At 29.5% G+C, this 57,671-nt stretch carries 46 protein-coding genes and 1 riboswitch (2 of these 47 only partly in view); of the genes, 9 read left to right on the top strand and 37 right to left on the bottom strand.

The window, feature by feature from the left end:
* The 4 genes from KDK92_RS15655 to KDK92_RS15640 all read right to left on the bottom strand — a co-directional run.
* Nucleotides 1-478: the 5' end (the start) of an McrC family protein gene (locus tag KDK92_RS15655; protein ID WP_250860279.1), read on the bottom strand. The gene continues 800 nt to the left of window position 1, outside the view; 478 of the gene's 1,278 nt are visible here — the first part of the coding sequence; the start codon lies at nt 476-478; the stop codon falls past the left edge of the window.
* Between the two features lie 4 nt (nt 479-482).
* Nucleotides 483-2,906, bottom strand: coding sequence for an AAA family ATPase (locus KDK92_RS15650; protein WP_250860278.1), 2,424 nt, complete (start codon nt 2,904-2,906; stop codon nt 483-485).
* Between the two features lie 212 nt (nt 2,907-3,118).
* Nucleotides 3,119-3,487, bottom strand: coding sequence for a hypothetical protein (locus KDK92_RS15645; protein ID WP_250860277.1), 369 nt, complete (start codon nt 3,485-3,487; stop codon nt 3,119-3,121).
* Nucleotides 3,488-3,506: 19 nt separating this feature from the next.
* The gene (locus KDK92_RS15640) at nt 3,507-3,920 is read right to left on the bottom strand and encodes a hypothetical protein (RefSeq protein ID WP_250860276.1); all 414 of its coding nucleotides are present in this window, start codon (nt 3,918-3,920) and stop codon (nt 3,507-3,509) included.
* Nucleotides 3,921-5,190: 1,270 nt separating this feature from the next.
* Here KDK92_RS15640 and KDK92_RS15635 point away from each other — a divergent pair.
* A complete protein-coding gene (locus KDK92_RS15635) occupies nt 5,191-8,235 on the top strand; it encodes a metallophosphoesterase (RefSeq protein ID WP_250860275.1) in 3,045 nt (1,014 codons plus the stop codon).
* Between the two features lie 281 nt (nt 8,236-8,516).
* Here the strand turns inward: KDK92_RS15635 and KDK92_RS15630 are convergent, their stop codons facing one another.
* The 5 genes from KDK92_RS15630 to KDK92_RS15610 all read right to left on the bottom strand — a co-directional run bounded on the left by KDK92_RS15630 (nt 8,517) and on the right by KDK92_RS15610 (nt 12,963).
* Complete coding sequence (locus tag KDK92_RS15630) at nt 8,517-8,732, bottom strand: DUF2922 domain-containing protein (protein WP_250860274.1); 216 nt, start codon at nt 8,730-8,732, stop codon at nt 8,517-8,519.
* Between the two features lie 65 nt (nt 8,733-8,797).
* Nucleotides 8,798-9,022, bottom strand: coding sequence for a DUF1659 domain-containing protein (locus KDK92_RS15625; protein WP_250860273.1), 225 nt, complete (start codon nt 9,020-9,022; stop codon nt 8,798-8,800).
* Nucleotides 9,023-9,213: 191 nt separating this feature from the next.
* Entirely contained in the window at nt 9,214-9,375 is a 162-nt protein-coding gene (locus tag KDK92_RS15620; RefSeq protein WP_250860272.1) for a YvrJ family protein, read from the bottom strand.
* A gap of 64 nt (nt 9,376-9,439) precedes the next feature.
* Nucleotides 9,440-10,018, bottom strand: a complete 579-nt coding sequence (locus KDK92_RS15615; RefSeq protein WP_250860271.1) for a sigma-70 family RNA polymerase sigma factor — start codon at nt 10,016-10,018, stop codon at nt 9,440-9,442.
* A gap of 1,154 nt (nt 10,019-11,172) precedes the next feature.
* The gene (locus KDK92_RS15610) at nt 11,173-12,963 is read right to left on the bottom strand and encodes an HNH endonuclease (protein ID WP_250860270.1); all 1,791 of its coding nucleotides are present in this window, start codon (nt 12,961-12,963) and stop codon (nt 11,173-11,175) included.
* Nucleotides 12,964-13,159: 196 nt separating this feature from the next.
* Between KDK92_RS15610 and KDK92_RS15605 the strand changes: the two genes are divergently transcribed.
* Entirely contained in the window at nt 13,160-13,525 is a 366-nt protein-coding gene (locus KDK92_RS15605; protein WP_250860269.1) for a tyrosine-type recombinase/integrase, read from the top strand.
* 5 nt (nt 13,526-13,530) lie between these two features.
* A complete protein-coding gene (locus KDK92_RS15600; RefSeq protein ID WP_250860268.1) occupies nt 13,531-13,878 on the top strand; it encodes a tyrosine-type recombinase/integrase in 348 nt (115 codons plus the stop codon).
* Nucleotides 13,879-14,339: 461 nt separating this feature from the next.
* Here KDK92_RS15600 and KDK92_RS15595 read toward each other — a convergent pair whose 3' ends face one another.
* Nucleotides 14,340-16,565 carry a tetratricopeptide repeat protein gene (locus tag KDK92_RS15595; protein ID WP_250860267.1) on the bottom strand — a complete coding sequence of 742 codons (2,226 nt, stop codon included), beginning with the start codon at nt 16,563-16,565 and terminating at the stop codon, nt 14,340-14,342.
* 172 nt (nt 16,566-16,737) lie between these two features.
* On the opposite strand from KDK92_RS15595, the gene KDK92_RS15590 reads away from it, so the two are divergent.
* A complete protein-coding gene (locus KDK92_RS15590; protein ID WP_250860266.1) occupies nt 16,738-17,175 on the top strand; it encodes a hypothetical protein in 438 nt (145 codons plus the stop codon).
* 235 nt (nt 17,176-17,410) lie between these two features.
* On the opposite strand, the gene KDK92_RS15585 is transcribed toward KDK92_RS15590, so the two are convergent.
* The gene (locus tag KDK92_RS15585) at nt 17,411-19,000 is read right to left on the bottom strand and encodes a DUF4435 domain-containing protein (RefSeq protein WP_250860265.1); all 1,590 of its coding nucleotides are present in this window, start codon (nt 18,998-19,000) and stop codon (nt 17,411-17,413) included.
* A 647-nt stretch (nt 19,001-19,647) separates the two neighbouring features.
* On the opposite strand from KDK92_RS15585, the gene KDK92_RS15580 reads away from it, so the two are divergent.
* Nucleotides 19,648-20,271, top strand: a complete 624-nt coding sequence (locus KDK92_RS15580) for a hypothetical protein (protein WP_250860264.1) — start codon at nt 19,648-19,650, stop codon at nt 20,269-20,271.
* A gap of 878 nt (nt 20,272-21,149) precedes the next feature.
* On the opposite strand, the gene KDK92_RS15575 is transcribed toward KDK92_RS15580, so the two are convergent.
* The 8 genes from KDK92_RS15575 to KDK92_RS15540 form a co-directional block, all read right to left on the bottom strand.
* Nucleotides 21,150-21,755: an HD domain-containing protein gene (locus KDK92_RS15575; protein ID WP_250860263.1), complete on the bottom strand. Its 606-nt coding sequence runs from the start codon at nt 21,753-21,755 to the stop codon at nt 21,150-21,152.
* 12 nt (nt 21,756-21,767) lie between these two features.
* Nucleotides 21,768-23,138, bottom strand: a complete 1,371-nt coding sequence (locus KDK92_RS15570; RefSeq protein WP_250860262.1) for an MATE family efflux transporter — start codon at nt 23,136-23,138, stop codon at nt 21,768-21,770.
* 48 nt (nt 23,139-23,186) lie between these two features.
* Nucleotides 23,187-23,729, bottom strand: a complete 543-nt coding sequence (locus KDK92_RS15565; protein ID WP_250860261.1) for an HD domain-containing protein — start codon at nt 23,727-23,729, stop codon at nt 23,187-23,189.
* 15 nt (nt 23,730-23,744) lie between these two features.
* Nucleotides 23,745-24,329 carry a hypothetical protein gene (locus KDK92_RS15560; RefSeq protein WP_250860260.1) on the bottom strand — a complete coding sequence of 195 codons (585 nt, stop codon included), beginning with the start codon at nt 24,327-24,329 and terminating at the stop codon, nt 23,745-23,747.
* 179 nt (nt 24,330-24,508) lie between these two features.
* Nucleotides 24,509-25,438 carry a GNAT family N-acetyltransferase gene (locus tag KDK92_RS15555; RefSeq protein WP_250860259.1) on the bottom strand — a complete coding sequence of 310 codons (930 nt, stop codon included), beginning with the start codon at nt 25,436-25,438 and terminating at the stop codon, nt 24,509-24,511.
* A gap of 32 nt (nt 25,439-25,470) precedes the next feature.
* Nucleotides 25,471-26,688: an alpha/beta hydrolase-fold protein gene (locus KDK92_RS15550; RefSeq protein WP_250860258.1), complete on the bottom strand. Its 1,218-nt coding sequence runs from the start codon at nt 26,686-26,688 to the stop codon at nt 25,471-25,473.
* Between the two features lie 113 nt (nt 26,689-26,801).
* The gene (locus tag KDK92_RS15545) at nt 26,802-28,580 is read right to left on the bottom strand and encodes an ABC transporter ATP-binding protein (protein WP_250860257.1); all 1,779 of its coding nucleotides are present in this window, start codon (nt 28,578-28,580) and stop codon (nt 26,802-26,804) included.
* Nucleotides 28,580-30,325, bottom strand: a complete 1,746-nt coding sequence (locus KDK92_RS15540; protein WP_250860256.1) for an ABC transporter ATP-binding protein — start codon at nt 30,323-30,325, stop codon at nt 28,580-28,582. The genes KDK92_RS15545 and KDK92_RS15540 overlap by 1 nt, the downstream gene beginning before the upstream one ends.
* A 334-nt stretch (nt 30,326-30,659) precedes the next feature.
* Between KDK92_RS15540 and KDK92_RS15535 the strand changes: the two genes are divergently transcribed.
* Complete coding sequence (locus KDK92_RS15535) at nt 30,660-31,175, top strand: DUF2569 domain-containing protein (protein WP_250860255.1); 516 nt, start codon at nt 30,660-30,662, stop codon at nt 31,173-31,175.
* Between the two features lie 70 nt (nt 31,176-31,245).
* Here KDK92_RS15535 and KDK92_RS15530 read toward each other — a convergent pair whose 3' ends face one another.
* Together KDK92_RS15530 and KDK92_RS15525 are read right to left on the bottom strand one after the other, a co-directional pair.
* Nucleotides 31,246-32,637, bottom strand: a complete 1,392-nt coding sequence (locus KDK92_RS15530; protein ID WP_250860254.1) for a bifunctional metallophosphatase/5'-nucleotidase — start codon at nt 32,635-32,637, stop codon at nt 31,246-31,248.
* Between the two features lie 22 nt (nt 32,638-32,659).
* Nucleotides 32,660-33,454: a YdcF family protein gene (locus tag KDK92_RS15525; protein ID WP_250860253.1), complete on the bottom strand. Its 795-nt coding sequence runs from the start codon at nt 33,452-33,454 to the stop codon at nt 32,660-32,662.
* 172 nt (nt 33,455-33,626) lie between these two features.
* Here KDK92_RS15525 and KDK92_RS15520 point away from each other — a divergent pair, with 172 nt between their 5' ends.
* Nucleotides 33,627-33,770 (top strand): hypothetical protein, encoded by a 144-nt coding sequence (locus tag KDK92_RS15520; RefSeq protein WP_250860252.1) that lies wholly within the window; start codon nt 33,627-33,629, stop codon nt 33,768-33,770.
* Between the two features lie 13 nt (nt 33,771-33,783).
* Here KDK92_RS15520 and KDK92_RS15515 read toward each other — a convergent pair whose 3' ends face one another.
* The 3 genes from KDK92_RS15515 to KDK92_RS15505 form a co-directional block, all read right to left on the bottom strand.
* On the bottom strand, nt 33,784-34,899 hold the full coding sequence (locus KDK92_RS15515; protein WP_250860251.1) for a hypothetical protein: 1,116 nt from the start codon (nt 34,897-34,899) through the stop codon (nt 33,784-33,786).
* Nucleotides 34,900-35,057: 158 nt separating this feature from the next.
* A complete protein-coding gene (locus KDK92_RS15510; protein ID WP_250860250.1) occupies nt 35,058-37,232 on the bottom strand; it encodes a S41 family peptidase in 2,175 nt (724 codons plus the stop codon).
* Nucleotides 37,233-37,368: 136 nt separating this feature from the next.
* On the bottom strand, nt 37,369-37,827 hold the full coding sequence (locus tag KDK92_RS15505; RefSeq protein ID WP_250860249.1) for a GNAT family N-acetyltransferase: 459 nt from the start codon (nt 37,825-37,827) through the stop codon (nt 37,369-37,371).
* Nucleotides 37,828-38,287: 460 nt separating this feature from the next.
* Nucleotides 38,288-38,393: riboswitch (glycine riboswitch) on the top strand.
* Between the two features lie 121 nt (nt 38,394-38,514).
* Between KDK92_RS15505 and KDK92_RS15500 the strand changes: the two genes are divergently transcribed.
* Both KDK92_RS15500 and KDK92_RS15495 read left to right on the top strand, forming a co-directional pair.
* Nucleotides 38,515-39,192, top strand: coding sequence for a trimeric intracellular cation channel family protein (locus KDK92_RS15500; RefSeq protein WP_250860248.1), 678 nt, complete (start codon nt 38,515-38,517; stop codon nt 39,190-39,192).
* 125 nt (nt 39,193-39,317) lie between these two features.
* Nucleotides 39,318-40,571 carry a hypothetical protein gene (locus KDK92_RS15495; RefSeq protein WP_250860247.1) on the top strand — a complete coding sequence of 418 codons (1,254 nt, stop codon included), beginning with the start codon at nt 39,318-39,320 and terminating at the stop codon, nt 40,569-40,571.
* Between the two features lie 272 nt (nt 40,572-40,843).
* Here KDK92_RS15495 and KDK92_RS15490 read toward each other — a convergent pair whose 3' ends face one another.
* The 13 genes from KDK92_RS15490 to dapG form a co-directional block, all read right to left on the bottom strand.
* A complete protein-coding gene (locus KDK92_RS15490) occupies nt 40,844-43,069 on the bottom strand; it encodes a hypothetical protein (protein WP_250860246.1) in 2,226 nt (741 codons plus the stop codon).
* A gap of 441 nt (nt 43,070-43,510) precedes the next feature.
* Nucleotides 43,511-43,708, bottom strand: a complete 198-nt coding sequence (locus tag KDK92_RS15485; RefSeq protein ID WP_250860245.1) for a hypothetical protein — start codon at nt 43,706-43,708, stop codon at nt 43,511-43,513.
* A 121-nt stretch (nt 43,709-43,829) separates the two neighbouring features.
* Nucleotides 43,830-43,952 (bottom strand): hypothetical protein, encoded by a 123-nt coding sequence (locus tag KDK92_RS24600; RefSeq protein ID WP_276576004.1) that lies wholly within the window; start codon nt 43,950-43,952, stop codon nt 43,830-43,832.
* 59 nt (nt 43,953-44,011) lie between these two features.
* A complete protein-coding gene (locus KDK92_RS15480; RefSeq protein ID WP_250860244.1) occupies nt 44,012-46,279 on the bottom strand; it encodes a HelD family protein in 2,268 nt (755 codons plus the stop codon).
* 367 nt (nt 46,280-46,646) lie between these two features.
* Nucleotides 46,647-47,621 carry a tyrosine-type recombinase/integrase gene (locus KDK92_RS15475; RefSeq protein WP_250860243.1) on the bottom strand — a complete coding sequence of 325 codons (975 nt, stop codon included), beginning with the start codon at nt 47,619-47,621 and terminating at the stop codon, nt 46,647-46,649.
* A 69-nt stretch (nt 47,622-47,690) separates the two neighbouring features.
* Complete coding sequence (locus KDK92_RS15470; protein WP_250860242.1) at nt 47,691-48,884, bottom strand: pyridoxal phosphate-dependent aminotransferase; 1,194 nt, start codon at nt 48,882-48,884, stop codon at nt 47,691-47,693.
* Nucleotides 48,885-49,102: 218 nt separating this feature from the next.
* Nucleotides 49,103-50,650 (bottom strand): ribonuclease Y, encoded by a 1,548-nt coding sequence (gene rny / locus KDK92_RS15465; RefSeq protein WP_250860241.1) that lies wholly within the window; start codon nt 50,648-50,650, stop codon nt 49,103-49,105.
* A gap of 251 nt (nt 50,651-50,901) precedes the next feature.
* Nucleotides 50,902-51,945 carry a recombinase RecA gene (gene recA / locus KDK92_RS15460; protein WP_250860240.1) on the bottom strand — a complete coding sequence of 348 codons (1,044 nt, stop codon included), beginning with the start codon at nt 51,943-51,945 and terminating at the stop codon, nt 50,902-50,904.
* Between the two features lie 181 nt (nt 51,946-52,126).
* On the bottom strand, nt 52,127-52,669 hold the full coding sequence (gene pgsA, locus KDK92_RS15455; protein ID WP_250860239.1) for a CDP-diacylglycerol--glycerol-3-phosphate 3-phosphatidyltransferase: 543 nt from the start codon (nt 52,667-52,669) through the stop codon (nt 52,127-52,129).
* Nucleotides 52,653-53,987, bottom strand: a complete 1,335-nt coding sequence (rimO, locus tag KDK92_RS15450) for a 30S ribosomal protein S12 methylthiotransferase RimO (protein ID WP_250860238.1) — start codon at nt 53,985-53,987, stop codon at nt 52,653-52,655. Before rimO ends, pgsA begins: the two co-directional genes overlap by 17 nt.
* Before the next feature lie 79 nt (nt 53,988-54,066).
* Entirely contained in the window at nt 54,067-56,472 is a 2,406-nt protein-coding gene (locus KDK92_RS15445; RefSeq protein ID WP_250860237.1) for an FtsK/SpoIIIE family DNA translocase, read from the bottom strand.
* Between the two features lie 139 nt (nt 56,473-56,611).
* The gene (locus tag KDK92_RS15440) at nt 56,612-57,322 is read right to left on the bottom strand and encodes a ClpP family protease (protein ID WP_250860236.1); all 711 of its coding nucleotides are present in this window, start codon (nt 57,320-57,322) and stop codon (nt 56,612-56,614) included.
* 92 nt (nt 57,323-57,414) lie between these two features.
* A protein-coding gene (gene dapG, locus KDK92_RS15435; RefSeq protein WP_250860235.1) for an aspartate kinase crosses the window boundary here: on the bottom strand, nt 57,415-57,671 show its 3' portion. The gene runs 931 nt beyond the window's last position; 257 of the gene's 1,188 nt are visible here — the last part of the coding sequence; its start codon lies beyond the right edge, outside the window; it ends in the stop codon at nt 57,415-57,417.

Below are 57,671 nucleotides of genomic sequence, written 5' to 3'. Positions count from 1 at the left end.
TTATATTCTTCATTTGTGCATTTACATTTAAGCGTCCTTTTAAAACAGTAAGATTATCTGTGTAAGTTATATAATCAGAATATATTCCCTTTAATATTTCCCTTTTAAGCTTCTGTGCAAAAATATAAGCATATATTTCAAATAGATTATTTTTTGTAATTTTCAAGCTAGTTAAATCAGTAAACTTTACATCAATGTGCCCTACCATAGCCAACATTTTAACTAATACTTCTCTTGATTTTTCAAAATCATTACTTTTTACTTTAGGTAATATTTCAATAATACAGGTTGATAATTTTATATATCCTACATAGTTTATAAAAGTAACATACTGTCTATCCCATTTTATAAAATCCTTATTTAAAGATTTTTCTTCTATAAATAAATTTAGTTCATTAGCTTCGTTTTGTGATAATGCTTTAGAATAATTATCTTCTATAAGCAAACCTTCACATTCGCTGATAATAATATTCTTCATAAGATTACTCCTGTGATTCTAAAGCTTTATATACATTGATAAAAGCATTTACTGTTGGATTATCTACACCTTCATATTTATATTTTTTTGTATTACTAATTCCATGACTTTTCTTGAATATATCATTCAGATTCATTACCTTTTTCACTAAAAAATAATCTCTATCATATTCATTTTTTCCAGTTCCACCTAAAATGAGTTCAATTTTCTCCCAATCTTCATAAAAATATTCTTGAAGAAGAGGTATAACTTTATTTTTCATAATATTAACTAAGTCTTCTAATTTAAGATCATCTTTAATAAAATAAGCATGTCCAATCATGTGATCTCTGTCATATAAAAATTCAATTCTATTATTAATAGTTCTTAAAAATTCTTGAACATCTATACCTTCAACATCTTCAGGTAAGAGTGAGTAATTAGGCATCATTTCAATAAAATGAAATCTTCTTCTAAGAGCAGTATCCATTAATGCAATTGATCTATCTGCAGTATTCATTGTTCCTAAAATATATAAATTATTAGGTATTCCAAATTTCTCATTATTCTCTGAATAAGGTAAAGTTACTCTTATTTCATTTTTACTACCTATTCTTTTATCTTCTTCAATTAAAGTGATTAGTTCTCCAAATATTTTTGATATATTACCTCTATTTATCTCATCAATTACTAATACATAATTATTATCTTTTTCACTTACATCTTCTGACAATAACTGTCTTATATTATCAATAATTAAATCTTCCTTTGCAAACATATAAATAGATTGTTGTGAAAACTGTTTATTTTTCATTATTTGTTCCACTGGAATTGTAACATCTTTATACAGCCATTCTACTTTTCTAAAATGATTGTATTCTATAGCTGTGGAATCATCATAAAAATATTCTCCAATAACTCTTGCTATAGCCTTAGCTTTTAAATTGCCCTGAGAAACAATAATTATGTCATCTGTTTCTACCCAATGCTTGAATCTTTCAACCGCTTCAATAGTAAAACTTTTTGGTTCTTTAGAATTTTCTTCATATTTTTCTCTAATTTCCTCTTTGTCATTGCAATCTGAATAATCAATATTCTCTCCCCATCCAAGTGCAACCACATTATTTTGGATACAATAGTCATAAATATCTGTATCTTGATTAGTATTTCCTAATGACATTTTATGAAAATCAATATTTTCCTCTTTAAAATCATACTTGCTACTTCTCGAAGTTAAGTTAGTAGATGCTGCATCACATATTTTCTTTAATATTCCATCTCTAACTTCAAATCCACCATTTTCATTTATTCTTAATCCTTGAACAAACTCCTCATACCCATAAGATTGATGAAATGTGCAAAATATTATTCTGTTTTGTTCAACCAATTTTTTATATACTTCAACAGCTTCTTCACGTTTATCTTCTTTATTTATTATGTCTTTGAAATTATCTTTATCAATAATTTCTAAGCATTTATTTATAATATTATAAGTCTTCCCTGTACCAGGAGGCCCGTAAAAAATAGTATTTTTAGGTTCATTATTCATAGACTTTTTATCCTCTCTTTTATTGAAACTATTATTTTTCCCTTCATTTATTACCCTTTGAATTTCATTAATATCTTCTACCTGATTATCATCACCAATAATTTGTCTTGTCGTTATACCTTGTTTAAGTCCATCTAAGTTTAATGGTTTAAATAACTCATCTTGAAGATCAACAACAACATGTTCAGTACCTCTCCAAGTTCTTATATTACATAAATACTTCTCCCAACTAATATTACCATGTTCTTGATTTAGATAACTTTTTAACTTTAATAAACATTCTCTAGATAGCATTTTTCTCTCATGCTTATCTTTAGCTTTGACATTACTTGCCTCTTCTAGAAAAGGGATCATTGAGTAAATTCTGTCATCTTGCAAATCTTTAATGTAAAACTTATCATTTTCACTTAATATTGCATCCGTAAATTCTACTTCATTGTTTTCCATCATTCTTTTTATAATACTATAAATTTTATTTGCGCATTCAACTTCATATTTCTTATCAGTCACATCTTTACCTAAAAACTTATCCATTTTATTTAGCTCTTCTAGTAATTCAAATGGTAAATCATTTGAATCAATCTCCCTATTTCCCAACACAAATCTGTAGGCTAACAATGGATGACTTACTATTCTCCTTATAACTCCTTTATGAGTTATCATAGGAGCACTAATTATTTTATTTTTAAATTCTTTTACTTTTAAATTTTTCTTAAGTCTCTTACCGACTACAATATAAACAATATCCCCTACTTTTTCTGGTGAGCACAAATTATTTTCTCTCTGATATGGGGATAATCTTGTAAGGTCTCTAGGCCAATAAAATCTTCCATTTTTAGTGAGGAATTCATACTCACCTGTTCTATTTGAAAAATAAGCATAAGTATTCTCTTTTTTCACTCTTTTCACCTCTTTATTGCATTTACTCCATATTATTCTATTCCATAATAATTCTACTTATCCTTTAAACTCATCTAAATTTAGAAAGTTTTAGATTCCATCGAAATATATAATACATCTCATAAATATATTATTAAAGTTCTCTTACTTATTTTTAATTAATTTAAAGGAGTAGTATTTAACCACTCCTTCTATACTTAAAATCATAATTTTTATAATTGGGCAATTCTTTCAATTAGCATTTCAAAATCCATTAAATCTTCATAGCTATTTAAATCATATTTCCTTGGTTCTATACGTAGTGAATCAAAATGACCTGCAAATTTTATTATGTCATCACGTTTACACCTTTTGAGCTCTATTACATTATTAGGAAGAAATTTCAAATAACATACTAAATTTTCACTAACTTTATTACCGTTTTTATCATTGTAAATATTTATATTTTTAACAAACCCAAATCCTTTATTTTTCAAATTACCTAAATACTCAAATTGCTTATCAATATAGATTTTAATATTTTCACTAAACAAATTTCCACATAGATTGGCACGCTTAACTTCTTGATAAGTTTTCATCATAAACATCCCTCCACTCAATTTACCACTCACTATTTCTTATAATTAATTTTAATCTTTCTAGGATCTCTTCCCTCTGTTTATTTGGTCTGATTCTCTGTATCTCTATAAGTAACTGAACAATTTTCATCAATTCATCATCTGACATAGTAGTATCATTTTGTATTAAGCTATTTTCATCATAAGAACTCTTAACTATTTTTGATATATCTTTTTCTCCTGTTAGTTCTTCTGGATCAACACCCATAATCCTGTGAAATGCACTAATCATTTTGATAGAAATTCTCCCTCTTGCAATAGCTGTTTTAATAGCATCTTCCTTAAAATCACCATCTTTTAATATTTGCTCTAACATGCCTTGTTCCTTAGCCTTAGTATAATAAAAATTCAAAGCTATAGAAGTCTTGGTTGAATTAACGGATTTGTCTCTCGGCATATCAATCCCTCCCTTGTTTTCATATATAATATAGTCTATGCTGTTGTTATGAAGAAAGTGACTAAAAATATTTTATTTTACCCAAATTAACTAAAATTAATAATAAGTATGTATCTCAAATTGCAGTATTATCTAAATTAACTAAATGAGTATTCTAAATAGATCTTTAATGAATTTCTCTTTACCTATATATCTTATTTGATCTAATCAATATAACTTTTCCAATAAGACTAAATCCTTCATTTAAGAACTACCTTCAATAAAACTTCTCCCCGTCTACGCCCTCCTTAAGGGCAATAAAATCATATCTAATTTTATCTGCCCTTAAGGCCCTTTACTACAAGGATACTTTGGACTAACTTTAACAGTGGTCGTACCTCCCACACTTAAAACTAGTCCAAAGTTAATTTAATATTAAGGGGATACCAGTCTGGTATCCCCTATCTTATTCTTTCTTTAAACAAATTGTATTTTTCATTTTTAAATTACATTTCTATACTTCTTCTTTTAATCTTTCAAAATCCATATTAATTGAATGAATAAATATATACATAAACATATTCTTTAATCATCATTGTATATACTCCTATTACTAATATAACAATAGTAAATCTTATTCCTTTTAATTATGGAAATCAATCTCGCACCCATAGAACAAGCGATATTACCTGTAATCTCTAAAGCCTTCGAGGTTTCATCCTTCAACCTCTACAGTCTAAGAGCTTACTAGGTTCATCTAAGCTTTTCTTATGGGTACCCGCTTGACATGCTGCAGTTAAAATATCCTTTCAATCAATATAATTTATAAAGTTTCTTCTCTAATAATATACCTCAGCAAGTCCATTGATTTCATTAGGGTCACTTCTATGTGGTCCTTTTGAAGATGGGCTCTGTGGGTCTTTTACTATAATGAAGTTTTGGTCAAGCGCTTGACCAAAGCCCTATTGTTCTTCACATCCCACCCACCTCCCAAGCTCATGGGTATTCCTTTTGGGTCTTTAAAGGGTGGACTTGCTCCTGGTACATTCACTCATGTACTAGCTACTAACGCTGCTGCTCAATAGTTGAAGCACCAGAAGCAGGTCCACCCTTGTTATATACAATATTATTTTCGAATAAAACCTTACATTATTTGTTAATAAGTTTTAAATTATTACTAGCTTATTTATATATTTACAATTTAGGCATGCTTGGTTTATAATTAAATAGGTACATTATGTATTAAATAGTATATTTAGGAGGATAATGCTAATAATAGCATATAAAAAGTATGAAAATATTATTTTTACAATTAAGTGATATTCATATAGCGCAAAAAAAAGATGGTTTTGCTATTAATCCAGAAAAACTTGTCCAAGCACTTAATGTATTAGGACCTTTAGATGAGTGCGTTATAGTATTGAGCGGTGACATTACTCAAGGTGGAAAAGTAAATGAATTTAAAATTGCCGGAGATATGTTAGGTAATTTAGTAAATAAGCTTAAGACTAAAAAATTTAAGAATAAATGGATTAATGTGTTGGTTGTTCCTGGTAATCATGATTTGGACTTTACCAACAACATAAGAACCTTTGAAGATATAAAAGAATCCTACAAAAATAAAAATATAAGTGAATTAGTTAATAACGACATAAAATCATTGGATAATTTCTATAAATTTGCAGCTCGTAATAAATGCTTCCTAAACAATAAAACTGTTTACCGGAGAAATATTAACGTGGCTGGTCAAAACATTAATATTGCACTTATTAATACTGCAATATTCTCATTATGTGGAAGTAGTAACCAGGATATGGGGATACATTATTTGAGCAATGAAGATATTTCAAATCTAGCACCAACTTCGGAAGGCGATTTAAATATTGTTGTAATGCATCATAGTTATGAGTGGTTTGCTAATAATGTTAAAGAAGAATTACGTGATATCTTAAGCGACAAATTCTCATTGGTATTAGAAGGACATGAACATGTTGGATTTGGCGAGAATAGAAAAGTTAACAACGATAATTCAACTATTTATATGCAGGGTAATTCTTTATCCGGAGATAGAGTCCATCCTAAAGGTTTTACTACTATAGTTTATGATACTAATTCTAAATCTCTTAAAGGTTCTTCTTTCATTTGGAATAATGATTATTATAAGGAAACTAAAATATTAGATGAATTATTACAAGAAAAAAAAGGATATAATTTTGTTAATACAGATGAATTTAAAAAAACTTTATATTATGATGATAATGAAAGGCGCATAAGTAATTTTTTTGTATTTCCAACATTATCATATAATTACACCAATGAAGAGGAAGAATTAGAAACTAAAATCATTGATGACAATGAAAAGTTTATTAAAATTATTCTTGAAAATGTTAGGACAGTTATTTCAGGTGATAACAGGTCCGGGAAAAGTACACTAGCCAAATTTATATATCAATCTTTCGCTGATAGTGAAGAGGAAATTGTTCCGCTGCTATTAGCAAGTGAAGATTTGGCTAATAAAAAAATTCATAGGATTTTAGAATATGCATTTAATGATCAATATCAAGTAACTAATAATGCATATGACAAATATCTTCAGTTAGATAAAGAAAAAAGAGTACTTATAATAGATGATGCAGGGAAAATTCCGAAACCAACGCTTGATAAAGTATTGGATCATTACGATGATATGTTTAGTAATATTGTACTTTTTAGTGAAGAAAAGATTGACTTAAATATTCAAAAGCAAGTAATTGAAACCTTAGTTAAGAAAAAAGTTGGAAAGATTAGCATAAAACCATTTTTATATGATAAACGTAAATTATTAATATCCAAAGCATATAATTTCTCACATTTACCAGGATGCAGTGAAAAGGAAACGCAGGTAATCAATGAATTAAATAATATGATTAGTTCACAAGTAAAATATTTTAAATTAGATCCAGAATTTATTGTGAATTTTGTTATGCAGTATACTGAGGAATTCAAGTTTAACTTTTCGGCTGGAAGTAATGTTTTTAATATGGTATACGAAAATTCCATTAAGAACAGGCTTATAAACAATGTACACTCATCAGATGTTAGTGGCATTTTTAGTGTCATGGAAGAAATTGCATATTATATGCATTTTCAAAAAAAATCATGGATTACAATTGTAGAATTGTCAAAAGTTATAGAAGTATATAATAAGGATTTTAGACAGGATATTAAAGTTACTACTGTTTTAAACGTTGGACAAGGTGCTAAGCTTATTATTGAAAAGGATTCAAAAATACGATTAAAAGATAATAATTTATTAGCATATTTTGTGGCACAAGCTTTAAATAAAAAATACCATTACGAAGACGTTAATGATAAAATAGAATATTTACTGAATAATCTTTGTTTTGGAATAAATAGTGACATAATATTGTTTATGGCATTAATAACGAATAATCCTAAAATTATCAGTCTAATTTTACAATGTGCATCAAATCATTTTGAGCATATAGAAGAATTAAGTTTTGATAATAATAATATTCCATTTTTATGCCAATCAAATTTCAATGTAAAGAATACAATTCCGGATGAAAAAGAAAAAAAGGAAAAAGAAAAGCAAGTGGTTAAGTATGAAGAAGAACTAACTAGTAATGAAGTTATACAATTAGTAGATGAATATAATTATGATGAGAAAGATATCACAACTTTTGAAAATCAAATGCTTAAGTCACTCAAATACATAGAGGTACTGTCAAAGATATTACCAGCCTTTTGTCATAATATGAAAGCTGCTCAGCAAGACGAATTGGTAAAGGCACTTTACAAGTACCCAAATCGTTTTATATATCAGTTGCTTAAAGATATTAGCGAGAACTATGAGGAATTTATAAGTGAGATATTTGAAAAAACATCCGAAATTCGAAAAGAAAAAAATATTGCAGAGTTAAACATGGAGAGTGTTAGAAAAATGCTTGAACAAATGTCGGTTACTCTTGTTATAAGCTTATATCAGTTAGTGGCTTCTATTGCTACTACAAAGCAAACAATTACTGCTCTAGAGGCATTTGATTATAAAGGTAATTCCAATTATTCAATCATGAATTTGATGCTGAATGAAAAGACATGCAATTTAAATGTATTTAGTCATAAGGCTATTACGCTTTATGACGAATCTGAATTAAAGCTTATGAAATCACTAGTCAAGTTTACTGTGAGAAATTATTTTTTAAATCATGATGTTAAACTTGTAGGTGAAAGTCAATCGTTGTTAGATAAGTTCTTTGGTTCATCTGAGACTTTTAATGCTGATAAGAAAAAGCTTAAATTTGAAGTGCTAAAGAATAAGTTTAAGGATCAATAAGAAAACCACATTTAGGGCATTTTACCATAGAAGATTATGCCCAACTTCTATGGCATGTAATTAAATGTGGCTAATATATATATATGCAATTTTTTTAAAAACTATACAAAAACTTGTACCCTAACCGTTATTCGAGAAATAGCCCTATGATAACCTATTAACTCACTGCCATTATCCAAATAATAAACATTTAAGTATTAGATAATAATAAGAAATCTATCAAATATCATCATAAAATACATGTTAGCCGGCTGTCACTACATTGACTTCTGGCTTTATCACTACTGAACCTCTACTTCAGTTTCAGTTACATCTATAATTTTAGCACCCTTTTTCTTTGTTAAAGATCCGCTACTTGAATAGAATGCATCTTGTGCAATGATCTCATCCATAAGAGCGTTTACTTCTGCATCAGTGATATCTTCTCTAACTTCATTAATAGTTAAAGTAGTTACCTCATCACCTGATGTTACGAATTTCATACTTAGCTTTTTCATGGCTATTCTCTCCTTTCTCAATTTTAATTTACTTTAGCTGAGTAGTTCACTTGCTATTACTTTAATTAAGCATTTATCAACATGTTATCATTTACTCTCTGTACTGACTTTAATGGGTAAGGAAATACAGAAGCAATCTTAGCACCTACTGCGTAAACAGCTTCATCTGTTGCATCAATTTTAAGTTTAGAGAACTTATAATGTCTTAGGTCGTCAGCTCCAGATGGTTTTGTACCTATCTTTACAGATACGATTAAATCACTATCAACTCTTGTGTTTGTTACTGCCATAGTAATCTCTCCTTTCATGTGTTTTCAAATGTATATATGCGCTATAAATTTTTTTCTCATATCTTAGATATATTTTTTTCTTAATTATAGTCATGGATGTGATAGTATTCTTCAATTAAATTAATCACTTGCTTACCGGATTGCAGAGAACCCCTTCATTTTTTCCATAAAAAATAGACAGCGCAGGCTTCCTATTTTGTTTGGTTTCCTATAACGTTAGTTATAGCTGTTGTAAGTTCCGATATGGATCCATTGAGCGCTTCAAGTTTCCTCTCGAATCTTACCAACAAGTACACACAAACTGCTATTGGAAATCCCACCGTACTGATTAATGTAACTAGTTCATCGTACATAGTGTTCCTCCAACCGTTATAGTGATGCTTAATTGCATCCATTTAGTATATATGTAATCTAATTTTAATTTGAATCATTTTGAAGTATATCCTCTAATTTTTTTAATGCTTTCCTTTTTCTCTTAATCAAGGTTGAATAACATAGATTATTATCCCTACAGTATTTTTTAATCTTTACTTCGTCAAAATAGAATTTATCAATAATCTCTCTATCTTCTTTATTGAGTTTATCAAGTGCAGCATATAATTTCTTAACTTCTTCATATGCAATAATCTGATCTTCAATGGTGAGTGTATTTTCTGTACTATCTTTCTTTGCAATAGCCTCGTCAGGTACCTCTCTGTAATGCTTGATATTTCCTCTTAGAAGATATGCAATATTATTCTTAATTGCGGTTATAATGTATCCATTAAATGCATTAGATTTTCCTTTATACATTTTTATACTTTTTATTACTGTAAGATATCCATGCTGAACTATGTCCTCGAATTCATATGATGGTATTCTGTATTTAAAAGCTTCCTTTATGATCAATCCTTTGTACTTTTCTATTATTGCTTTTATAGCCTCATTATCTCCATCTTTTGCTCTTAAAACAATTTCCTCAATGTTTTCTCTGGTACATGTTATATTAGCTTCCAAATTACAAAACACCTCCAAATAAATAAAACATATTCCCTTTGGATGACTTCCCTTGTAGATGAACCTATATGAAATTATATTGATATTAGCTGTATTGTAATATACTATTTTAGATAAAACAAGTGTTCTGTAACCAATTTGAAAATGCTTTTCTCTTTATTGAAAATATTTATTGAAATGAAAACTCTAGGGTGGAACTGCTTGTGGTGCCCAACTAAGGAATAGCTTTGTAAATGCTAGTACTTGATTGGCTGTACCAGAATCAAGTCCACCCTTTATTGACCCAAGAGAAGTGACCCTAAAAAACGGGTTGGAGGGTGGGATAAGAATAAATTGTTTTGAAGAGGATTTAAAGGTACGAATTTATGAGTTCTTTTAAACCCTCTTCAAAACTTCCTTATAGATAAGGACCCGTGAAACCATCCCTAAGATCCCTCAGAAGAATACCCTAATGAAATCAATGGACCAGCCCTAAAATCTTTTCATTAAGAAAGCATATAAAAATATCAATTCAAGAACAAATCTTATCCAGGGCTAGTCAAGCGGGTACCCAAAGGAATGGTTATGATGAGTATTAGAGATTCTTTGATTTTGAAAGTTGAAGGGACACTGAAAACTTCAATAATCTTAGAATCTCTTTATGAATCAACCTGTCCTTAGGGTGCGAATTTGATTTCCATATATATAAGAATTCACTATACTACTTATACATATAGCTATAAGAATCTCTATGATATTTTATCTTTTATATAATTAAAGCTACACATATATGCTTCAGATGTGATGATGTTATTTATAAATAAGTGCTGTAACAGGTACTTAAATTTTCGAATGAATATATATTGGAGTGAAAACTAAAAGGATAGAAGCGGAGCATAAGCTCCTCTTCTATCCTTCCCCTCGAGGGGTTTGGGGTGATTATTATTAATGCTTTGGACAAGTTTTAAATGTGTGAAGGATGAGCTCTTTTAAAGGTTGTCCAAAGCTTCATTGTAGTAAATTGATTAGCAGCTTCAGATAATATAAATATTTCAATAATATTAGAAATATTTATTGTAATAAACTTTTCTTCTGGTGCTGCTAATATCTCAATAAAAACACCTTAATTACAACATTTCTATCACTAATAAATTTAATTGAGAATAAATTATATTCTATATATTTTTTTTAAGAATCTTATCCCTATTGTAAATATTAATTAATGGTTCTAAATAAAAATATACATTATGTATTTCTTCTAATGATATTTTACATTCGAAATCTCTTAAACATACCTGTAAACAGCTTAAAGTGGTATCAATTGTATAACTGCCAATTTTAGAATCATCAATTTTTTGAATATAATTGTTTATTTCTTCAATTAATTTTTCCATTGTTCTAGCATTTGTAAATCCAAGATTCCCAGATATATAAGATATTCCTATTTTCTTTGAATTATTAATAATCAATAAAAGACCTTTATAAATATTTTCTATTTCTTCTTTTCGCAAAAATATTGTTTCATATGTTGAAAAAAATGATTGTAAGTAATCAATTATATTTAACAGCTTTCTACTTGAATCTATCTCTTCCTTTTCTTGTATTAAAAATACATTATTATAATCTACAAATCTAGATACATCAAAACTATTAACAAAACCTTCAAATGATACTTTAGGCTTTCCCCATATATTGTATTGGACCATATCTTCATATATTACTCTAGGTATCATTTCAGATGTCAACCATTCAAAAACTTTTTTGATACTCCAATATCCTTTGTCATTTAGTGATTCAATATCTTCACTCTTGTTAATCTTAAAATATGGTTTCCAAACTAACCATATTTTATTGTCTGCTTCTAAATAATTATTAAATAACTTGTCGTAATCTCTTTCTAAATGAATTATTGCATGATGTCCACTGCCATATTTTTCATGATTATTAGTGTAAATTTTGAGCATATATTCATTTGGTTCAAAGACACTCCATTCTCCACTGCTATTGAATGCATCATTTTTAGCTGTAAAGGATATAATTTTTCTCCATAATTCATTATCTATTCTAATCAATTTAAATCCATCATTCTTAGATTTTACAAAATTAATCGTATTTAATTTTTTTTCTACTTCAACTAATGAATTAAAATATTCTTCCACAAAATCATCTACTATTGAACATAGCTCATTAGTTTCCTCAGAATTAAGTATAAATCTATTATTTGCCAATTGTATGTAAAAACCTTTATCTCCATTTGGATGAGATATAAATCCTCTCAAACCATGTTCAGGGTTAGTATTTATTCCCTTAAAAAGTTGGTTTATAATTTGTTCACTATCCATAGAAATCATACATCCTCTTATTGATAATGTTCTAAATGTGAATAAACAACTTCCTTTAAAATCTCTATAAGATGGTAAAAAAGCTTGTAGCTCTATCCTCTTAATACTATATTTATATGATCTATTAACACCATCTTTGTTTATATATTTCTCTTCTTTAAATTCTTCATAATCATCTGATAACATATCATAAACATATTCAGCTCCATCTTCATGATTAATTGAAGTTTTTAATTGTGTAATAACCTTATTAACTTTAATATCTTTATCGAATAATTCCATAATTTTCAATACTTTGTCTGCTTTTTTTCTAGCAGCGTTTAAAGCTAATGCGGCTACTCCAGATGGTAATAACTCATCATTTTTTCTATTATTAACAAACCTGTTTGTTGGAACATAATTTAAAATTCCATTCAATTCAAAGTTTTCATCTAAGTCCATCAAATTTAAATAATCCTTTAACTTCTGTGGATTTTTACTTAATGATTCAGGAATAATATGATCAACCTCTAAAGATCTAAAGTCTAGTGGTTCTCCTGTATAATGTTCTCTAAAATCGTGTGTTTTCCAAAGTGCATACCTTAACTTAGGATTATTTTTACTAATTGCTTTATTCTTATTCATAATACCTCCTTAATTTTCTATTTATGTTATTAATTTATTATCGTCCAGACAAATTATTTATTTACTTTTATTGTTTTTTGTTTGAATGGTTGAATTATTCAAAAAACATTATATTAAATATTATAGTATTTTTTGTTTTGAAGGTTTAAGAACTATGGAATCTTCAATAACCTTAGAATCCTCTTTATGAATCTCTATGATATTTTATCTTTTAAAGAATCCATGTCTAGGAAGAAAACTAGTTATCCCAGAAAGTGCAACAGCTGAGAAGAAAGTTGTTTCGGTGTTTACTGAAGAGGATATTGCAGCAATCAGAAAACACTCTAAAGGAACACGACTTGAATGTATATTACTCATGGCTCTTGGGACTGGTATGAGACAGGGTGAACTCCTAGGACTTAAATGGAAAGATATTGATTACGATCTACAAGAACTAAAGGTTGAAAGAACCCTTAAATATATAAATGTTATTAATGAGGATAGATCACGTGATTTTAAATGCGTAATTCAACCTCCTAAATCCAAAACATCTGAAAGGACCATTCCTATCCTTGACCCATAATACCTGTGCTTAAGGCTCACAGAAAGTCTCAACTACAGGATAGATTAAAGGCAGGATCTTCATACATAAAATCAGATTTTGTTTTCACAACAGAAATGGGCAACACTATAGATTCAAGAAACCTTGCAAGAGCATACACAAGATTCTTAAAAAGAGCAGACATTCCATATATAAAGTTCCACTCATTAAGACATACTTATGCAACAAAACTCTTTGAGGCAAATGTTCCACTAAAAACTATTCAAACGCTACTTGAGCATTCTGATATCTCAATTACTGCTAATATATATACTCATGTGTTGCCTAAAGAGAGGATTAAAGCAGCTAAGACATTGAATAGGTTATTTGTGTAGATAACATTTTATTTATAATAAACTTAGTCTGTGATTTTAAATAATATTGATAATATAGTATAAAAAGGGAACCTGTGGTTCCCTTGATTCTGATTTATGAATATTAAATTCTAATAAGTTTTTCATACTTATTAGGATAAAGTCTTTTAATATACTTTATTATCCTAAACTATTACTAGTTTTGTTTCTGAATGTCTACTTCTGTTACTACGAATAGGAAGTTGCTCTGATATTAGTATATAAATCTAAATTACTTCTTTATCCAAATATTCGACTAAAATCCTTACTACTTATGATACGGTTCACCGCTCTTTTTCCTAAAAATATATAAATAAAAAAACACGACAAAGTCGTGGTTTTAACTGGGAGTCGAAGCATGACCTTTAAAATCCACTAAACTCCATATAAAATCTTATCTTAAGTAAAAACTTTGTAATAAACATTAAAATTTAATAATTAAATTATTTATTACTATCTTCATATTCATCTATCAATGCTTGTATCAAATTCCCTTCTTTGATACTATCAGCTTTATTGTAATAATGCAGAGAATAATCTTTTCTTAACAAAGAAATTCCGATATCTTCAAGTTTAATATCATCTTTTTCCATTACTAAAGTATCCATGTCTACCTTTGATATCCCGTGCACTTTACAAGAATCCTTGTCAAAATTTAACTTTAAACCTATATCTGCTGGTAGAAATATTATTTTATCTTCATAAAGTTTGTCCATTATTTCAGAAAACTGAATTCTTCTATCTTTAAATTCTTCTCCAAACTCAGATATTAAACATATCTTAGGGTTTAATATATTATTAATTTCAACTAATCCTAACCTTCCTAGATGATTTGAATAAAAAGATTTATATCCTTCTATTTCTTGATATTTATTTTCATAATCTTTGAATCCACCTAAATGTGCTAATAAGATGAGATTCCTATGTTCTGTGCCTTTAGCGATTTGTTTATACTCCTCTACTAATTTTTCATCTACACCAGTATCTCCAGTATAGAGAATGCTATTATTATCAAATTCTATTAAAAATCCAACTGACGAATCATCAGATATTATATCAAAATGTTTTGACCTTATTGTCTTTATAGTAAAACTATCATCTTTAAACTCCTTTTCATAACCAGCTTCAATTATATGTAATTTATAATTAGTACTCTTCATCAGTTCAAACATACCAACATATTTTTTAAAGGTACTTGTAGTAATATAAATATCAATAATTTTCCTTCTTGGAGAACGCTTGAATTCTTCATTTATTAGTTTACTTTTTTCTGCTTCATCAAAGTCGCCCCATTTATCTCCATGTCTTTGGGCTAAATCATATTCTATAGTATATCTATCTTCAGAGTTATCAGATGACTTTATATTTTCATTATATTTATGTATAAGTGTTAAGATAGATTCTATATCCGCGGTGTGATCATTATGAGCATGGCTAATTAAAACAATATCTATTTCATCAAAAAAATGGTTCAGTCCTTTAAAATTCTCAATAAAGTTAAAACCCGGATCAATTACTATACCTTTTCCATTGATTCTTAAAAAATATCCTCCACCTTTACTTATATGAAAATTGTCAGCTACAATTGGAGTATATGAATTCCATCTCCTTAAAACTTCTAAACAATTCTTAGCTTCGTTCCTTTCACTTGGTATAATAAAATTCAAAAAGCTTCTCTTTTTATTTTCTGAATTAGTAAAAATCTCTTCTGTTTCTTTAAGTATTTTTGTAAACTTGCTTTCTTTTTGTTTTTTAGCTTCAATATATTCATCTAATTCTTTAATATTATCTTCAATTTTTTCTAACCTATATTTTTCATTTTCTATAGAATATAAATCATGTGCTTTTTCAAAGCATAATTTAGCTTGCTCATAATCAGTTCCAATTTTTTTTAATATATATCCCTTATTCAAATATGGTAAAGCATAGTCTGGTTTTTGTTGAATTGCTTTATTATAATCTTCAATTGCTTTATCATATTGCTGTTTATTATTATAGCTTACCCCTCTATTATTATATGTTAAAGCATAATCTGGCTTTAGCTCAATTGCTTTATTATAATCTTCAATTGCTTTATCATATTGCTGTTTATTATTATAAACTAACCCTCTACTAATATATGCTAAAGCATCATCTGGGTTTAGCTCAATTGCTTTATTATAATCTTCAATCGCTTTATCATATTGCTTTTGATTATTATAGACACCCCCTCTATTATTATATGCTGAAGCATAATCTGGATTTAGTTCAATTGCTTTATTATAATCTTCAATTGCTTTATCATCTTCCTTTTGATTACTATAGACTATCCCTCTATTATTATATGCTGAAGCATAATCTGGATTTAGCTCAATTGCTTTATTATAATCTTCAATTGCTTTATCATCTTCCTTTTGATTACTATAGACTACCCCTCTATTATTATATAATAAAGCATCATCTTGTTTGAGCTCAATTGCTTTATCATAGTCTATAATTGCTTTATCGTATTCTTGTTTCTTGTTATAAATTAGACCTCTATACCAATATGCTAATGCATAATCTGCTTTTAGTTCAATTACTTTTGAAAAACATTCATTAGCCTTATCGTATTCATTGTTATCATAATGTTTTTTTCCTTCATTATAACAATGCTTATACTCATTTGCTTCTTCTCTATTTTCACTCATACTAATAATCCCCCAATCTGTCAATAATATATATGAATTCAATAATTTTCTTAACTATTATATCATTAAAAAGTTACATATACTACATTCATCATCCAAAATTGTAGTTGAAGTAGTAATAATTTTATTAAGTATTTTGTATACTATACCAAATACAGAGGGGGTATTATATATGGATAGCTTCTATAAGATTTTTGATATTTTAAAAAAAATATCAAAATTAGAAAATGATAAGATTACTTTAATAAAAAATATTGACTCAACAATAAATAATTACAGAATAGAAATGCTCGAGATTCTATCTAAATCTTATATTGAATATGATTTTTATCACTCTTATAAACATTATCTTAATTTAAGTAAAGATCCAAATTATTTTAACGTCTATTATAAAGTAAATAGTAGTTATATGCCAATAGTAACTGATGTATGTTTAGCTAGGCATCCAATTTTCGAAGATAATTATGATGATTATATTAAAATTGCTACTGGTACCTTAAGTAATTTAACACTTTACTGTGATTCTTCAAATATTGAAACCTTCCCAAAAGAAGATTCTCTTTATCTAAATATAAAAAATAAAAATGAACTCATTGATTTTGACAAGTAATTATAATTAACTTGATAATATAATAACAAATTCTATGTTCAATAGATTTAGTAAAAAGTCATAAATTCATATTATAATGTATAAGTTAAAAGAGGTATCTCAAAATGCTTTAAAATCATTTTTGAGATACCTCTTCATTATTAGTGGATTTATTGGTGGAGGTTAATCACATTAGGCGAAATCCACCGATATTTTTATTTATGATACGGTTCACTGTAATGTGGCTAAGTGAGGTTTACAAGTGTGGTAAATATTTTTTCATACCTATATATATTAATTCATTTCCTCTTCGTAATAATCTTAATACCAATTCACAGTATTGCTTATTATTTATATTAAAATATTGTCCAATAGATGAAGATAATCCTTTTTCATTAAAAATTTTTAAAACCTCAGAGTAGTTTTTTGATTTAAGAGTATTATTAAAACTGTCACCTATTTCAGTAGCCAAACTGTCAAAGTCAATATAATTTTGTAAATTTTGCACTTTTTCCTTTATGCTTTCAACATTTATCCCTGAAACATCATAGGAAAATAACTTATATTTAATTTGTGATGTAGTAGCTTTAGCTATTTGTTGAGATATTTGCTTACTGAACCTAGTTTCAACTACATAGTTTTTTGCATTTTCTACTCTCTCCTCATCCTCATATAAAAAATGTTCATTTACAGCTTTAAGCACTTCTTCTATACAAAATAAATTCTCGATTTCCGCAATCTCTAAAACATATATTCTTTTAGAGTTAAGATATCTTATTTCTTCATCACTACGAAAATCTCTATCAATTATTCCATAAGCTTTTAAATGATGCAATTGTTTATTAGCACTCACTGCTTTAGTATAATCAATAACATTTAATGAACTTCCACAAGGAACAATATAATAATCCTTATAAATTTCCCTATATATTGTTGTATCATAACTTTCAGATGTGCCCTCTACAAATATAGTATTCTTTCGATTACCTAATATATCAAGCAAACATTGCTCTGGCAAAAATTCATCTGTATTCACAAATTCTAAGTCCCAACTATGTCCATCATATTCTTTAACCCAAAGTTTTTTAGCATGTTCATGTGATGCAGCAAAATTTGTATCATGAGTAATATACACAAATAAACACTCATTACGAACTAGTTCAATAGCCTTCCATAATCTATTCATAATTGACCTATGTAAATGCACTTCTGGCTCATCAATTATTATAGTTTTATTATTTGGGACAGCTAAACATTGAGCAATTAAGTATAATGCAACACGTTCTCCATCACTCATTTCTATACCTTTATAATTCTGTTGATTATATTTCACAACAACTTGTGCATCTTCTACTTTTATTTCTCTATGAGGATATATTTTATTCCATATATCATATAATTGTTCTAAAACTGTAATCGGAACCTTCTCATGAGGTTTGCCAGCATTATCTCTTTTCCTACATTCATCTATATACTTTTCATTCTGCAAATTTTTTTTTGCTATTATAGCTGATAAAGCTATACCAAAATCATCAATCATACTATTAGTATATCTTCCCCAATTCCAACGATGTCCCTTTTTATGAGTAAGATCAACTTCATCTTCTACACCAAACAGCAACATATTTTCAGATTGCTTATAACTTTTTAATTGAATAAAATCTTCGAATTCTAATGACCTTTGTGCACTAATCCTATGTACATTTTTTAAATCATTGTGTTCAATCCAAGCGCCTAGTCTACTTTTCCCAGCACCATTTGCACCTATTATTATTAATGAATTATTATCAAGTTTTTTTGTTTCAATACTTCCATCTTTATTAGGCAATTGTAATGTGAAATCCATTTTCTCCTCCTTCTAAATCACAAATCATACTATATATAATTATTTTATCAAATTTTATATAATTATGTAAATAATCTTAAAATTAGCAACAAATTAGTTTTGATATATTTTCACATAAAAAACTAGCCTTAACCAAGTAATATTAATGGCTAAGACTAAAAAACTCACTTTTTTATGATACGGTTCACTGCATCATACTATTGTATGGGATATAATGCTTGTAGAGTACATAGTAATAAAAACGTAACTTGGAGTGCCATCGAAATGATGTATAAATTAGGCTAACATTATTGCTATAAATAATAATAAAATTCCTAAGATAAATGAAAAAATGCTTAAGAAAACCAAATATTTGATTTGGAAAATTTCATTAAATTCACCTCCTTTCAAATGGCGATTAATGATTTAACCAAATTAAATAATATTTCTGTGAAAGTGAATCCAGCACTTTCTTTTTAATGATTAGATATTTATAATAAATGATTTTTTAGTAAAAAAATACTTAACAAATATTAATCTTATATTAATATTAGTATATTTTTAAATAAATATTTTGTTTTAAATCCTCAATATCATTATGATATAAGTTTTTTATTTTAGTATAATATATATATATAAGAAAAGATAAATATTGATAGGAGAGAGTTATGATAGATATTCATGCCATACTAGATAGTTTAAGTGAGAGAAGAGCAGTATTTCATTCAGAAAAAGATTTCCAACATGAACTTGCTTGGCAAATACGTACTAGCTATCCAGATGCACAAATCAGATTAGAATATGATTACCCATATGTTTCTGAAAGTTTGAATTTAGACATTTGGATTAAGTATGAAAACATATACTATGCAATTGAATTGAAATACAAAACTCGATTTTTACATTGCACTTTTAATGGTGAAAACTTTTTTCTTAAAAAGCAATCTGCAGAAGATCATGGAAGATATGATTTTATAAGAGATATTTGTAGGTTGGAAAAAGTTACTTCCATACATCAAAATTGTATAGGGTATTCTATTATACTTACAAATGAACATTTATACTGGCTGAAATCAAAAGAGACTATTAATAGTTATCAATTTAGAATACATGAAGATAGGATATTAAAAGATAATTTAGAATGGCTAGGTAAGGCAAATACTAAAGAAAGAGAAAGCCCTTTATATTTAAATAACCAATACAAATGTAAGTGGGCTAATTACTCTGAATTTTCCTCTTGTAAATATGGAAAATTTAAATATCTGTGTGTAAAAGTAGATATGTGTAACTAATTAATTATATTAACATTTTAATTTTAGCTGGTGTTTTAATTATATGCATTAACTTGGCGCTAAAACAAACCATAAGTTTGCCAAAACAAAAATAAAGTATAAGTTTGCCAATATGGCAAACTTATACTTTATTTCACAAAAACCACGACATACAGTCGTGGTTTTGAATGTTGGAGGCGAACCGTACCTTCCTACTATCACATCTTCCAAATTTAGCGAATTCCCCTCAAATTTTCGATATATTTACACTATCATCATCTAAGATTTTCTCAATACTTAACTTCTTTATTCGCAGCATTTTACTTCGTATTATAAACATTAGCTATGTTATATCTCAATTATATAAAGTCACTTTTCTCTACTGTTTCAGTGTATTGATTAATTTCTTTCACCACATACTATCAAGATTATATTATGCCAAATTTCCATATCAATCAAAATATTTAACATTTATAGTATATATACAAATTCAACACCACTCTTAAACATAGCCTAAATTTAAAAAGCTTCAAATTAACTAATGTAATTAACTTTAGAATTTAAATTATTTTTTGTAATAATTTATGCAATAAAACTCTCATAGTCGAAAGTTACACCAAAAACTACACAAGCACTACTTGGATACTTAAGCATCTCAGTCGTTGCAAATATATTCACCTAAATCTGCCTACAGTATGTCCTAAAGCACCATAAATATTTCCCCACCCACTTGTCTAGTTTTTTTTCTTCATCAAATTCTAATGTGGGAAAAGTGTGGGAAAATAAAAATAAGCCGAAATTCTCATTTCTGAGAACCGGCTTATATCAATATTTATGGTACACCTAACAGGATTCAAACCTGCGACCCCCGGATTCGTAAAATAATATGATTTACTAATCTAAAACTCAAAGGTCGTTTCAACAACACCTTCTAACACTTTATAAATTGACTTACCTATTTTTTTACTGAAATACTCTTTCAAGCCTAAATAATTTTCCCATTTTATCAAAGTTAAATCATTAAACCCATACCTCATCACAACATCAATCAGCCTTTTTTCCATAAGACATATCCCTTCTGGCAAAGAAATATTATCACACAACTGAATAAGTTTATCATAATCATTATAGGTTACATTATTTAAATATTTCTTAATAAACATTAATTCATACTCTGTACAATCATGCTTTCCCACATAAACTTTGATATCAGGTATTACAAAGGAATGTGTTAATGCTATTCGTGATGCATCATCATATCCTTCTTTCATCAGGAAGTCATATCCACTTATGGAGTGATGCAGTTGCACACGTCCTTCATATCTTCCTATATCATGAAGCAATCCTAAAACATAGGCAATATTCTCATCTAAATCGATGCATTCACTTGCAATAGATTTAGCTGCTTTTGCTACATTGTATGAATGATCTATCCACTCTCCTGGATTTCTTTTCTCAGCATATTCAATATACTGAATTGCTTGCTCTAATGTAGGTACTTTCATATATTATCCCTTCTAACATTCTATTAATATTTCATTTTCACCTTTTAATTCTTTCTTACCAATTTTCACAGCAACTGCACCAATTATTATCTGACCAATTCCTAAACCAACTAACATTCCAACATAACCATATATTTTTGATCCTATAAATAATGCAGGAATTAAGATTACTACTGATCCTGCTATATTAATTACCATAACCCATAGTGGTTTCCCTACTGAGTTTAACTCTCCACTAGTCCAGTTATATAAGTTCAATCCTCCTGATGCAAAAAGAACAATCCATAAATACCATTTAGTCAATTCCAATACTTTAGGATTATCAGTGAAAATTTTACTGACTGGTTCTGCTAATGGTAATGCAATTAGGAAAATGATTATTCCATAAATAACTGCTGTTTTATTTACTATTTTTCTGGTTTCATTAACCCTATCATACTTTTTAGCACCCCAGTTTTGTCCTATTATTGGTACTAATGCAGTCCCAATGGCCATACTTACAACGGTAGCAAAACTCTCTACTCTTGTACCAGTTGCAATTGCTGCTACTGCTACTGTTCCTCCAACCGTTGCAGCCATCTTTGTTAAAGCAGTCCGTACCAATTGAGGAAATAATCTAACAACAGCACTTGGAATTCCTACATGTAATATCTTGCTCCAAGAAGATATTAATTCTTTAAAATCTTTATACTTAAAGTCGATTAATCCATAATGGAAATGTACAAATGATAATGTAGTTATCATTCCTGCAACTCTTGAAATAACAGTTGCTAAAGCCGCCCCTGCCATCCCCATCTTAGGAAACCCAAATAGTCCAAAAATTAATATTGGATCTAATATAATATTGAGTAATGCACATACCATCATTACAATAAAAGGTCTAATCATATCTCCCATAGCTCTCATTGCTGAATCACCTACAGGTGGCATAACAACAGCTACAACTCCTATATACCAAACAGTCATGTATTCTTTTACTAATGGCAAAGTTTCCTGTGTTGCGCCTAGCATAGTAAATAAAGGGTCCATGGTGAGCAATCCAATAGTTGAAATAAATATAACAGATAAGACTGATAAAAGAATTCCATCTGTAGCAATCCTATTCATCAGATGATGATCCTTTTTCCCCATGGCTCTAGCTAGTACCGAAGCCGCTCCTATACTTATTCCCGATGAAAAAGCCCCTACAATCATAACAATAGGAAATGTGAACCCCATAGCAGCCAGTGCATTCGTTCCTAGTTTTGATACAAATAATGTATCAGTAATATTAAAGATAGTAAAAGCTAACATTCCTCCAATAGTTGGTAGAGTCATTCTTAATAAGTGTTTACCAACACTTCCTGTTAAAAGATCTCTATTTCTTTTTCTTTTGTTTTTCATTAATTCCCTCCGATACTTCTGATTATTTAATTATTGATTCTAAGAAAGTTATCTATTTATTTCAATTTCACTCTTTAAGTAACCTATAAATTCTCTAGCATATTCATGGTTCTCCCTGATTAACGCTTTACTCTCTGGTAAATAACACTCTTCATTAGTGAATATATTATTCTCTATAAATTCTATTGTCTCTTCAAGAGTTTGTCCTATAACTGTTCCAACTAACAAAGGTTTAAGGATAAAAAATGCCTTTCCACCCTCAATAGTGTGGGAATCATGTAATAATTTGCCCTCAATAGTTTCCGGTATACTTTTGTTTTGAGATTCCCATGTAACTTTAATTATCTTATCTATACTTTTATCATTATACCCTCTTGATGTCAACCAACGTCTTATTGGCTCCTCTCCATAATGTATTCCTCCATGGAAGTATGCTCCTGCCATAAGAATATCATTATCATAAGTATAATTAGCAGAAATCATATCCACCGCTTTTAACATTCTATCTGAATGATCTATTCCATGTAAAATATCTCTTTTCTTATCTTTTAATAACCCTTCAGCAAAATTTTTTAATATTATTTTATCCATATAGTTTTCCCTCTTTTATTCTATCATCTTATATTTTTTTAAGGTTTTAACATAGTTTGCAACTAGATACTTGTTTTTCAACTCTATTTCATCTAATCCACGCAAAATTATTATCTCATCTCCCAGAGCGTCACTCCCCTCTATAACCATATAGTCATTAATTTGCTCTGCACATATTCGAATAGGAATATTTTTAAATGAATGGTTTTTATAATCCTTTCTTAGTTGTTTCATTTTAGAAACACGCTCTACATACTCCAACTTCTGTAAATCATATAGTACAGTCGCAGTCCCTTCGTTTCTTATATGTAAAACAGTAACTTTTAATGGTATTTCATTAGCTGACTTACCTTTATAAAAATCAGCTAAAACATTCATTTCAACCATTCTTTTATATCTTATAGATGTATCCTCCACAGCAGGGTACTTCGACTTAATATATTCTAAAATTTTACTCACTGGTTTTCTATTCGGCTTTAAGATAGGAGCATATTTAGCAAATATATTTTCCACTTCGCTAACCTTTTTCTCATCTATTTTAATTTTAATTGTTCCTTCACTACCTCCAATAATACCTATTGCACTTACTTCATTTCCCATAACCATATCTCCTTATACTGATTATATAAATAACCATTACTTCTACTTCACTTTTAATTCTTTCATTTTAAATTTATATAAAAGTATACCATAAATGTATAAAAATGAACATATTAGCTCATTTACTTATATAATATTAAAAGCTTGAAATCAAAAATGACTTCAAGCCTTTAATACAATTACTTATTTTCAATTTGTGCTGGTAGATACATATCCCAATATGATTCTCCTGGTAAAAATCCTAGTTTGTAATATATATTTTCAGCTGGATTTCCAAGTGTAACAAACAGCCTTAACAGATCGTGTTCACCCTTTAACTTAGACAAAGCTCTTTGCAACATTTTTTTTGCAAGACCTTGTCCTCTATAACTTGGCTTCACTGCAATTTCAAATACATTGGGTAATCCTGACCATAGAGATATTAAACATACTCCAATCATCTCTTTTGTTTCTTTATCATAGATAATTGTTGATGCATTATTTACAAAAGCAGTATCATAATTTTTAGAATAGTAATCTTCAACAAACTTACATTCTTCCATATCCGGGTCTATTTCTTTAACTTGATCTTTTTTTCCAAATATTTTAGCTTCGTATAATAACTCTACTATTTTCTTTATATCATCTTTTTTGGGTAATTGTAAGATGAATTTATCATCCCAAGTTACATTAAATTCTTGAGTAGGTCTAATCATACATCTGCTACTTTCTGCTACATTAAAGCCTAATCTATGATAATGGTCAACTTGATCTGATAAAATTGTATAAGTAGATATTTTTTTACTTCTATCAGACCAAAGTAAAAGTAACTTCACTAGCTTTCCTAGTACATTTGATATATCTGAGTATGGTGGTATTAAAAATAACCCCATTATTTCATTGGGTTGCATAGTAACTCCACCAATCCTAAAATTATTCTGATTTATCCAGAAGCAGTTATCATGCTCTCCTATTACACTCAAATTCTCACTCCAATTCAATCTATGAAAAGGATTTGAATTCTTATATATATTGTACCATATTGAAAACTCCTTATTATCTTCTGTTTTCTCTAATGTAAAGCCTTCCCCTAAGTTATATGTTTTTAATTCATCTGACCATTTTTTCATGTTTTTATCCCCCTTGGTTCATTTCTTACTTCTTACTTACCTATCAATGAGATTAATCCATCAGCTAAAGTTTCTCCCCAAAATAAGAAGTCATGTCCAGATTGAAACTGTTGATAATCCACTTCATAACCTTTATCAATAAGTACATCTCTCATTTTATTTATACAGTCCATCATTACTGGCTCATCGTCGTATGGTCTGTCCTCTAACAACCCTACATTTAAAAAGAATCTCACTGGACACTTTTCTTCTTTTTCATATTCTTTAATTAACCATTCCTCTTTCCACCAAAATGACCCTGACTGGCACAAGGCATTACCAAAAACTCCCGAATTTTTAAGCCCTATATAAGCTGCCATAAGTCCTCCAAGACTTAATCCTCCTATAGTTGTTTTAGCAGCATCTTCATTTACATTGTAGTTTTCTCTTATCCATTTCATTAGCTCACAGCAGATAAAATCACTCATTTTATCTGAGCAGCTTAACTCATCTCCCCTCTTATCGCTGGAAGTATCAATCATCACAACCACAAAGGGTTCAACTTTTTTATCATTGATTAGATTATCAAAAACATTTTGAGCAGATAATAGATTAGCATACCAAAAACCATCAGTTAAAACTACAAGATTGCATGAAGTAGTTTCTTTTTCATAACCATTCGGTAAATAAATCCACAGACGCCTTGAACCACCTAAAGTATTGCTATTAAATCTAACAAGCTCCATTTTTCCTTTTTTATTATTACATCTTTCTTTCACCCATTTTTCTTCTTTTACCATTGGCATTTCAAATACTGAATCATAGCTCTCTTCATCATCTTCTATATCCTCATCCTTTACCCAAATAAACTTTTTAGGATTCAATGGATCTGAAATTGTATTGTTAAATCTATTTTCATCCTCTTCTTCTAAAGAATCATTTATTGAAAAGTTATACTTAAATTTCACATCGTTTCTTATAACATAGCTCTTATACCATAAATCAGTATTTAATATTTTCTCCATGGTGTTTTCCTTGTATCTGTATCCTGGGATACTACCTAATACAACAACATTTTTAGTCTCTTTATTTTCCTTATATAAAAAAGTAACAAGCATCTCACTTGAATTCTCACTTATTTCTTCAATTAATGGTGCACCTTCATTTTCTACTTTATCCCAAAACTTCTCTAATTCTTTTAAGTTACCTTGATTTATTTGACTTTTTAAATTCTCTATTATCTTACTTTTAACTTCGTACTTATTTCCCATAGTATTGTCCCCCTTATTTTTAACCCCATTGCTAAAAAAATCAACGCCACAGTTTCCAGTAATACCAAGATAAATTGATAATCAAACTTTTGTGACATGATTGCAAATTCTATTTAAGCTATTATCTGCCATAATTCCTTATTCCTACTTAACAACTCCTCTAACTTTCCTTGATCTTCAATAGCTCCATCTTTCATCAATATGATATTATCAGCATGTTCTATAGCTATTTTCTTATTTGAAACGATAAGGCATGTTTGTTTTTTCTCTGCGAAAAGTCTTTCCCATAATAATTTCTCTGTATTAACATCAAGAGCACTTGATATATCATCTAAAACTAACAATTCTCCTCTTCTAGCAAACATCCTTGCAGCTGCAACTCTCTGCTTCTGCCCTCCTGATAGTTTAACTCCTTTTGAGCCAATAACTGTATCTAAACCCTCATCTAGTTTAGTGATATCACTCTCAAGTACGGATGAATATATAGCTTGGTTCATAGTTTCCTCATTATCTTCAATTCCAAACAATATATTTTCTCTTACAGTTTCACTAAAGAGATTAGGAATCTGTGGTGTGTATGAACATATAGGTGGAATAAAGAACTCACTTGGTTTCTCAATTTTTTCTCCGTTCCAATATAATTCACCTGAATCTGAAGGAATAAGCCCAATAATATTTTTTATTAATGTACTCTTACCCGCTCCTGTTCTACCACAAATCACTGTAACTTCTCCCTTTTTAATAGTGAAATCAATATCTTTTATTCCGTTACTTGAATTTTCATAACAGTGATTCAATCTTTTGATTTCAAGAGTTCTTAAATCTGAAACTTTTAAATTCTCTCTATCATTAACTTCTTCATGTTTATAAGCATTTTTTTCATTCAAATATATTTCTTTGTGTTTTGTTAATTCGTTTCCTTCTTGACAACAAGCTAGCTCTGACATTCTTTTAAAGGATACTTCTGTTTGCCTAGCAAATACAATAAAGTTTCCTAATGATTCAATTGTATCTGTTACATAACTCAGGTAATATACGAATATTGCGAAGTCTCCTATTGAGAAACTACCATTCATTATTAATCTACCAACTAGTAATAGTATTAAGCCGGTACCTATTGTCACTGCATTATTGTATATTGAATCAATTAAAGTTGTAAGTATAGAATCCTTTACTGAAAGCCTACTCCTCTTGTTATTTAATTTTTCTAATCTATTTATCACATCATCTTCAGCAGCAGAAACTTTTATTGATAGAGCTGATTCAAATATTTCTCCTATAGCACTTGTTACATTCGCAGATGCTTCTCTAGATTTTTCTCTGTTCTTTTCAACTTTCTTTTCAAATTTCTGTGCAAATAATACAATTGCAACTAGAGGTAGGAAAACTAAAAATGTGACTTTAATATCTATAGTGGATAAAATAATAATTGCTGCTATTGCTCTAATTATCTGACCTACAAGCCATGATATCCATCCTAATAGAGATTTAACCTGATTAGCATCATCACGTATTGAGTTTATAGCATGTCCCGATAAGCAATTAAGCGCTTTACCTCCAGGCTTTTTTAATATTGAATTGAATATGTTTCTTCTTATTAATGAAATAGTTGAATATTCGAATGATATGTTTGTTCTAAAGGCAACTTGAAATATTATTATTTCAATTAAAGCGATTGTAGCAATCATCATCAATAGACCAGATATTCCAACATTAAATGAAGAAGTTCCCTCTATAACATCAAATACTTCTTTAATAACCATACCATTCACTAGCGGCAAAATGTCTTTAATAATCCATAGAATTGTTGTTATTATAAATAGTCCTGGTTTATATTTAATCAGGTCTAAAGTTAACTTTCTACCATTTGTCTCTACTTTTTTATCTTTCATTAGACAAGTACCTCCTCAATCCCATGGTTCAGTAATTTACTATAAGTTGATTCTTTATCTTTAACTAAATCCTTCCTACTTCCATGTTCAATCATACGTCCATTATCCAGAACTAATATTTCATGGGCTCTATCTAATGTTTTTAATTTATGAGCTATAATTATACATGTTCTTTCTTTAAGAAGTTTATCTAGTGCCCGTTCAATCATCTGTTCTGTTAAAAGATCAACTCTTGATGTTGCCTCATCAAGAATAATAACTGATGGATTCTTTAAGAAAACTCTTACAAAAGCTAATAATTGAGATTCCCCAGCTGATAAGTTTGTACTATTTGACCCCAAGTTTGTATCTAACCCGTTAGGTAACTTATCTAGCCACTTAGACAATCCAAGCTCATCTATAATGTGTAAAATTGTTTTATCATCAATTTCTTCATTAAACATTGTTATATTATCTCTAACAGTTGCATTGAATAATTGGACCTCTTGAGTAACATAAGCAATATTCTTTCGTAAGTCTTCAAATGTTATTGACTTTATATTCTGACCATTTATAAGGACTTGTCCATGTGTAACATCGTACAGTCTTACCAGCAAGCGTGCCAGTGTTGTCTTACCACTTCCTGTATGCCCTAAAATCCCAAGAATATTACCAGATTTCACTTCAATTGAAATATCGTTCAATACTGTAGCGCCTTCTTCATATTCAAAGTATACATTTTTAACTTCCACTGTTCCACTTTTGTCGTTACACAGTTCTTTTGCTCCCTTAACTAGTTTACTTTCTATATTGAATAATTCATTTATTCTTGATACACTTGCTCCTGAAACTTGAAGTTCCTGTAAATCGACCTTCATCTGTTCTATAGGCCTTCTTAAATGTTCTGTATAATTAAATATCAAATATACAGTCCCAATAGATATAGCCCCCTTACTCCAAAGATAAGTTGATAATCCTAAAGCTATTATGTTTCCTACTGCAAATATTATTGTTGTAGTTGACCAAATACTTGCCCAGGTTAACTCTGCTCTTCTTATTACAGGGAACATCTTTCTAATAATCTTATAAAACTTTTTCATAACATGATTTCTTCCATTACATGTAGCAATATCCTCAGTACTTGAAATCTGTTCACCAATAAATCCATAGAATTTAGCATTCATCTCACTTGCTTTTTCCCAATGAACTTCTGTTTTTCTTTTCACAAACCAGAGAGTATACATTGCAAATAGTGAAAATATACATAGTCCTAAACTAATTCTCCAATCCTCAAATAGTAGAACTACTAAAATCCCAACTAAAAGCAAAAAGTTATTTATAACGTTTAAAACTACTCCTGAAAATAGTCCAAAAAGTCCTGAAACATCCCCATCTATTCTCTCAATGAGTTCACCTGATTGATATTCTTTATGGAATGTCATATCTAACCCTAGACAATGTTTCACAAGATCTATACGAATTTCATTAGTAGCTTTCCAAGCAACTATTTCTCCCAAATATCTTGTTATTAATGAGAATATTTGTTGGACAACTGCTACCCCTATAAACATTATTGCTGCATACATAATATGCTTAAATTCTTCACCATTTTTAGCCGCATCTAGAAAAAACCTAGTAATCTGCGGACTAACTATCTGTAGTCCAACTGTAATTATCATTGCTATTCCAAGAATACTCATCTTAAGTTTCTGCTTCTTTGAATATTTAAAAAACAAGCTAGAAAATAATTTTTTTATAAACTCCATTTCCTCACAACTCCTTTATCTATATAACTTATCTATTACTCTCCTATGTAAAGATAAAAAGGACTCTGAAAAAATCACCCCTATTATCACAAATCCCTTAATAATAAATCTTAAAATTGATACACACAAAAAATAAATAACTGTACAAAATAGTGCACAGTTCTAATATCTAGTATGAAAATAATAACATTTGTTTAATTGCAAGTAAACCTCAAGAACAATTGATAATCAAACTTGAGCAACAAAATAGCAACCTTCTTATTAACAACTCGTCCAATATCTGTTATAATGTTTCTTGATTACAAATAAATATGATATTTAAGGAGGATTTTCAATGGATGAGAATCAAAAACACTATTTAGAAGATGAAAATAACATTGATGAGGATAAAGATTTAAAGGGTTTAGGTGGTTGGTTAATTCTTATAGGGTTTGGACTTATTTTCACTATTTTAACAGCTGGAAATCAATTAATTAAGTTATATTCTTTATTTTCCAAACCAATATGGACAGAAATTACAAACAAAGCTTTAGATACATACCAAGCATTATTAGCCCCCTTAATAATTTTTGAAACAATTGCAAATACCATATTACTTTTATTAGTATGTATTTTAATTATTAATTACTTTACCAAGAAAAAATTATTTCCAAAGTTAATGATTTCTATGTATTCATATAATCTTGTCATTGCAATAATCGATTTTATTTTTGTACTAAATCTAGCTTCAGTTACTTCAGCAGATATTACTTCAAGTGTTATGACACTTATAAAAGTTCTACTTGTTTCATGTATTTGGATTCCTTACTTCATAAAATCAAAACGTGTTAAGAACACATTCATCAACTAATAAACTTCATGTATATGCAAAAAGAGCACCTTATATAAATGGTGCTCTTTTTATCATAAAATACTGCTCATTATTCCTCTATCCATCTATGAGAAAGAGCTTTTCTTACCAATTCTTTATTATCTAAATATTTTTCCAATGTATCTCTTAAATAATCTTCATTGTATTCCACATTTGAGTTATTTTTTAAAGATTCATATCCACTACCCCTATGAAGATAATCTGACGTTCCTACTTTGTATATTTTTTCATCTTCTAATGGTAATCCACCAACTGATATCTCTGATATCGTTCTTTCTTTATACTTTATCTCCATATTTGATACATGCAATCTACCTAGAAATCTTCCTCTATAACCTGGTCCTCTACCATCTTTGAGACACTTATCCCCATAAACTGATTCCTCTAATGCCTGTCGAAGATACTTTCCCTTAATATCAAATGTAGTTGGGTTCAATGGTGATGGACATATTTCTATTAGTTTCTTCTTACTAACAACACCTTTTCTTATACCACCATTTAAAACTCCACTATTTATAATCCCAAGATCACAATCTAAAAAATCATAAAGAGCATCAGCTAAAAAATTACTCATAGGGTTCTCTTCAATATTATCATGCCATAGATTTTCTTCAATTTCATGTAATGGCACTGATAATCTATCTAATGCTATCTCTTTATTTTCATCATATATTCTTATTATTCCATGATTTTTTTCACATTTTTGTATTTTTATATTCTTCCCTTCAACAAGCATTACTCGCTGTCCAAGGTCATTGCTTAGATTTACTTGTAAATCTAGCACTCCTAGATGCTCTCCAAATTGCCCAGAGGTATGAATTACACACCCATTTATCACTTTAGGTTTGTCCATTAATATATGAAAGTGCCCCCCGATTATAACATCAATCTCAGGTATAGTCTCCGCAATATCCTCGTCAGCTGTCATTCCATAATGAGATATAAGAATACAAATATCATACTGTCCTTTATACCTACTTATCTCTTCCCTTATAGCTTCATGGTAATCCTTAATCTCCATTCCATCTAGTTCAAGAAACTCCCCTAGATTTGGTGAAATTCCTGTTACAAGAACATTTAGTCCAGATTTATTTATTAAAACACTCTTCTTTATTCCCTCTATGTACCCCTTGCCTTTCTCTCCAATGTTACAAGTTATCAATGGGACCTTGGATTTACTACCCATATTTTTTAAAATATCAAGGCCATTAAAAGTTTCATTGTTACCAACTGCTAGTGCATCATATCCAGCCTCATAAAGCATTTCATCTGCAGCTTCTCCATCTGTTCCTTGAAGCGTAATATCCTTAAAGTCAGCAAAATCCCCTGCGTCAAATATTAAAGTATTATCATCTGCTAACTCCTGTATCTTTGTTGCTATTCTGCTAAAATTTTCGAAATTACTATGAATATCATTTGTGTGTAATATTTTTATCTTCATTTGAATCCCCCCCACCATTGCATTATAAACCAATATTATACATGATTGTATTAATAATTGCAAAATATTCCCTAACATGCCTTTGGGGTATTTCTATCATTGATATTGAAGAAGGTACACCTGTTGCAGTAAATCCAAGTTCTTCAGCAATTAATTTAGACCTAAACATATGAAAATCACTGGTAAGAATTACAATTCTCAATTTTCCATTCTTGTTTTCTTCAATTTTTGTTATTATATCTTTTGTAAAACTTAGATTTTCAAATGTACTTGTTGATTTATTTTCTTCAATAATCTTATCACTTTTAATTCCATTCTTTACTAAGTACTTTTTCATTACTAAAGATTCGGTGAATTTTTCATCTGAACCTTGTCCACCACTAACAATTATATTTTCAATATCATTTTCAAAAAGATATTCTAACGCAGCATCCAGTCTATTCTTCATCATTTGTGATGGTTCACCATTTTCTTCAAGACCACATCCCAAAATCACCATGTTGTTCATTCTAGAATTAGACTCTTCCCTTAACCCATTTTGAATCAACATTTCACCACTAAAGAAAAATACTAAGGTTACTATTAAAATTCCATCTAGGAACTTCTCGCATAATAACACAATCTTTTCTTTGCTTTTTAGGGATTTCTTTATGAATCCATCAATACATAAAAGTATTGACAATATACTTATAACTCCTATTCCAAAGCTTACCTTTTTAAAAATTATGGTGTATATTATGCTATACGCCAGGAAAATCACTCCTATAATCAATAATATATAACCCTGGATTTTATTTATATTTTTATTCTTGTCCATATAAACCATTCTCTCTCATTTCATTTAGATTATTTTTCTCTAATAATTTAATAAATTTATCTTTCATACTAAAGCTCTTTGCACTAAAATTAAGTGCTTTTATAACAAAATTGAATAATTAAATCCATTTAATCAAATAATAAACTTAAGATTGTAGAAGGAGGAATTTAGTATGCCTACTGATCCAAATATGGAGACTAAACCTGTAAAAAATGTTGTAACAAAAGAAAATCAACCCTTACATGCAGGTAAAAAAATTGAATCACCGCCATTTGAAGAAAATATGAAGACTGAACAAAAGACGCCCAAAATCTAATGTGGGCGTTATTTTATTTATACAAGGTTTCTGGATACAATAACTCTTCCTTCACTACTCCTTTTCCCTTACCAATGTATCTTTTGAGTATAGTTCCATCTGTTAAATCCAATGTAAGGGTTTCTATTGTTGTTCCACTGTACGTATTACCATCATAATACGTAAAACCTACTCTAGTAATTATTGTAATCTCATTATCAACTATCCACCGCTTTCCTCTTTCAATGGAATCTTCTATGAGAATTTTACCATCTCTAGCAAGTATTTTACCATCTTTTATTTCTAATGTTTCTTTTTCTCCATCCGTTTCAATAAATTCATTTAATTCATATTTTATAGGTATATCCTCTCTGTACACTATCCAATTAAAATCACCTAAATGCCCTGATTTTCTTATACCATGATTTTGCTGAATTTCAATTCCATCAACCCATTCTCCTGAATATTGTTCTTGTATGAAATTACGTTCAAGAGTGCTCATACTGAACTGCTCGCCTAATGTTCCTTGAAACTTTCTTGACCATTCATCCCATTCATCTTCTGTGTGCTCAACAAGGTTTATTATAGCAATCTTTTTACCATTTCGATCTTCAATTTTTTCAACCTCAATAGGTAGTCCAAAATAACTTTTAGATACATTATCTGCTATTAGCTGCATCTTTTCCTTTATTGATAAATTTTTATCCACTAGTATATACCCGCCAATTCCTTCCTCTTCATCATATCCATCAATATCTTCAATTGAAGCATGATAAATGGGGAAAAATTCCACTTCTCCTTTGGAATATTCTTTAATTCTAAGCGCTGATTTAAGGTAGTTACTTTGCTTTATCTTATCAAGTAATATTTTATTATCTTTTAAGAGCTTTTCATGCTTTTTCTTAATCTCGTTCTCTTTATCAATTCCCACCTTACTTACATCTAATGATTTTTCTAATTTCACATTTTCATTTTTATGTCTGGTAATCTCAGTATTTTGTTCTTCAACCTTTCCTCTTAACTCATTTACCTCTTTCTCCAATTGAGCTTTGCTTTTATTTAAAATCACACTATTAATAACTAATATTATAACACTAGCTAATAAGACAACTACTATCACGTTTATTATTAATTTACTTTTATTTTTCATTGAACTCCCCTTCACTCCACATTTGTCTACTTAATCATTATAAACTAATACTCATTGTAATAATTTACAAAATAGTTAAATCAAGCACAGTAAAAGTTACTCCTTAATATACTCACAATCATACTCTCTCCTTAAATCCTTATTCCTTATACCCTATCCTAATAATTTATATCTTCAATTTTCACAACTGTAAACTTAAGATTTTCAACTTGCTCTTTATATTCTTCTCTTAGCTCATTAGCTTTTAATTCACATTCGTCTTTATTTAAAAAATCCCCAATTTGTAAGCGCAACTCATCACCAATCTTAACAATTTTACTATTTTCTATCATATCAGGTAAATGCCACATAGTCTCTCCACCTATGTAATTAGTGATTATACTGTACCCTGAACTCTCCTCTATTGATTCTTTTTCTCTTAATTTAATAACTTGCCTATATGGATTATACTTTTCTTCCAATTCCCACTGAACAGATTTTTTTAACCTAAATACATACTCCCATGCATCATCACACATTACTGGTATATAATAGTGTTCACTTATGAACTTTGATTCTTCCATCCCTTTAAAATTAAAGCTTGAATATCTTGCATTATTTATCCTAATCAATAATTCATTTGGATTATTTCTTTCTTCAAAATTCACCCGAGTGTTAGGCTCATAGACATCCGTTTTATAATTAATTGTTATAGTCTCATCCCATTCTTCCTCTTCGCACTTTTCTATTACTGTATCTCCAAAGGTATTCCAATTTCTCCAATCAAAATTCTCTTTTATTCTCTGTTCAGCCTTTTTTATTATTTCTTCTGAGAATAACTCCTTACCATAGGTTGAAAAGAAATCTACTATACTATAAGTTTCTCTCATTGACTCATCATAAAGTATATTAGGAATCACTGGATTCCCTTCTATGGGCTTTTCATTCCCAACTATTGTTCCACTTCCTATAGAAAATTCTATTTCTGTACCAGTATTATTTAAAGAAAAAACTTCATGTATGCCTCCAGTCCCTGCTGTGGGCTGTCCAAAAATCATCCCTCTTTTATTCTGTTGGAACCATCGTGCAAAATACTCCGCAGCACCTGAAGTAACAGAATTTGTTCTAATTAAAACTGGACCCACCCATTTATTTTCTATTGTGATTTTATCATAATAATCAGAATACTTAGCCTTTGAATTATTTTCTTTATTACTATTACTATTTAAATATTCATTTTTGATAATCATTTTACTATCTATATTTATGGCTTTAGCCAGTTCTATTATATTTTTTTCACTTCCCCCTAAGGTATCCTCTAAATCAACCAACAAAACATCAGGATTATTTGATAAAATCCCCTCCATTGTCTTATTAAGATCTTTATGATTCCAACTTATAAAATCTCTTGGATGAAGAACTGCGCTCCATATCCCATCGCTCTCTCTAAAATAATATATAAGATTCTCATTGATAAACCTGTAAGTTTTAGGTATGTCTTCTAATGAAGGCTTATGATTGTTTAAGATTAATACACTTCTCTCTTCATTCGCTTTGTATTCTATATAGCTGTAAGTGTCCTTTAATCTCTTCCATTTAAGTTTTTTATAATAGAGTTCGTCATCTTTTTTATACACAATTTCAATAGGCTTTAATTCATCTCTCAATGGCATATATCCATTTTCTACTGTTAAAAATCTTGCAGCCACTTCATTTTGAGCATTACAACTTGATTTCTTATTAACTTCACCTAAGTCTTTAATTACATCATTAATCGGTCTCCCATTCCATTCAATAATCTCATAACCACTACGAAGACTATTCCTCCCACTATTACTTGTCCTATCTAATTCAAAATACTCATCATATACTCTATCAATCATCACCTTACCATCAAGAGAGTACTTACACATAAATCCTAAGAATTTTGACTCTTTCCTCAGCTCTTCTGATAACTTGAAAGAAACATTTTCATCAGGAAACAGTGCACAAAGCTCTCTGATTTCCTTTATAAAAACCTCTTTTCCATCACTCCAATCAACCTTATCAGAATACTTGATTCTCTCTTTTAAAAATACTTCTCTACTTTTACCAATCTTTTCTTCAAGAAAAATATATTTATCAGCAAATAATCTACATGCTTCAAGGTAATCTTCTTTATATATATTTTTTTCTGCTGTTTCTCCTTGTTTATTTTCCTCATTATTAACATTCTTTCCTTCGTCTTTACTCTTTACATTACTCGTGTTTGTAAATGTATTTTTTTCGCTATTTTTGTTTTTCCCATCATTACATGATGGTATTGATAAAAAAATCATAATTATTATAAAAACTGATAGTGCCTTAGTTTTCATAGTATTCCTCCTAGTTAACTACTCCATTATATCTCTTAATTATTATAGAACGATTCTCATTGTAATAATTTACAAAATAGTTAAATTAGAAATAAAAAAAGCTACTCTTTAATAAAGCAGCTTTAATATTTAATTCTTATTCTTTTTTCAATCCCAACTTTGTTACTCTTGGATAGAATCCAAATTTCTCATAGAAACCAAAGGCATCCTCATTACCCCCTGCTACCCCTATCATAATATCTTCAACCTCATAACTATTTATCCATTCAAGTGAATCTGTCATTAGTCTCTCACCAATATTTAACCCTCTATACTCTGGGTCAATATATAACGACTCTATGTTTCCATATGATCCCAATACAGAAGCAAGGCAATAACCTATATTCTCTTCCTTATCCTTATCACTCACAACAATAACATTGATTTTTCTATCTTCATTTTCACTTAACTTACCTATTCTCCACTCAAATGTAAAACTCTTAAATCTTTCTTTGAAATGCTTTGACTTCTCAATATGATGTTCATTTAATTTCTCCCATAGTGTTTTTATTTCATTTAATAATTCTTTAGCGCCTTGTTTATACTCTATTCTCATACTTACCCCTCCATAAAAACAAGTCTAGAGTAACTCTAGATTTGTAAATATTCTAATTCATTTAACATTAAAATTAGTTAAAAGTTTCAATTTGTTCTGAATAACTTAATGCTCCCATATTGTAATAAATATACTCTCATGTTTCAGCTTCTATGGTAGATATACTACAATTATATTCCAATTAAAATAAGTTAGTCAATAAAGCATTAACACTCTGATACACTTATACAATATTATTACTGATTAATACTATTTCTAAACTTTTAAATTTCCTTATATAATTAAGGTATTTTTAGAAAATTTATGTTGACAACTTTACATCCAATGCATAAAATAAAAACATAAATGTTAATATTTGTGAATGAAGATTATTGGAGATATCTTTATAGATAACCGTAGAAGAAAAAAACAAACTAAGCTTTGAGTTTGTTTTGAAGCTTTCAGGTCTTATACAATAATCTGACACACCCCTGGAGAGACCCCTTATTGGGGCATCAAAGGAGCAACTTTTAATAAGATTAGTTTATTAAAGGGAATCTTTCAGATAAAAGGACAGGGAATAAAAAGCCTAGCTTTGCTATACTTTTTATTCCCTGTCCTTTTATATTTTACTAACAAATAAACATTCAATTTAAATTTAGATTTAATGGTATTTACATATAAAATACTCATAAAGGAGAATGTACTATGCTTTGGTTAAATATGTTTGACATTATTGGAACTATGGTATTTGCTATATCTGGCGCTTTAGCTGGAATACGTAAGAAATTAGATTTGTTCGGAATTATTACTTTATCTATTGTAACTGCATGCGGCGGAGGATTATTTAGAGATATTGTTATTGGAAATCTTACTCCAACTATCTTTAGAGATCCTAAGTATTTTGTTATAAGTATTATTACATCCATATTTACTTTCTTTCTATATCCTGTATTGATTAAATTTCAAATTAACTCTCCAATTAAAAATAAATTAACTGTATTTTTAATTTTTGACGCTATAGGGCTGGGAGCATTTACGGCATTAGGAGCTAAAATAGCCATTACTCATAATATGACCAATTTATTTAGTGTAACATGCATGGGAATGCTAACTGGTGTAGGGGGTGGGGTATTAAGAGATATGTTTGTTAGAGATATTCCTTTAATTCTAAAACAAGAAATCTATGCTTCAGCATCTGCTGTAGGATCTATGGCTATGTATTTCTCATATGACCATATTCCACAAATAGCTTCTCTTTACATTAGCTTTTTTGTAACATTGATTTTACGCCTTTTATCCTTAAAGTTTAACCTAAATCTTCCCACTATAAATATTGATACTATTCACAAGAAAAATACTCCTAAAGAATATACAAACATTTAATCGAGTATTTTTGAATTGGTTTTCACATTCCTTATAGCTAATTGACCCACAAATAGAACCCATGTTATTATTTATCTATATTGTAATTAAAATCAAATTAAAATAAGTTTAATACGAGGTGCTTTATGGATATAAAAAATAAAAATAAGTTTCTAAAGCCTTTAATGTTGTTAACAATAATCTTACTAATTTCCACTGTTAGTCTTTATAAAAGCAATGACGCTCAAAAAAAACAATTATCTGATAAAAACAGGAAGACTTTATCTAGTTTTATTGAGTCTATTAGTGACCTAAAAGATGATCTTAATGTATTATTAATTTCCAATGATGAATTTTTTGATAAATCAACAATAGAAATAAGCTCCACTATAAAACAATTACAATATTTATCTCATGAACTTGCTATGAAACCTAAATCAATGTACAATTTTTCACCAAGCATTTCCTTAGATCCATTAAATTCTTTTTTAGAAGACGCTAAAATTATTTTAAGAAAAGATGTATTGTTGCCTGAAGATTTAGACGTAATAAAAAAAACTATTGATTATCTTGATGCTGTTTCAATAATCTATAATGATACCATTGATAGTTTTGATTGTGGCTTTTGGAAAATTGATTTTTATGATACTCATTTTCATAGCAAATTCTTTAATTCAATATTTAGATATAACTGTGAAAATAACTTGGAATCATTTTCACAAGAAAGCAATAGCAATAATGATCTTTCAAAAACTTTCCCAAATCATAATATTGTATCCAAAATAATTTTATCCTTAAACAAAAAATACCTAAGTGATGGAATTAAAAACACATCTAATATTTTCCCTAAAATAAATGGTAACAGTGTAGTTTTTAGTGATGAAAATGAAAATTGTACTGTATTTTATAATGAATATTGCAAGGATTATATATGGTTTAATTTACAATTTTCTTACAACAAAGTCACTGAAGAAAAAAAGAGCGAAAAAGAGCTGGCTGATAAATGTAAAATGTATATAAATAATTTAAACTTGAATAACTACGAGGAAACATCAACTATTTTTAAAAAGGATATTATTTACTGTAGGTACCAAAAGAAAATTGGTAATGTAATTGATGAAACTAAAGAAATTTGCATCTCATTAAATGAATTTGGACAGCTTATGTATTTAAGAATTTCTAATATAAATAATATTTATGATGATACTCCCTTAGTTCCTAAAATAAAAAAAGAAGAACTACTTTTACGTATAAATGATACTTATAGAGATAGAATTTCTAATATTTCTGTTGTTAACACTGAAAAGGGGATTGTTCACGAAGTTACCATAGATGGTATTGAAAAGAAAATTAGAATTAGTGATGATGATGGAAAGTTCTTAGATTCAAAGTGGAAATAATACACTAGTCTTAATTATCACAATACCCCCTTAGGATTATTCTTAAATCCAATGTCAGCCTTATTAGATAGTTGGACATTAGAAATAAACCCCTGTGATAAAAGAAAATTTTGGTGCCGTAAGAGCCTAGGGCTCCCTTGGATAAGCACTATCTACTTATGTTATTGGACATGTAATTAATTTAAATGCTTAATCAAAAATCACGTTTCAAAAATGAAACGTGATTTTCCTTTAATCCCACATCCAGTGTGAGCAAGTGGAGGTAGAGTTCACTATCTAATACCTATGTCATCAATTAAAATCGAGCCTTTTTCTATCTTATCAAAGGTAAAACCTATTTTTTTCAATTTGGTTATATCAAGGCTTTTATTTTCATGTAAAAAATCTTTCAGCTCAAATTCAAAATATTGAAATATAGGTTCTTTACTATTGCTCTTACTAAAAGGCTTTTTTAATATCTTTCCTTCAACCATAGGAACAAGTGGAGAAAAATGGCTCAATGGAATGGAAGCCTTATTTCCAAGTGAATCTTCTATACTTATGGTTAAGTCTATCAACGCATCTTTGTATTCTTTTAATCTCTCATTTTCATTGTTTTCCGCCATAGAAAATATAATAGAACTACTCTCTGATATATTAGTTTCTAAGTCTGGCAGCGTTATTATATAGCTCGGAACTTTAGATGCTGATTTTTCTTTGTTATCCCATTTTAGAAAAACTGAGTTGAATTCATTATCCCCAAATTTGAAGTCAACTTTTGTTTCTTTCCATATCTCCAAATTTTCACCAGATATTGTCCCACTTTTTAATGTTGTACTGGAAATATCTATATCTTCATCAAAGGAACTTACTATTAACGTCTTAGAGTCTTGATAATTATTTAAATAAAGATTGTCTGGTAGCCATTTCATAGCATATCCTAAATCCTTAAACATTTTTCTATTTTCAATCTTTCCTTTTAAGGTTGCATCTAAGAATGAAGAAATTGTAACTTTGGCAATTTGTTCTTGATCTTCTTTTGAGATTAACTGATTGGTATTAAAAAGCTTCATTCCTCCTATCACCCCTAAATCATTTCTTCCCCAAGTAGAATTAAATTGTCCGTGATTTGCACCATATATATACACATACGATTTAAAAAAATCACCCTTCCCACTGAATTGAATTCTATCATATTGCATCATACCTTGAAAAGAAAAAACATCCATATCATGAGAGCCATGGATAGACAAAAAGTTAATATCTTCTAAGAGTAGCTGTCTTTCTAATGGCTTGTACTGACTGTCAGTTCCTGCTATTGAAACAATGGCACGGATATTAAAGTTGTAATCTAACTTTACATTTCCATTGTCAGGATGAACTTTCATCTTATTAAATGCAGAAGCAATAGCTACAGCTTCCCCTCCCCTAGAGTGACCAATTAGTGCTATATTATTCATATCAACTTTATTTGAAAATGGATTATCATAACTTGAATTCCATTCTTTAAAAAGCTTTACATGTTCAAGTAACAGCATACCACGAGCTTGATTTTCTCTTTTCAAAGAATGAAAAAGCAGTAAATCCTCAAAAAATGAGCTGTTTAAAAAATTCTCATCGACTGATACAAAAATATAACCTCTACTCGCTAAAAGCTCTCCTAAGTATCCGTACCCTTCATCAGAGTAGTCATTCATTGTGTGATTACCATGAACCATTATTATAAGAGGATGCTTTTCATTGCTATCCGGGTACCAAACTCTTCCGTTAAGAGGCATTTTATCTGGTCCAAATCCCAGTGTGCTTGTTCTTAATTTTGACCAATTCTCTAAAAAAGCTGAACCATCAATAGTTCTAGTTTTTAAAGAATCTGAAAGTTGGAAATCTTTACGATAATTATTTTCACTTCCGTAGGTGATAATTTTCACACTATAACTTCCCTTTTCAATTGGATTTTCAATAGAAGAATCATAGTTTTTGGAATTCTTCAATTCACTTAAATTAATTCGTTTTTCAAGAGAGTCACTATCTTTTATAACCCAAAAAGAAATTATCAAAAGAAAAATAGTTAATATCCCATTAATTGAGTATACACAGATTTTTTTTGATAGTTTTATACTTTTGAATTCTCCTTTTAGTTGCTTCCACAAGAAACCGCCTAAAATTGGAATTACAATGACAAAATATAGACTTACCAGTAATGACACATATGTACCCGAAAAAAAGTATAAGGAAATTAATAAAAATGAACAGATTGTCATCCAAATAAATCTTGTGGGTGCTTTTTTAATTATATGAACAACTATACTTATAACTCCCGAAAAAAGTACTGTAGCTAGAATCAAAATCATCGTACCTACCAGAAAAGCACCCATTCCACTTGGTTTAAAAATGTTATATCCCATAAATATTGAAATAATTAGTGCTGTAATAGATAAAGAAGTTAAGGCCCCCTTCCACCCATTTGATAAGTGCTTAATTTTATTTCTTTGTTTCTTTACAAAATTTCCAATATTCATTTTTAATCCCCTTTTTTATATCATATTTGTTACATAGATTCCTATTCTCTAATATTTTTATTCAAAAATTCTATAGATAAAAACAAGTCTAGAGTAACTCCAGACTTGTTTATACTTTAAATATCCTTAAACACATAATAAGTTTAGAATCTCATTAAAATTATCAAGTTAAATTGTTGTTTCAGCAACTTTATTCACTTTCTACCATTTGTTAATGGTAAAACCTCTCTTCCATATGTTCCTAGGCTTGAATAAAGTATTGACCTATTCACCTCTGTTGCTTTAGGGTCAGCGATTACTTCCAATTCCTACTTCATTAAAGTTAGTACTAATTTAACACTCCTTTTCTTTAATTCGTAGTCATATAAGAAAATTAATCAATTACAAAACATGCAATTAATATAAATAATTTTACCATATTACTTGTATAATTACAATTTATTACCACCCATCAATCCCACACCTTGTTTCTCTCATAAATAGTAATTGAATTATAATTTTCAATATTATACCAACGCCTAGTATGCTCATTGGAATTAGCAAACCATCTATATCAAAGAAATACCCATACATCTTTAAGCCTACCAGTCTGCTTAAAGTAATAACCCCACCCTCAGTAGCTGCGTACCTTCCAAGCATATCAATTGGTATACAACTTTGGTATAATCCACTATAAAATACTCCCCAGAAAGCATTAAAAAGATAAAAATACTTACTCCGAAGAATATTGTTATATATTGTGATTTATATTGTACAAATTTTAAAATTGAACTATTATTGGTGTACTTTCTGTTACCAAACTTCCCATTGTTCCTAAAGAAAAAGTCGCTTGCCCCAAAAGGAACAATGTGAAATTCTTATTTTTAAATAGGTTAAAATTCATTCTCTTCCCCATTCCTAATTTATTATTAAAATTAGTTGATTCTTAAATACGCCTTATCCTTATATAAATAATTCATCATCAATTGCATCTATGAACTTAGTAGGATTTTCTTTGTAATATATACTTAACCTGTGTAATGCCCTTGTACAAATTGTATAGAATAACAGTCTTTCCTCTTCGTTAGAATAAACATGTTTATCACCGTCAAATATTATTACCCCATCAAATTCCAGCCCTTTAGAAAGGTAGGACGGTGCAATATTTATTCCACTCTTAAACTTTTCATCTTCCTTTTTAATTAGATTTATATCAATACCCTCTATTCCTTTAAAGTCTCTATATACTTTAGAAGCTGTAGAAGCTGTTCTACATATTATTGCTATTGACTCTAATCCACTTTTAACCATGGATTCTATATCCACTTTAATTTTCTTGATCCTATCTTCATAATCACTTACTTCTATTAACCTTGGCTTTTCACCCACTCTTGAAACATTAATAATCTTTTCATTATTAATTATTCTCTTTGTAAATTCTGATATTTCTTTTGTGGAACGGTAACTTTTGTGTAACTCTATTATATTAGAACTCTTATTATTAAAAATATTAGCTATAATATTATAATCTAAGGTATTCACATATGGATTAATAGATTGGTTAATATCTCCTAATATAGTGAATCCAGCTTTAGGAAATAGCTGTTTAAATAACTTATATTGAAAAGGAGAATAATCCTGTGCCTCATCAATGATAACATACTTTATATGAGTCATATTTCTTATATTACCTAGAGAATGTTTTATATATAACAAAGGGGTAATATCCTCAAATATAACTCTATTATTATTAAGATTTTTAAATGTGCTCCTTAGTATGTCTATAATATTACCTGGTAGTTCAATTCCGCTTGCCATCTTATTAAATAATACTTTATCACCTACAAGTTTTTTATAAACTTGCACTTCGTTAATTGACAATAAGCTTTTAATATAGTTTCTGAAAGTAACCATCTCTCTATTAAATACATCTTTAATCAAGTCATTACCTTCATAACAGTATTGATTATCTTCATCTAATTCTTTTTCAATCTGTTCAAGTCTCAACTTCTTGATATTCTTCTGATCTATCCTACATTCAATATCCTTAATCATCTCTTTATATCTATGCTTTATTGGCCATTTCCCATATGTGTTGTAATAAAGATCATTAAGCTCTTCCCCCGTAATAATCAACCATTCTTTAAACCATATATCTTTAAAATTCATAGTATTCTCTTCAAGATATTTAATATATCTTCTTATGATTCTCTGGTATTCCAAGTTTCCTTTAAACATAATACTCTCTCTTCTTAACTTGTAAGATTGACTTCCCTTTCCTGAAAGAATTTGTTCCATCTGTTCATACCCATCTTCTATACTTAAGTTTCTTCTTAGTGAATCCATAGCATATTCCATAAAGGTTGTTTGAGATATTTTATTCTCGCCAAGTTCAGGTAGTACTTCAGATATATAATCATTAAAGATCTCATTAGGAGAGAAAATTACTATATTATCAGACTTAAGTCCTCTCTCTCGATATTTATACAATACATAGGCAGCTCTATGAAGAGCAATTGACGTTTTTCCACTTCCAGCAGGGCCTTGTACAATAAGAACATCCTCATTCTTATTTCTTATCACCCTATTTTGTTCCTTTTGAATTGATTTAATGATTGTTCTCATATTCTCATCGCAATTATTACTTAAACTTTTCTGAAGTATGTCATCATCTATCTTAAGATCTGTATTAAACATATATTTTATCTTTCCATCACTTATGCTATACTGTCTCTTAAGGGTTATCTCTCCTTCTATCTGCCCTTCTGGACATTCATAATCTGCCTCTCCCATTTCATGTTCATAGAACATTCCACACACTGGAGAACGCCAATCATAGATTAATATATCTAACTTATCTATCAAAGTACCCCCACCAATATATATGGATTCCTTCTCATCAATTCCACACTCTTGGAAATCAATTCTTCCAAAATAAAGGTTATCCTGCAGAAGTTTCAATTTCCTTATTGCGTTACTTGTTATCTCAACTTTTTGCTGCTCTTTTTTCACAGCTTGAAGGTTCTGAGTTATATCTACAATAGCTTTTAAATCAAATGAATTTTCCGGAACAGTTATGTCATTATCCCAAAAATCACGTCCTATTTGCATACCTTGATTAAATACTTTCTTTCTACTATTCTCTGAATCATTTAATTGGTTTTTGATTACACCGTTTATTCTTTCAAGTCTATTTTCTTCAATTTCCCATTCCTTATTAGATAACTCCATATTAATCCCTCCATATTCAGATAATAAGTTCTATTTAACATATATCTACCTCTATTAAAAGAGACAATTACTATGATATAACATACAGCCATAAATTGTAAGTCTATAATTTATATTGTTTTTGTGGTATAATATAATAGAGGGGAAGTTTAAATTTTGACTTCCCCTCTATTTATATTCCATTTTTTGTTTTTCAGGAAATTGAAAAGTTTCTTAAAGAAATTATCATACGTAAACTTGCTTGTATCAATGGATTACATGTTTGTGTAAAATTGCACCAGTTCAATTTCTAAAGAATAAAAAATAAAAAACACTTAATCTAGTTACTCCACTTGTGCTTAATCAGAAGTAGCTCTATATTGAATATCTAATCAAAAAGATCAATTAGATCTCCTGCATTATCTTTTAGCTTGTCTATCGAGTGAACATATCTATTTGTAGTTGCTATATTCTTATGAGCTGCAAAATCTCTAACTTTTTCTATTGATGCCCCTGATGTTATTGCCAGTGTTATTGCTGTATGCCTTGTAGAGTGCACCTTTATTTTTTTATTAATTCCCGCTCTTTCACAACATTTCTTGATCATATAATTAAGAGTACTAGGATCTAGCTTTTTTTTATTCTTTCCGTTTCTTGAATGTCCTATAAATAAATAGTCATTCTCATTATTCTCAAAACTTCTATTTGTATTATTTATATATGTAGTAATCAAGTTTAATACATTAGCTTGAATTTTAACAATATCCTTTTTATTACCTTTTCTAATCACTTCTATTACATCATATCCATGGATTTTCTTTATATCCTTAAACTTAATATTAATTATTTCTGATTTTCTCAAAGCTGTTGTAATTGCCAATGATAATATAGCTTTGTTTCTCATTCCTAATATAGTTCTATCATCAATTGATTCAATTAACCTTTTGCTTTCCTCTAATGTTAAAAATTCCGTCTCTTTATTATTAACCTTTGGCTTCTCATCCTTTAAGCTGCCAAAAGGATTATATTTAATTATTGAAACACCCGTTCTATTATCTTGGTATTTTAAAAGCCATTTGTAAAGAGAACTCAATGCAGATATTTTTCTATTTATTGTTGCTGAAGATTTTCCTTGGTTGTGTAAGTCCAACATATATGCTTCTACATGAAAAATATTAACATTAATTATATCATCAAGAGTGATTTCTGTTATTACTTCCACATTGAAAAAGTCTTTTATATCCCTTTCATAACTTATTGATGTATATTCACTATTTCTTCTTTTAATTTCAAGAAAATGCTCAATAAAATGTTTATTAAATTTAATAATGCTTCCACCCGTTTTTATCAATGATTCAGTCACAGCAATATCTCCTTTTAGGTATAAATAAAATAAACAACTTCAATTGAAGTTGTTTACTGTATATTTATATTATTGCATTTTTTTAATGAAGTTTTCAAGTCTTTTTAATCCTTCTTTTATAAGTTCCATAGAAGTTGCATATGATAATCTGATATATCCTTCCATACCAAACGCTATTCCAGGAATAACAGCTACTTTTTCCTCTTCTAGTATCGCTTCTGCGAATTCCATTGAAGTATTTATCACTTTTCCATTTATTGATTTACCAAATGTCTCACTAATATTAACCATAACATAGAATGCACCTTTTGGTTTAATACAAGAAACACTATCAATCTGGTTTACTGTTTCAACCATAAAGTCTCTTCTCTTTTCAAAAGCCTTGACCATATTAGCTACATCATTCTGATCTCCAGTTAATGCTTCTAATGCAGCATATTGTGCAACAGAATTTGGATTAGATGTTACATGACTCTGAAGACTAGTCATTAACTTAGTTATTTCTTCACTAGCCGCTGCATAACCAATTCTCCATCCAGTCATTGCATATGCTTTTGATACTCCATTTATAACTATTGTTCTGTTATATGCATCTTCACTAAGACTTGCAATACTAACATGTTTTTCTTCTCCATATAGAAGTTTTTCATATATTTCATCTGAAATAATTACTAAATCATGTTCTTTAGCTATCTCAGCAATTTTTTCTAAATCTTCTTTACCATAAACTGTACCAGTAGGATTATTTGGACTATTCACAAGAATAGCTTTTGTTTTATCATTAATAGCTGCTTTTAATTCATCAATATTATACTTAAATTCATTTTCTTCTTTTGTTTCAACTATTACAGGTACTCCATCTGCTAATTGAATCAACTCTGGATAACTTACCCAATACGCTCCTGGAATTATAACTTCCTCTCCAGGATTTAAAATAGCTTGAAATGCATTTGCTAGGCACTGCTTTGCTCCAGTTGAAACAATTATCTGTGATTTTTTATAAGTAAGATTATTATCTTTTTGAAATTTTTCAGTAATAGCTGCCTTTAACTCAACAATACCTGAAGCTGCAGTGTATCTTGTTAATCCTGCTTTAATTGCCTTAATACCAGCCTCTTGAATATTCTCAGGCGTATCAAAATCTGGTTCTCCAGCTCCAAAACTTACTATGTCCACACCTTTAGCTTTTAACTCTTTTGCTTTTGCAGTTATCGCCAAAGTTAATGATGGAGATATTTTTTTAGCTTTACTTGAAAGTTCCATATGTATATTCCCCTTTTACATGTTTTTTCTTTTTATGATATTACTATAACACTTCCTTCATCCATTGTAAATAAAATCTTGTAAAGTTACTTTTAAAATGATGGATAAATTTCATTTTTAATAATATTATAATTTCAGACACTTAAAATGAGGAATTTATATTTCGCTCTTCCATTCAAATATTTTTAATCAAAAAAAATCCTCTTATTATAAGAGGATTATTTCGCATATTCAACTGCTCTTGTTTCTCTAATTACGTTAACTTTTATCTGTCCTGGATATTCAATCTCATCTTCAATTCTCTTAATAATGGTTCTAGCCATTTCAACAGATCCTAAATCATCAACTTCATCTGGTTTAACCATTATTCTTACTTCTCTTCCCGCTTGTATAGCAAATGATTTATCTACACCTTCAAATGAATTTGCTATTTCCTCAAGTTTCTCTAAACGCTTAATATAAGCTTCTAAAGTCTCTCTTCTTGCACCTGGTCTTGCTGCAGAAATTGCATCAGCCGCTTGAACCAGTACAGCTTCTATAGAAGTTTGCTCTAAATCACCATGGTGAGCTCCAATTGCATTTACTACAGCCGGAGATTCCTTAAATTTCTTAGCAATCTCTGCTCCTAATAATGCATGTGGTCCTTCCATTTCATGATCTACTGCTTTACCGATATCATGAAGTAATCCAGCTCTCTTTGCAATAGTTGGGTCAATACCTAATTCAGATGCCATAATTGAAGCTAAATATGCTACTTCAATTGAATGCTTTAACACATTCTGACCATAACTAGTTCTGAATTTTAATCTTCCTAACAATTTAACTAATTCTAAATGTAATCCATGAACGCCTGTTTCAAAAGTTGCTTGTTCGCCTTCTTCTTTAATAACTAATTCAATTTCTTTTTGTGCTTTTTCTACCATTTCTTCTATTCTAGCCGGATGAATTCTTCCATCAGCTATCAATTTCTCAAGGGCTATTTTAGCAACTTCCCTTCTTATCGGATCAAACCCAGAAATAATAACAGCTTCCGGAGTATCATCAATAATCAAGTCAATTCCTGTTAATGTTTCTAATGTTCTAATGTTTCTTCCTTCTCTTCCTATGATTCTTCCCTTCATTTCATCATTAGGAAGCGATACCACGTTTACAGTTGATTCTGCTACATGGTCAGCTGCAGATCTCTGTATAGCACAGGTAATAATTTCTCTAGCTTTTTTATCAGCTTCTTCTTTAGCTTTGCTTTCAATTTCTTTAATCATCATTGCAGCATCATGTTTAACTTCTTTTTCAATATTACTTAGAATAATATCTTTTGCTTCTTCACTAGTTAAACCCGATATTCTTTCAAGCTCTCCTCTTTGTTTATCAACAAGAATTCCAACCTCTTTTTCAAGATTGATAAGATTTTCACTCTTTTTAGCCAGAGCTTCTTCTTTCTTCTCAAGAGAATCACTTTTTTTGTCTAATACTTCTTCTCTTTGGATAACTCTTCTTTCAAGTCTTTGATTTTCATTTCTTCTTTCCCTAGACTCTTTTTCTAAGTCATTTCTAAGCTTGTGAACCTCTTCTTTTGCTTCAATTATTGATTCCTTTTTTTGAGATTCTGCCTCTTTTTTTGCATTCTCTATGATTTCTTTAGCTTTCTCTTCAGACTTCGCTATATTAGCAATTGATTTATTCTTCTGATAATATATGAAGCTTCTAAAACCAATGAAAATAGCGATAAGTAGAAGTAGAACTATTATTGCTATTGCATATGGCATAATGAACACCTCCCTAGATATTAATGTCAATTTATTATTAAGTTAAAAGGTGTTTTAAAAATTGGCAACTTTTTTATTATGCATTTGTATTTATTTTATATTACTTTTTCTTTTATGTCAAGTGATGTCAATATTTCTAAAATTGAAAGTTTGACATTATTCTTTTTCAGAGTTTAATACTCTAAATTTTCAAATAATATCTTCTCATAAAATAAACAATTGCAGCAGGAAATTACTCCTACTGCAATTGTTTATTTTTCTTTTTTATCTTTTTTTTCTTCTTTCTTTTCTACATTTACTTCTGCTGCTTTTAGATTGTATTTTTCTCTAATCTTATTTTCAATTTCCATAGCAATTTCTATATTTTCAGCTAAGAATTTTTTTGCATTCTCTCTTCCTTGGCCTAATCTTACATCGCCATATGCAAACCAAGCCCCGCTCTTTTGTACTATTTCTTCTTTTACACCTACATCAACTAGATTTCCTTCTTTGGAAATTCCTAAACCATACATAATATCAAATTCTGCTGTTTTGAAAGGAGGTGCAACTTTATTTTTAATAACCTTAACTCTTGTTCTATTACCTTTAAACTCGTCACCTTGTTTTATTGTTTCACTTCTTCTTACATCTAATCTAACAGATGAATAGAATTTTAATGCTCTTCCACCTGGAGTTGTTTCTGGATTTCCGAACATAACTCCAACCTTTTCTCTAAGTTGGTTAATAAATATCGCTACTGTATTAGTTTTACTAATACTTCCTGCCAGCTTTCTAAGTGCTTGTGACATAAGTCTAGCCTGAAGTCCAACATGAGAAGCTCCCATTTCTCCTTCTATCTCTGCTTTAGGCACTAAAGCTGCAACTGAGTCAACAACTATAACATCAATCGCTCCACTTCTTACAAGAGCCTCTGTAATTTCAAGTGCTTGTTCTCCAGTATCTGGCTGAGATACTATAAGATTATCTACATCAACGCCTAAATTCCCTGCATAAAGAGGATCCAATGCATGTTCTGCATCAACAAATGCTACTGCTCCACCTGATTTTTGAGCTTCTGCTATTATATGTAGCGCTACAGTTGTTTTACCTGAACTTTCTGGCCCATAAATTTCAATTATTCTTCCTTTTGGAACTCCACCTACACCAAGTGCTATATCTAAACTTAAACTTCCAGTTGAGATTGCGCCTACATTAACCGCCTTTTTCTCCCCTAGTTTCATTATTGAACCTTTACCAAATTGCTTCTCTATCTGTCCCATCGCTGATTCGATTGCTTTTAATTTCTCATTATTCATAATTATCCCCTATGGGTTCACCTCCGTTACATCGAACACTCGTTCTACAAACAATTATACATTATTAATTTTTATTAGTCAACAGGTTTATTACAAAAGTTCCCACAGCCAATAAATTCTATAGCCCCTAAAATTTAGGAGCTATCTTTTAATATTGACTGTTCTTTTTTTTTTATACCTCTTACTTTGTAGCTATAACATTACTATTTTTTGCAAAGTAATCCCAACCTGAAATTATTGTTATGATTACAGCTGCATACATAGAAACAGATGTTATATTCGTAAGCACTGCACTTTCTATTACAATATTAACTAATGCTAATATTATTGCTAACATTTGTATTACTGTTTTTATTTTACCCCACCAGCTAGCTGCAATTACTATACCTTTGTTAGCCGCAAGAGTTCTTAAACCTGATACTGCAAACTCTCTTGAGATTATTACTACAACTATCCACGCTGGTACAATTCTCATATAAGTTAATGCTATTAGTGCAGCTGTAACTAATAGCTTATCTGCAAGTGGATCCATAAACTTTCCAAAATCAGTTATCATATTTCTTGATCTTGCTATGTATCCATCTAATTTATCTGTTAATGAAGCTAATATAAATATCCCTGTAGCAATTTCTACACCATATGGTATACTTTCAATTGAAATAAAAACCAAAAAAAACGGTACCATTATTATTCTTAACATTGTAAGTTTATTTGCAAGATTCATTACTAATCACCCCAATTAGATCATATTCCATTGCACCAGTGATTTCAACGTTTATAAAACTTCCAAGTGTCAATTCTTCTTCACAGCTTATGATAACGTCTCCATCAACTTCAGGTGCCATTCCAAAGTTTCTACCTACATACACTTCTCCATCGAAGTTATCAACTAATACCTTGAATGTTCTTCCAATCAATGATTGGTTCTTTTCATATGAAATACCTTGTTGTAGAAGCATTAACTTTTCTTCTCTTTTAATTTTAATATCTTCATCAATCTGATCTTCCATATTATACGCTTCTGTTCCTTCTTCTTTTGAATATTTAAATACACCCATTTTATCGAATTTTACCTCTTTGATGAACTCATATAATTCTGTAAAATCTTCATTTGTTTCTCCTGGGAACCCAACAATAAACGTAGTTCTTAAATTAATGTTTGGAATTTCTTCTCTCAATTTTCTTACATTACTTTCAATTTGTGCTCTTCTACCTCTTCTTCTCATTTTCTTAAGAATGTTATCACTGATATGTTGCATTGGTATATCTAAGTACTTACATACCTTATCATTTTCTTTAATCTCTTTTATAAGTTCATCAGTTATCTCTTCTGCATAGCAATATAGTATTCTTATCCACTCAAGTCCTTCTACTAAACTAATATCCCTTACTAACTCATGTAATACTTTCTTACCGTATATGTCTTTTCCATAGCAAGTAGTATCTTGTGCTACAAGAATGACCTCTTTAACACCTTGTTTAGCTAAACTTTTTGCTTCTTCAATAATACTTTCTTTAGTTCGACTTCTATACTTCCCTCTAATACCTGGAATAGCACAATATGCACATTTATTGTCACACCCTTCTGCAATTCTTAAATATGCTGAATGTGCACCTGTGGTAATGACTCTCTCACCTTCATTTACTCCTTTAGAGTCAGTGCTACATAGAACTATCTTTTCATCAGTTATAAAGGCTTTTTCAATAACCTCTAGAATCTTATCATAGTCGTTAACACCAAGAATTGCATCTAGTTCCGGCATCAATTCTAATAGTTCATCTCCATATCTCTGCGTTAAGCAACCTGTTGCAATTAACACTTTGCACTTATCTTCTTTGTAGCTAGCCATTTCAAGAATAGTATTTATAGATTCTTGTTTTGATGCCTCAATAAACCCACATGTATTAATTATAAGAACATGAGCTTCCTCTATATTATTTGTAAGGATAAGCTCTTTGTTCATTCTGCCTAACATTATCTCTGAATCAATCCTATTTTTATCGCATCCTAAATTTATTAAACCAACTTTTATATCTTTCATTTCTTCCTCCGTTAATTTCGTACTTAAATCAAACAAACTACATTATAACATAAAACTCATAAATTTTCATGGAAGTATATTAATCTACATCTTCAGAACACATTAGAATTTGTCTAGGCTTACTTCCATTTGGTCCCGATATAACTCCTCTTTCTTCCATCTCATCTACGATTCTTGCTGCTCTATTATAGCCCACTTTAAATTTTCTCTGTAACATTGAAGTGGATGCCTTTTGTTGCTTGATAACAAACTCAATGGCTTCATTTAGCAATGGATCAACATCTGATTTTTTATCCCCTTCATATTTAGTATTATTGTCTATTGCGTCAATTATATCTTCCTTATATTCATTTTGGCATTGATCTACTTTAATAAAGTTCACTACTTCCTCTACTTCTTTCTCAGATATGAATGCCCCTTGAATTCTTGTTGGCTTGGATGCACCAATTGGAAGGAATAACATATCCCCCTTACCTAATAACTTTTCTGCTCCAGATGAATCGATAATTGTTCTAGAGTCCACCTGACTAGATACTGCAAAAGCTATCCTTGAAGGTATATTTGCCTTAATCATACCAGTAATTACATCTACTGATGGTCTCTGTGTTGCAATAACAAGATGCATTCCTGATGCTCTTGCCTTTTGTGCTAATCTAGCAATATATCCTTCTACATCCTTTGGTGCTACCATCATTAAATCAGCTAACTCATCAATTACTATTACAATAAAAGGCATTTTTTCCTCAATTATTCCTTTGGAATGAAGTTCATTATATCCTTCAATATTTTTAACCCCATTATCTGCAAATGCTTTATACCTTCTCTCCATCTCACCTACTGCCCAACTTAATGCTCCTGCAGCTTTTCTTGAATCTGTAACAACTGGAATTAATAAATGAGGTATACCATTATAGACATTTAACTCTACAACCTTAGGATCAATCATTAATAACTTAACTTCTTCAGGAGTATATTTATAAAGCAAACTAATTATTAAGGAGTTTATACAAACTGATTTACCTGATCCCGTTGCTCCAGCTACAAGTACATGAGGCATCTTAGCCACATCAGTAGTAATACATTTTCCTGCTATATCCTTTCCTAATCCAATTGTAAGGTTACCTTTATCTTCTTGGAAAATAGAACTATCTATTATTTCTCTAAACAACACAGGTAGCAATTTCCTATTTGGAACCTCGATTCCAACAGCTGCTTTACCTGGAATTGGAGCTTCAATTCTTATAGATGGTGCAGCTAAGTTAAGAGCTATATCATCTGATAGATTAACAATCTTAGATACTTTAACACCAACCTCTGGTTGTATTTCAAAGCGAGTTACAGATGGACCTTTTGTTACCTGTACAACCTTTGCTTTAACTCCAAAGCTTTTCAATGTACTAGCTAGTTTATTTGCATCTTGTAATAATTCCCTTTTATCACTTTTGCTCTGTAACCCTTCTTTATTCTCATTTAAAAGTTCTATACTAGGGAAAACATACTCTTTTTTCTCTGTATCTTGGATTATTGAATTTGTAATTATTTCTTCTTTAACATCTTCTTCAATACTCTCAATGACCTCTGATTTAATTTGCTTTTCTTTTTGATATGATTTCTTTTTTACTTCCTTATGTTCCATTGAGTCTTCAATTATCGGTATATTCTCATCCGTGGCAACATCATTTTCTCTCGCTGTCACTGCCTCTTTTTGATTTTCAGTAACAGCTGTCTCATCTAATGTATTTGATTTAACAAAATCAATTATTTTAATTCTATTGTCATTATTATCAACATACTCTTTTTCATATTTATTTTTTTCAACTTTTGGAGCAATCTTATCTTCCTGTGATTCGCGGACTCTTTTGGTTTTATCTGGTTTACGTGAAGATATATAAGATTTAATATTAGCAAACAGGTGTTGCATCTCCATCTCGGTAATACATATACCACCTATTAAAAATCCTGCAAATACTATAAGCACCCCACCTGTTTTACCAAATATCGTACAAAGTGGAACTGTTAATAAAAAAGATATTATACCACCGTGCAATATAGTTCCACTATCATATATTTTTTCTATAGCAGTTTTCATATCTGCTGGACTATAGAATATATCATATTTGAAAATATTTAAAAGAATCATAATATTAATTACTATCAAGATTATACCAAAGAACTTACTTGAATATTTAACTTTATTCTTAGATATTATGTACATATACCCTACTGCCATCACTAAAAATGGTACAATAAATGATCCTATACCAAAGAGGCTCTTTAATGTTTGAAAAGCAATTTTTCCAAAACTACCCATGGATAGACCATTTACATAGTTTGAAAATATACTTAATAACATTAATATTCCTACAGTTATAAGCAAAATCCCAATAGCATCATTATTTTTTTTAGTTTTCTCTTTTTCCCTTGTTTTTCTTACTGGTTGTCTTGTTTCTTTTCTTTTGTTTTTTGTTGTTTTCCTCTTAGCCATTCTTTCACCTCCTTTTTATGTATTCTACATCTACTATAGTAATTCCTACCCAAACAGAAAAAAAGCACGCTATTCGTGCTTTCAAAAACAAATTCAGAATTGTAAATGCCGCCGTCTCTGCATATGCAGAAACCACATTTTATTTTTCACTCTCTTCTATCAATTCATTCAACTTATCAATAGCTTTTCTTATTCCTCCAACCTCATCAATCAAACCATACTCAACTGCTTTTTCTCCAATTAATATTGTTCCCATATCATTTAAAAGTTCATCAGTCTGTAACATAAGACGATTAAACTCGTCTTCACTAACATTTGATGTTCTAACAATAAAGTTGGTTATCCGCTCTTGCATTTTTCTGAAATATTCAAATGTCTGTGGAACACCTAATACCAATCCATTCATTCTTATTGGATGAACTATCATAGTGGCTGTTGGGGAAATAAAACTATATTTAGCACTGGTGGCTAATGGCACACCTATAGAGTGACCTCCTCCTATAACCAAAGAAACAGTTGGTTTACTAATACTATTTATCATTTCTGATATAGCCAATCCAGCTTCTACATCTCCTCCAACTGTATTTAATATAATTAGAATTCCTTTTACTGAACTATCTCTTTCTATAGATACTAGTTGTGGAATAACATGCTCATATTTAGTTGTTTTAGTTTGTGGGGATTGAACCATATGCCCTTCAATAGTGCCGATTATCGGAAGTACATGTATACTATTATCCTCAGCCTTAGGTACATTAGTCACACCTAATTCTTTTATATTTGATGCTTCTTCGGAAAGATTAGCATTACTCTCTCCCTTAGTTTCCTTTATATGTATTTCCTTATCCATAAAAATACACCTCCTAACAAACATATTGTATCCATTAAGAGGTGTACCTATTCACCTAAGGCGTATGAAAATAAATAACAAGTCAAATATGCCTATAAATCGAATTGTTTATGCAAAGCTATAATTGATTTATCTCTATCTTTTTCATTTACTAAACACCAAATTGTGTTGTGAGAATCCGCTGTTTGTAGAACTTCAATTTTTTCTCTGGTTAAAGCTGTTAAAATTGTTGCCATAACACCAGGAGTTCCTCTCATACCTGCTCCTATCAATGATATCTTACAACATTCTTCTGTAATATCAAATTTAAGATTCATTTTATTGAATATATTTTTAAGATCATTTAATT

It is taken from the genome of Oceanirhabdus seepicola (assembly GCF_023684385.1).
Lineage (GTDB): Bacteria > Bacillota > Clostridia > Clostridiales > Clostridiaceae > Oceanirhabdus > Oceanirhabdus seepicola.
This window is presented reverse-complemented; position numbering and strand designations above follow the sequence as displayed.

Excerpts from the sequence above, each read along its gene's own strand:
- KDK92_RS15585 (WP_250860265.1), bottom strand. The coding sequence starts at position 19,000 with ATGGATTTCACATTACAATTGCCTAATAAAGATGGAAGTATTGAAACA.
- recA (WP_250860240.1), bottom strand. The coding sequence starts at position 51,945 with ATGAATAATGAGAAATTAAAAGCAATCGAATCAGCGATGGGACAGATA.
- KDK92_RS15575 (WP_250860263.1), bottom strand. The coding sequence starts at position 21,755 with ATGAAAGTACCTACATTAGAGCAAGCAATTCAGTATATTGAATATGCT.
- KDK92_RS15645 (WP_250860277.1), bottom strand. The coding sequence starts at position 3,487 with ATGATGAAAACTTATCAAGAAGTTAAGCGTGCCAATCTATGTGGAAAT.
- KDK92_RS15480 (WP_250860244.1), bottom strand. The coding sequence starts at position 46,279 with ATGGAGTTATCTAATAAGGAATGGGAAATTGAAGAAAATAGACTTGAA.
- KDK92_RS15640 (WP_250860276.1), bottom strand. The coding sequence starts at position 3,920 with ATGCCGAGAGACAAATCCGTTAATTCAACCAAGACTTCTATAGCTTTG.
- KDK92_RS15635 (WP_250860275.1), top strand. The coding sequence starts at position 5,191 with ATGAAAATATTATTTTTACAATTAAGTGATATTCATATAGCGCAAAAA.
- KDK92_RS15560 (WP_250860260.1), bottom strand. The coding sequence starts at position 24,329 with ATGGGAAATGAAGTAAGTGCAATAGGTATTATTGGAGGTAGTGAAGGA.
- KDK92_RS15590 (WP_250860266.1), top strand. The coding sequence starts at position 16,738 with ATGGATAGCTTCTATAAGATTTTTGATATTTTAAAAAAAATATCAAAA.
- pgsA (WP_250860239.1), bottom strand. The coding sequence starts at position 52,669 with ATGAATCTTGCAAATAAACTTACAATGTTAAGAATAATAATGGTACCG.
- KDK92_RS15470 (WP_250860242.1), bottom strand. The coding sequence starts at position 48,884 with ATGGAACTTTCAAGTAAAGCTAAAAAAATATCTCCATCATTAACTTTG.
- KDK92_RS15630 (WP_250860274.1), bottom strand. The coding sequence starts at position 8,732 with ATGAAAAAGCTAAGTATGAAATTCGTAACATCAGGTGATGAGGTAACT.
- KDK92_RS15485 (WP_250860245.1), bottom strand. The coding sequence starts at position 43,708 with ATGCTTGGAAGGTACGCAGCTACTGAGGGTGGGGTTATTACTTTAAGC.
- KDK92_RS15515 (WP_250860251.1), bottom strand. The coding sequence starts at position 34,899 with ATGAAAAATAAAAGTAAATTAATAATAAACGTGATAGTAGTTGTCTTA.
- KDK92_RS15580 (WP_250860264.1), top strand. The coding sequence starts at position 19,648 with ATGATAGATATTCATGCCATACTAGATAGTTTAAGTGAGAGAAGAGCA.
- KDK92_RS15520 (WP_250860252.1), top strand. The coding sequence starts at position 33,627 with ATGCCTACTGATCCAAATATGGAGACTAAACCTGTAAAAAATGTTGTA.
- KDK92_RS15545 (WP_250860257.1), bottom strand. The coding sequence starts at position 28,580 with ATGAAAGATAAAAAAGTAGAGACAAATGGTAGAAAGTTAACTTTAGAC.
- KDK92_RS15550 (WP_250860258.1), bottom strand. The coding sequence starts at position 26,688 with ATGGGAAATAAGTACGAAGTTAAAAGTAAGATAATAGAGAATTTAAAA.
- KDK92_RS15535 (WP_250860255.1), top strand. The coding sequence starts at position 30,660 with ATGGATGAGAATCAAAAACACTATTTAGAAGATGAAAATAACATTGAT.
- KDK92_RS15610 (WP_250860270.1), bottom strand. The coding sequence starts at position 12,963 with ATGAATAAGAATAAAGCAATTAGTAAAAATAATCCTAAGTTAAGGTAT.
- KDK92_RS15570 (WP_250860262.1), bottom strand. The coding sequence starts at position 23,138 with ATGAAAAACAAAAGAAAAAGAAATAGAGATCTTTTAACAGGAAGTGTT.
- rny (WP_250860241.1), bottom strand. The coding sequence starts at position 50,650 with ATGCCATATGCAATAGCAATAATAGTTCTACTTCTACTTATCGCTATT.
- KDK92_RS15490 (WP_250860246.1), bottom strand. The coding sequence starts at position 43,069 with ATGAATATTGGAAATTTTGTAAAGAAACAAAGAAATAAAATTAAGCAC.
- KDK92_RS15605 (WP_250860269.1), top strand. The coding sequence starts at position 13,160 with ATGATATTTTATCTTTTAAAGAATCCATGTCTAGGAAGAAAACTAGTT.
- KDK92_RS15505 (WP_250860249.1), bottom strand. The coding sequence starts at position 37,827 with ATGAGAATAGAGTATAAACAAGGCGCTAAAGAATTATTAAATGAAATA.
- KDK92_RS15525 (WP_250860253.1), bottom strand. The coding sequence starts at position 33,454 with ATGGACAAGAATAAAAATATAAATAAAATCCAGGGTTATATATTATTG.
- KDK92_RS24600 (WP_276576004.1), bottom strand. The coding sequence starts at position 43,952 with ATGAATTTTAACCTATTTAAAAATAAGAATTTCACATTGTTCCTTTTG.
- KDK92_RS15495 (WP_250860247.1), top strand. The coding sequence starts at position 39,318 with ATGGATATAAAAAATAAAAATAAGTTTCTAAAGCCTTTAATGTTGTTA.
- KDK92_RS15555 (WP_250860259.1), bottom strand. The coding sequence starts at position 25,438 with ATGAAAAAATGGTCAGATGAATTAAAAACATATAACTTAGGGGAAGGC.
- KDK92_RS15540 (WP_250860256.1), bottom strand. The coding sequence starts at position 30,325 with ATGGAGTTTATAAAAAAATTATTTTCTAGCTTGTTTTTTAAATATTCA.
- KDK92_RS15595 (WP_250860267.1), bottom strand. The coding sequence starts at position 16,565 with ATGAGTGAAAATAGAGAAGAAGCAAATGAGTATAAGCATTGTTATAAT.
- KDK92_RS15440 (WP_250860236.1), bottom strand. The coding sequence starts at position 57,322 with ATGGATAAGGAAATACATATAAAGGAAACTAAGGGAGAGAGTAATGCT.
- rimO (WP_250860238.1), bottom strand. The coding sequence starts at position 53,987 with ATGAAAGATATAAAAGTTGGTTTAATAAATTTAGGATGCGATAAAAAT.
- KDK92_RS15510 (WP_250860250.1), bottom strand. The coding sequence starts at position 37,232 with ATGAAAACTAAGGCACTATCAGTTTTTATAATAATTATGATTTTTTTA.
- KDK92_RS15500 (WP_250860248.1), top strand. The coding sequence starts at position 38,515 with ATGCTTTGGTTAAATATGTTTGACATTATTGGAACTATGGTATTTGCT.
- KDK92_RS15445 (WP_250860237.1), bottom strand. The coding sequence starts at position 56,472 with ATGGCTAAGAGGAAAACAACAAAAAACAAAAGAAAAGAAACAAGACAA.
- KDK92_RS15625 (WP_250860273.1), bottom strand. The coding sequence starts at position 9,022 with ATGGCAGTAACAAACACAAGAGTTGATAGTGATTTAATCGTATCTGTA.
- KDK92_RS15620 (WP_250860272.1), bottom strand. The coding sequence starts at position 9,375 with ATGTACGATGAACTAGTTACATTAATCAGTACGGTGGGATTTCCAATA.
- KDK92_RS15530 (WP_250860254.1), bottom strand. The coding sequence starts at position 32,637 with ATGAAGATAAAAATATTACACACAAATGATATTCATAGTAATTTCGAA.
- KDK92_RS15565 (WP_250860261.1), bottom strand. The coding sequence starts at position 23,729 with ATGGATAAAATAATATTAAAAAATTTTGCTGAAGGGTTATTAAAAGAT.